Raw genomic sequence first — 55942 nt, 5'->3', positions numbered from 1 at the left:
TGCGCCTGGAGGGCCCGTCGGGCCACGGCGTCGAGGTCGGCTTCGACGGCTTTGACTTCCTCGGCGTCTGGACGGCGAGCGAGGACGCGCCGTTTTTGGCCATCGAGCCCTGGATCGGCTGCGCGACGGCCTACGACGAGTCCGACGTCTTCGAGGAGAAGCGCGGCACCGTGAAGCTGGAGCCGGGCGCCTCCTTCGAGCGCACCTTCACCATGAGGCCGTTCTAGCCATGGGCCAGATTCGCCCTGCAACCGCAGACGACCTCGAGGCCGTCTGCCACATCTACGCCGCCGCGCGCTCCTTCATGCGCGCAAACGGCAACCCCACGCAGTGGCCCGGTGACTACCCCGGCCTCTTGGACGCCGAGAAGGACCTCGAGGCCGACGCCCTCTGGGTGCTTGACGAGGGGGCAGGCCCCATCGCCGTCATGAGCGTCCTTCCCGGACCGGACCCCACCTACGCCGTGATCGAGGGTGACTCCTGGCTTAACGACGACCCCTACTGGGTCATGCACCGCCTCGCGGTCGCCGAGAGCGGCCGCGGTGCCGGCTCGCGCATGCTCGCGTGGCTCTGTGCGGAGCACAGCAACGTCCGCGCCGACACCCACGCCGACAACGCCCCCATGCGGCGCACGCTCGAGAAGTGCGGCTTCGTCCGCCGCGGCACGATCTGGGTCGAGGACGGCACCCCGCGGATCGCGTATCACTACGTCCGCTGACCGCGGTCCCTCGGTCTGTTTCGACAGGCGATTTCGCGCAGCGAGCGAGCGAAGCGATCGCTGAGCCTGTGAAACAGGCCGAGGACCCGCGGTCAGCGGCACGCGTCGACGAAGCTCTTCCAGAGGGTGAGGTCGGTCTCCACCTCTCGCCACGTGTACTCGGGGTGCCACTGGACGCCGACGCAGAAGCGCCTGCCCGGGACCTCGATGCCCTCGGGGACGCCGTCGGTCGCGCGCGCGACGAGTCTCACGCCCTCGCCGAGGCGGTCGATGCAGCAATGGTGCGCGGAGTTCGTCTGCACGAGCGCGGCGCCGCCGAGCGCGCGTGACAGAAGGGAGCCCTCCTCCACCTCCACGGGGTGGCAGACGGTGTTCAGAATGCCGGTGTGGCGCCACTGGACCATGCCCTCGCGCGCGCCGAGGCTCGGCACGTCCATGCAGAGCGTGCCACCGAGCGCGACGTTCAGGAGCTGCGTGCCGCGGCAGGTGGTGAGCAGGGGCTTATCCGCGGCAACGACAGAGCGCAGAAGCGGCAGCTCGAAGGCGTCGCGCTGGGGACAGAGCAGCGTCGGGTCGTAGGGGCGCTCGTCGCCCCAGAGCGCGGGGCTCACGTCGGGCCCTCCCGGCACGGCAACGCCGTCGGCACGCTCCACGTACTCAGCGATGACGTCCTCGTCCTCGGTGAGCGCCATCATGAGGGGCAGACCCCCTGCGGCGAGGATCGCGTCCACGAAGCAGTCCGCGATGGCCTCCTGCGGCGCGATGGTCTCCGACCCCTCGACGACGGGCGCCTCCCAGCGAGGGGCGACAAGAACGACCGGTCTTCTCGCCATGCTAGTGCCCCTTGATGGAGTCGAGGAAGTCGCGGGCGCGCTGGCTCTTTGGGTGGTCGAAGAAGGCGTCAGGCACGCCCTCCTCGACGATCTGACCGTCGGCCATGAAGACCACGCGGTCGGCGACGCGGCGGGCGAAGCCCATCTCGTGCGTGACCACGATCATGGTCATACCTCCGCGCGCGAGCTCGACCATGACGTCGAGGACCTCGTTGATCATCTCGGGGTCGAGGGCGCTCGTGGGCTCGTCGAAGAGCATCGCCTTGGGCCTCATGGCGAGCGAGCGCGCGATGGCGGCGCGCTGCTGCTGGCCGCCGGAGAGCTGGGCGGGGACCTTGTGCGCCTGCTCAGCCACGCCCACGCGTCCGAGAAGCTCAAGCGCGTACCTCTCGGCCTCCTCCTTTGGCTGGCCCAGCACCTCACGCGGGCCGAGCGTCACGTTGTCCAGGACGCTCATGTGCGCGAAGAGGTTGAACTGCTGGAAGACCATCCCGAGCTCGGAGCGCATCCTCGCGAGCTCGCGCCCCTCTTGTGGCAGCGGCTCCCCCTCGATGAGGATCTCGCCGGAGTCGATGGTCTCGAGGCGGTTGATGGTGCGGCACAGGGTCGACTTACCGGAGCCCGAGGGCCCGATGATGACGACGACCTCGCCGCGCGCCACCGAGAGGCTCACGTCGCGCAGGACGTGGAGGTCCCCGTAGTGCTTGTCGACGTGGCGCAGCTCGATGACCGGCACGTTCTTCTCGCCTGCGTGCTCTTGGCTCATGACGCTCCGTTCCCTAGCGGACGATCCTGACGCCGGTCTTGTTTGCCACGTAGACCGACGCCTTGTTGATCGCGTAGTTGATGAGGATGTAGATGACGGCGATGACCAGGTACAGCGAGACGAGCGCGTCGTAGCTCGTGATGAGGACACGCGCGTTCTGCATGAGGTCGGGGTAGCTCACCACATAGGCCACCGTCGTGTCCTTGACCACGACGACAAGCTGGGCGATGAGCGAGGGGATCACGTAGCGCACCGCCTGGGGAAGCACGATCTTGCGCATGGTCTTGCCTCTGTTGAGGCCGATGGAGAGCGCGGCCTCGACCTGCCCGCGCGGCACGGCGTTCACGCCCGCGCGGAAGACCTCGGCGAGCACGCCGGAGGCCGCGAGCGCGACCGGCAGCGTGAGCATCCAGAAGGCGGGCAGCTTGAGCCCCAGCTGCGAGGGGACAAGGAAGAAGAAGTAGATGAGCAGGAGGCTCGGGACGCCGCGGAAGAAGTCCGTGACCACGCGGCAGAGCGCCGCGAGGGGGCGCACCCCGCTCGTGCGGCCAAGCATGAGCAGAAGCCCGAGGACGAGCGCGATGGCGCCTGCGGTGAGCGCCACCGCGACGGTGCCGAGCAGGCCCTGGCCGAGGAAGCGCCACGTGGTCCACTGCAGGAAGAACGACCAGTAGCGCGGCGCGAGCTGCCCGGTGACCCAGAACTGGCGGACCACGGCGGCGATGGCGAGAAGGACCACGACGGCTGAGATCGCGGTCCCGATGCGCACGCGCCGCCGCGTGCGCGGGCCCGGGGTCTCGTAGAGGGCGTCTCGCATGGAGAGGGTGCGTGTAGAGCTCATCGTAGGATCCTCACCCTCCGGTCGATGCGGTTGCCGACGAACGAGATCACAAAGCCCGTGCCCACGTAGCACAGGGCAGAGACGAGAAACGCGAGGATGCCGCCCGTGGCACGCGTGTTGACGTAGGAGACGACGCCGGTGAGCTCCTGGGGGTTGAGCGGCACCTGGGAGCCCAGCGCCGTGGTGAGCATGACGGCGATGAGCAGGTTGGTCATGGGGAGCACCGTCGTGCGCAGCGCCTGGGGGACCACGATCTTGCGGATGATCTGGGTGAAGGTGAGCCCGAGCGAGCGCGCGGCCTCGATCTGCCCCACGCCGATGGTGTTGATGCCGCTCATGAAGTTCTCCGAGCCAAAGGCCGAGCCCAGAAGGATCGTCGTCACGATGACGCAGGTGCGCCAGTCGAGCACGATGCGCAGCTCCGGCAGGGCGTAGGCGATGATGATGAGCAGCGCGACACCGGGAATGTTGCGAAAGACCTGCACGTAGAGGTCTCCGGCGACGCGCAGCGGCCTATACGGCGAGACGCGCGCGACCGTCACCACGACCGCGAGCGCCATCACAAAGACAAAGCTCACCGCGGCCATGGACCAAGTGGCGAGAAGCCCCTGCAGGTACTTGTCGCCGTATGTGCCGAGAAGCTCGGAAAGCCCCATGCTCACCTCCCCCTGTCAATTGGGGACAGTCCCCAATTTGCAGAAAAGTTTTATGTGATTTGGGGACAGTCCCCAATTCACATATGCACGTTGGGGACTGTCCCCAACGTGCAGGTTGACAGGTTACGCGCCGATGGCAGGTGGCTCGGGCGCGCTCTCGATGCCCGCGCGGTCGCCGATGCAGACCTGCCAGAGGCTCGCCCAGAGGCCCTCGACCTCGATGCGCTGCAGCCAGGCGTTCACGAACTCGACGCCGTCGGAGTCGAGCGGAAGCCCGATGCCGTACGGGTCGACGGGGCCAAACTCCTCGCCCGCGAGGCGATAGCGGCCGGGGTTGCGGGTCATGTTGCCCATCTGCATGGCGGTGTCGATGACGTAGGCGTCGACACGGCCCTGCTCGAGGGCGCTTCTCGCCTCCTCGTCGGTCGCGAACTCCTGGACGGTGGCGTCGGGCGCGTACTCCTCGAGGATGCTCGGGCCGGTGGAGCCGGACTGCGCGGCGACGTTGCGCCCGGCGAGGTCCTCGAGGCCGTTGATGTCCTCGTTGTCCGCCATCACGAGGATGGACTGCTGCGTGGTGTAGTACGGGCCGGCGAAGGAGATGACCTCCTTGCGGGCGTCGGTGATCGAGTAGGTGGCAAAGACGGCGTCCACCTGGTCGTTCTGGAGGACCGACTCGCGCGTGTTGGACGTCACCTGCGTGATCTCGACGGCGTTCTCGTCACCGAGGACGTAGCGGGCGAGCAGCTGGAAGAGCCCGGCGTCGAAGCCGCGGGTCTTGCCGTCCTTCTCGTTGAGGAGGCTAAAGAGCAGCGACGTCTGGACGCCGCCCACGCGCAGGGTGCCGGCCTCCTTGACCTTGGAGGCCCACTCGGAGGCGGCGATGTCGTCCTCCGCGGCGACGGAACCGGTGGCGATGAGGTCGTCGTAGGCGGTGACGTCGAGCTGCGCCTCCTCGGGGGTCTCCGAGGAGTCGTCGCCCTCAGGGGCGGGCGCCTCGGCGTCGCAGGCGGCGATGGCGAGCGCAGAGAGGGTCGCGGCGCCGAGCCCGAGGGCGCGGCGGCGGCTGAGCACGAGGTCGTTGAGGGCCATGATGGGGATCCTTTCCCTTGGGTCCGTTCACATCCCCAAATTGTACCCATGCCGGTAGGATTTAAACCGCCTGGTGCCGGAACGTTAACGAAGGCGGGACAACCGCGAGGGTGTGCGCACCGCCCATGAGGGTATGTACACCGCGCTGCCTGTCCCGTTCTTCTCGGCACGTCATCTACCTGCGGCAACGTTGTCCGCCCGAGCTCGAACGGTGTACATACCCTCAAGGGGCGGTGTACACACCCTCGCAGCGGGCGCGGCAGGCGAGAAGAACGGGGCCCGGGCCTCCCGCAGGAGACCCGGGCCCGACAGAGCTCGATGCGGGCATGCGCTAGCCGAGAAGCTCCTCGACGTCGAGGGCGATCATGTACTCCTCGTTGGTCGGGACCACCATGACGGTGATCGCGGAGTCGGGCGTGGAGATCACGCGCGGCTCGTCGGAGCGGATCGCGTTCTTCTCGTCGTCGATCTTAACGCCCATCCAGCCGAGCAGCTCGCAGATCGCGGCGCGGATCTCCGGCGCGTTCTCGCCGATGCCGGCGGTGAAGGCCATCGTGTCGACGCCTTGCATGGAGGCAGCCATCTCGGCGAAGAGCTGGGAGACGCGGTAGTTGAACATGTCGAGGGCCATCTGGCACTTCTCGTCGCCCTTCTCGGCGCCGGCCTCGATGTCGCGGGAGTCGGAGGAGACCTCGGAGACCGCGAGCAGGCCGGACTTCTTGTTCATCATGGTGTCGATCTCGTCGACGCTCATGTGCGCCTCGCGGCTGAGGTAGAAGACCGTGGCGGGGTCGAGCGTGCCGCAGCGGGTGCCCATGATCAGGCCGTCGAGCGGGGTGAGGCCCATCGTGGTGTCCATGCACTTGCCGTCCTGGATGGCGCAGAGGGACGCGCCGGAGCCGAGGTGGCAGCTCACGAGCTTGTGGGTCTTGTCGCCCATCATCTCGTGCACGGTGCGCCAGATGAAGCGGTGGCTCGTGCCGTGGGCGCCGTACTTGCGGACGTGATAGGTGTCCACGACGTCGCGCGGGATGGCGTAGCGCCAGGCGTGCTCGGGCATGTGGTAGTGGAATGCGGTGTCGGGCACGATGACGTTGCCGAGCTCGGGGAACATGTCGCGGCAGATCTCGATGACGTCGGCCTCGGCGTAGTTGTGCAGCGGCGCGAGCGGGGCGACCTCGCGGACCTGGGCGAGCGTCTCGTCGGTCACGATCGCGGACTCGGGGAAGTACCAGCCGCCCTGGACCACGCGGTGGCCGATGCCGCCGATGGGCTTGTCGACGGTCTTGAGGATGTCGAAGACGTACTTGATGGCGGTCTTGTGGTCGGGAAGCGCGACCTCGAGCTTCTGCTTCTCGCCGCCCATCTCCTCGTGGCCGACGAAGGAGCCGTCGATGCCGATGCGCTCGCAGTTGCCCTTCGCATAGACCTCGCGCGTGTCGACGTCAAGAAGCTGGTACTTGAGCGACGAGCTGCCGGCGTTGATGACAAGGACGTTCATGACTCTCCTCTCGAGGGGACTCCCCCACACACGTTCCGTTGACGTGTCCCATGATACGCCCTCGGGCGCGCCGAGGGACTGTGCCGGGGAACAAATCGTTAAGCGGGCAGCAGGCCCTCGCCGAGACCGCGCCCGCCGAGCACGTGCATGTGAAGGTGCATGACGGTCTGGCCGGCGGCCGCGCCCGTGTTCATGATGCAGCGGAAGCCCGACTCGGCGACGCCGCATTTCTTGGCCACCGCCTTGACCGCGCGCTCCATCGAGAGCAGCGTCTCTGCGGGGACGTCGTCGACGAAGTTGTCATGGTGGGCCTTGGGCACCACGAGCACGTGGACGGGCGCCTGGGGGTTGAGGTCGTTGAAGGCGACGACGTTCTCGTCCTCGTAGAGAAACTCGCTCGGGATCTCGCCGTTGGCGATCTTGCAGAAGATGCAGTCGGACATGCGCGCTCCTTTCGGTTGGCTACTCGTCAATATACGCCGTGCTCGGCGCCGATGAGGTGTCGGTGGTCGAGGCGTTCTCGTCGGTGGCGTCGAGAAGGACGCGGACCTTCTGCTCGGCGCCCGAGAGGCGCTCGCGCAGGCTCTTGAGCAGCTCGACGCCACGCGCGTAGAGCGTGAGCGAGTCCTCGAGCTCGAGGTCGCCGGACTCGAGCTGACGCACGATCTGCTCGAGCTCGATCGAGGCCTCCTTAAAGGTCATCTCGTCGATGGGGCGGTAGGTCTCGTCTGCCATGGTGTCTCTGCCTTTCCGGGCGTGGGCCCTATCCGTTGTTGACGGCGCGAACCGTCGCGTCAAAAGATCCGGTGCCGAGAAGGACGCGCACCTCGTCGCCGCAGGTAAGCTCGGAGGAGTCCTTGACGACGTGGCCCGCGGCGTCCCGGGCGATCGCGTAGCCGCGCGCGAGGACCGCGAGCGGCGAGAGCGCGTCGAGCGAGGCCGCGAGGCGCGCCAGCGTGGCCTCCGCGGGGCGGAGCAGCCGCGGGGCGGCGTCGCGCAGGCGCGCGGCGAGAAGCTCCGCGGACTCGCCTCGATGAGCGAGGGCGCGCGGGATGGCGTCATGGAGGCGCTGCTCGGTCTGGAGCAGGTCGGCGCGGCGCGCCTCGATGGGCGCGAGCGGGTCCTGGAGGCAGCGCCGCGCGGCGAGGGCGTCGAGCGCGACGCGACGGCGCGAGAGGGAGGCGCCCATGTGGCCCGAGAGCAGCGTTCCGAGCGCCTCCACGCGCTGGGAGCGCACGGCGAGCGCGGCCGACATCGCCCGCCCGAGGCGGACCTGGCGCTGGAGCATCTGGCGCTCCACCTCGTCGATGGCGGGCGCGACGGACTCGGCGGCGGCCGTGGGCGTCGAGGCGCGACGGTCGGAGACCATGTCGGCGATCGTGGTGTCCGGCTCGTGGCCGATGCCGGTCACCACGGGGACGGGGCAGGCGGCGATGGCGCGCGCGAGGGTCTCGTCGTTGAAGCACATGAGGTCCTCGAACGACCCTCCCCCGCGGACGAGCAGGATCGCGTCCGGGCGGGCCGCCGCGGCGCGCGCGAGCGCCAGCACGATGGTGGCGGGGGCGTCCGCGCCCTGGACGGAGCATCCCACGACGTCGATTTCGACCAGCGGGTTCCTGCGAGCGAGGGTGCGCTTGACGTCCTCGATGACGCTGCCGGAGAGCGAGGTCACGACGCAGACGCGCGAGCAGAACGCCGGGACGTGGCGCTTGCGCGCGGGGTCCATGAGGCCCTCGGCCTCGAGGCGGCGGGCGAGCTCGGCCACCTGCTGGCGCAGGAGCCCCTCGCCGGCGACCTCCACCCTGCTCGCGACGAAGGAGAGCTTGCCGGAGGCCTTGTAGACGTCGAACTTGCCCGTGAGCTGGACCTCGAGGCCGTCGCGGAGCTCAAAGCCCATCTTGGCCGCGGTGCCGCGCCACACAATGACGCTCATGGCCGCTCCGTCGTCCTTCACCTCGAAGTAGCAGTGCCCGGAGCGCGCGTTGGGCCCGCGGAAGCCCGAGACCTCGCCCGTGACCACGAGCGTGGGCCAGGCCGAGACGGCGCCCTTGGCGAGCGCCACGGCGTCGGATACGGAGAGCGGGGCCTGCTCCTGGCGCGCCTCCCCCATCACTGGTCCCCTCCCCCTCGGCCGCCGTAGCGGCTGAGCAGGTAGAGCAGCTGCATGATCGAGGTGAGCGCGGCGGCCACGTAGGTGAGCGCCGCGGCGGTGAGCACGGAGCGAGCGCCCCGCTCGTCCATCCCGGACCCGTTGGCGGAGAGGTAGGCCACCGCGCGGCGGGAGGCGTCGATCTCGACGGGGAGCGTCACGAGCTGGAAGACCACGGCCACGGCGAAGAGCACGATCGCCAGGCGCACGAGGCCGGCGAGGTTGAGCAGGATGCCGGCGAGCAGGACGAGCACCCAGCCCTGCTGCGCGATGTTGACGGCGGGCACGAGCGCGGTGCGGAGGCGATACAGCCCAAAGCCGCGGGCCGCCTGGATGGCGTGGCCCGCCTCGTGGCAGGCGACGGCCACGGAGGCGACCGAGGCGCCGTGGTAGTTGTCGTCCGAGAGGTGCAGGCGGTTGTCCCGCGGGTCGTAGTGGTCGGTCAGCGAGCCCGCGACGCGCGTGATGCCCACGCCCTCGGCGCCGCCCTCCGCGAGCATGCGCCGCGCGACGTCGGCGCCGGTCCCGGGTACGTTGGCGGGCACCCGCGCCCACTTGGCGTAGGTGCTCCTGATGTAGGCCTGCGCCGCGCCGCCTATCACGAGCGCGACGAGCGCGACCAGGAGGTACTCCATGTCCATCCCGTAGCCAAACCCATAGTACAGAGGCATATCGTCTCCAATCGAAGTGGATGGGAACATTCTACCCACCCGACCGGACAACAATTACCCGCGCCTTACGTGCGCGGGACGGGAGGCGAGGCGCCTACAGAAGCTCGATCTTCCCGGCCTTGACGGTGAGCCCGACCTCGCCGCTCAGCAGCCGGTCGAGCGTCTCACCGGCGAGCTCCCAGCGCCAGTCGCGGGAGAGCGGCGAGCGCCTGCGGTCCTGGAGGAAGTCGAGGAGGTCGTCTCGGGTGGCGATGAGCTGCGTGGCGACGCCGCTCCTCTCGGAGACGAGGCGCAGCACCGCGTACATGAGGTCGATGACGCCCTCGGTCTCGGCCGACGGGCGGACGTGCTTGGTGACGCGGGGGCACTCCTCCGCGGGGCAGGCCACGCCGCGGGCCACCGCGTCGATCAGGCCGCGGGCGTCCCGGTCGGAGAGCTGCTCGGTGCCGCGGATGCGGCGCAGACGGTCGAGCGAGCCGGGCATGCGCTTGCACACCTCGACCACGACCTCGTCGGAGACGACCCACTTGCGCGGCACGTCGCGTTCGGCGGCGACGCCCTCGCGCCAGGCGCACACCTCGCGCGCGACGGCGAGCTGCCGGCGCGTGAGCGAGCCGGAGCGGCGGAGCCTCAGAAACGCCTCCGAGGGGTCGCGCCTGATCTTGGCGGGGTCGCAGAGCGCGTCCATCTCGGGGCTCACCCAGCCGAGGCGGTCCAGACGGGCGAGCTCGGCGACCATGCGCTCGTAGATGCCCGGGAGATAGCGTACGTCGTCCTCGGCGTACTCCAGCTGCTCGGCGTCGAGCGGCCTGCGCGACCAGTCGGTGAGCGACTCGGCCTTGGGCAGGCGCACGCCGCAGTAGGACTCCACGAGCGAGCCGTAGCTCACCTGCTGGCGAAGCCCCAAAAACGCGGCGGCGAGCTGCGTGTCGAAGACCGGGGCGCAGACGCAGCCCATGCCGTCGAGCAGGACCTCGAGGTCCTGGCCGCAGGCGTGCAGGACCTTGGTCACCGTCGGGTCCTCGAAGATGCGCGCCAGCGGCGAGAGGTCCTCGATGAGGATGGGGTCGACGGCGGCCGTCAGGCCGCCAGCGCCCACCTGCACCAGGCAGAGCTTGGGAAAGTAGGTCCGCTCCCTGAGAAACTCCGTGTCCACGGCGACGATCTTCTCGCCGGCGATCTTCTGACAAAAGTCCTCGAGCTGGTCTTGTGTGGAGAGGTACAAGGGCGCTCGTCCCTTCGCGCGGTTTGGCTAAACTTGTTCGAGTCGGCATGCCGACCGACCCATAATGACACAAACCGGCCCTCGGGGCCCAACGGGAGGAACGTCGTGCGCACGCTCGTCATCCACAACCCAAAGTCCGGCTTTGGCTCGGACGCCATCTTCCAGTTCATGCGGGCGCTCGTGCACCCCGGGGATGAGTGCGTGCTCAGGATGCTCGCGCCGGACTTCACCGCGCAGGAGGCCTGCGCCGAGGTCGACGGCTTCGACACCATCGTCCTCTCTGGCGGCGACGGCACCGTCTCCACGCTCATGCACGCCCTGAGGGGCAGGGACACGCCGATCTGTGTCTTCCCCTCGGGCACGGCTAACCTGCTCTGCGCCAACATCGGCAACGCCCCCGAGCCCGCCGCGCTCGCGCGCGCCTGCCGCGTGGGCAAGACCGCGACGATCGACCTCGGCGAGATCGGCTGGGAGGACGAGACGGGCGAGCGACGCGCGCGCGGCTTCGCGCTCATGTCCGGGACGGGCTTCGACGCGCAGATCATGCAGGCGGCCCTCCCCAACAAGGCGATCATGGGCCAGGCCGCCTACTTCGCCGCCGCGCTCGCCAACCTCAGGCCGAGCGTCGAGCACTTCACCATCACCGTCGACGGGAAGGCCTACGAGCGCGACGGCATCACCTGCCTCGTCGCCAACAACGCGATGATCCAGGGGGACATCCAGCTCGTCCCCGACTGCCGCATGGACGACGGCCTGCTCAACGTGATCGTGGTCGAGACCGAGGGCGCCGCGCAGCTGCTGAAGCCCCTCGCCTTTGGCCTGGTGGACCCCACCGGCAAGGCGATCGGGCGCCCGCACATCGAGAGCTTCTCGGGGCGGGAGATCACGGTGGAGTCCACGCGGCCGGTCCCGCTCGAGGTCGACGGCGAGGTCGTCGCCGAAGCCGTGAGCTCCTACACCGCGCGGGTCCTGCCCGCGTCGGCGCGCCTGGTCGTGGACGCCATGAGCCCCTACGGCTCGGCGGACGACGGCTCCTCGCGCTTCGGCGAGTCGAGCGTCATCGCCTACCCAAAGTAACGCCGGCCGCGAGGGCCCGGGTCACGCCGCCAGGCAAAGAAGCGCGTAGGCGCCCATGCCCACGAGGGCGCACCAGATGAGCGACCCCGTCCTTCTCGCCACCACCAAGACGGCGAGCGCGGAGAGAAGCGCCGGGACGTTGGGGGCCGTCGCCGGGTCGAAGAGGTCGTTAGCGACGAGCGCAGCGAAGGCCGCCGCCGGGATCAGCCCGAGCGCCTCGCTCACGCGCGGAGAAAGCTCGCGCCCGCCGAGGGCCAGAAGCGGCACGCACCGGCAGGCGAGAATGACCGCGAGCACGCAGACGTAGAAGACGAGAAAGTCGCTCGAGCTCATCTGTCCTCTCCCCTCCCGCGTCCCGGCGATCCCGCCACGAGCCCGGCCGCGACGCCGGCGACGGCGCCCAGCAGAACAGAGAGCGAGCCCGCCCCGAGCAGCTTGAGCGCCACCACGGAGGCGGCCGAGGTCGCGGCCACGACGAGCGTCACACGCGACCAGCGCTGTCCCGCGAGCAGGCAGATGAAGATCGCCGTCATCGCGAAGGACATGATGTCCGCGGGGATGGCGAGCGCCGGCCCCACGAGGGCGCCGAGCGCGTTGGCGGACGCCCAGGAGAGCATGCTCGCGACGTTGACGACGGTGGCTCGCGTCGGCGACCACGCGCCGGCGGCGAAGCGCTCCATGTTGACGCCGAAGCTCTCGTCGGTGACCGTCGCCGCGAAGAGGGCCGCGAGCGGGCGCGGGGCCTCCCGGACGTAGGGCGAGAGCGCGGCGGAGTAGAGCAGCTGGCGCGTGCTCACGAGCGCGACGCTCGCGACCATCGAGGCGACGGGCGTCCCGGCGAGCGCGAGCGAGGCCATCATGAACTGCCCCGCGCCCGAGTAGAAAGTCGCGGAGAGCAGAAACGCGACAGCCGGCGAGAGCCCGACCTCGGCGGCCATGACGCCGCACGGGATGCCGATGGCCACGTAGCCCATCATCACGGGAAGCGCCGCCGAGACGCCGGCGGAGATGTCTGCCTTGGTGGGTGCGCTCACGCGAGGTCCGCCGGGAAGCGCACCCCCGCCTGGGCGCGGATCTGGTCCATGACGCGCAGCGACCCGAGCGTCACGCGCTCGAAGCGCTCGCGGCGCTCGAGGGCGTCGGCGTCGCCGTGCACGGCGGCGACGAAGTCGGCGATCTCGCAGACCATGTCCTTCTCGGGAACGCTGGTCTCGACGGGCTCGAGCCTGGACTCGCCCATGCGGAAGACCTGCCCCCCGCCCTCGGGAACGTGCAGGCGGACGTTGACCGGGCAGGAGATAGCGTCCCACACGACGGTGCCGCGCTCGCCCTCGACCTGCGAGCCCAGGACGTCGTCGCTCGTCTTGCCAAAGGAGAGGCTCACGACCTTGTCGCCGTAGCCGAGAAGGGCCTCACCCGCGAGGTCGATCGTCGAGAGCGGGTCGTCCTCCGCGGTCCCGGGGACCCTCGTGGTCACCGAGACCGAGCGGACCACGTCGGGCTCGCCGAAGAGCGCGACGGCGGGCTCCACGCAGTAGACGCCGATGTCCATGAGCGCGCCGCCCGCGAGGGCGGGGTCGAAGATGTTGATGCGCTCGCCGGCGAGCAGCCGCCCCATGCGGGAGGTCACCTTGGAGAAGCGCATCGTGGCCTTGCGGACCTGGCCGAGGTCCTCCGCCACGATCTTCTCGATCTGTGCGAAGCTCGGCACGTGAAGGCTGCGCACGGCCTCCATCGCGACGACGCCCGCCGCGTAGGCCGCCTCGAAGACGCCGCGCGCCTCGCGCTCGTTGGCGGCGAACGCCTTCTCCACCAGGACGTGCTTGCCGCCGGCGACCATCGCGAGCGCCTGGGCCGCGTGGGCGCCGTTGGGGCTCGCCACGTAGACGGCGTCGACCTCGTCGCAGGCGGCGAGGCTCGCGAGGTCGTCGAAGAACAGCCGTGCCCCGAAGCGCGCCCCGAACTCGCGGGCGCGCTCGAGGTCGCGCGAGTAGCAGGCGACGAGCTCGGCCCCCGGGGCCTCGGCGAGCGCCGCGCAGAACTGCTCGCAGATGCCGCTCGTGCCGATGGTCGCAAACCTCACCGTATCCACAGGTGCCCCTTTCACCGAACGCCTCGCGACGAAGTTGACAATATAACCTGACGTCAGTGTCAAGTTGACAATGTAACCTGACGCCAGTGTCAAGCGTCGACAACGGATTCTACACCCCGCGCGCCCGCGCCGAACTGCTAAGGTGTAGTGGAGAAGCGAAGGGGAAACATGTACTCATTCGAGGGACGGATACGCTACAGCGAGTGCGACGAGGCCGGGAGGCTCTCGCTCTTCTCGCTGATGAACTACCTGCAAGACTGCTCGACCTTCCAGTCGGACGAGATGGGCATGGGGCTCGACGGCCTCACGGGCCGCGGTCTTGCCTGGGTGCTCGCCAACTGGCGCATCGAGGTCGACCGGCTCCCCGCCTTTGGGGAGCGCATCCGCGTCTCCACGTGGTGCTACGAGCTCACCCGGGCCCACGCACTCAGGAACTTCCAGCTGGAGGCGGGCGGCGAGCGCATCGTGCGGGCCAACACGCAGTGGTTCGTCTACGACTCCGTCCGCGGAAGGGCCACGCGCGTCCCCGAGGACCAGCGCGTCTACCTCTCCGACGAGCCCCCCATCGAGATGGCCCCGCTCGCGCGACGCATCGTGCCCGCGGGCGAGGGCGAGCGCGCGCCCGAGATCGTCGTCGCCCGGCGCGACCTCGACACCAACCATCACGTCAACAACGCGCGCTACGTCGCCTTCGCGCTCGAGGCGCTCGAGGCCCGCGGCGCCCAGGCGCCCGCGTGCCCGCTCACCCTGCAGGTCCAGTACCGCACGATGGCGTTTCTCGGGGACAAGATCGTGCCGGTCGTGCACCCCTGCGAGGGCGGCTGGGACGTCGAACTCAGGCACGGCGCCGACGGGGCCACCTCCGCGCTCGTCAGAATCCAAGGTCGAAAGGAGCTCGCATGAGCGTTCGCGTGGGAGCCGGCATCATCCATCGTGGCGGCAAGGTGCTGGCGGCAAGGAGGGCGGGCGGCCCGCAGGAGGGCCTCTGGGAGCTCCCGGGAGGCAAGGTTGAGCCGGGCGAGGGCTCGGCGGACGCCCTGCGCCGCGAGATCCGCGAGGAGCTCGGCTGCGAGCTCGGGGTCTCGTGGCTCTACGACACCGTCGAGCACGACTATCCGGACTTTCACCTCACGATGGACTGCTACGTCTGCGCGCTCGCGCCCGGAGCCGAGCCCACGCCCGCCGAGGGCGTACACTCGGAGCTGCGCTGGCTCGGCCGAGACGAGCTGCTCGACGTCGAGTGGCTGCCCGCCGACCGCGCGCTGATGGCCGGCCTCACCTACTATTGGGACGAGGTCTTCAGCGACCAGATGCTCTAGGGACGCCTCAGGCGCCCGCACGCCAGGCGCGCCAAAGGCGCGACGCAACCCGGAGGGAACATGGACCAGGCACAGGAAGCCACCGAGAAGGACGCGCGCGAGGCCGCCGACGTCATCGAGACCGCAAGCGCCACGACGAGCCCGGACAACGCCAGCGGCCCCGGGGCGTACGTGCTCTTCGCCATCGTGGCGCTGCTCTTGCTGGGGCTCGTCTCGGGCCTCTCGAGCTGCGCGGGAGCCCTCGCCGACGTCGCGTACCGCGACGGCAGGTACGGCGGCACCTCATGGGTGCTCGAGACCGACTCCTCGCCCTACGGCCTCACAGAAGACGACATCCTCCCCTACCTGCTCGACGAGCTGGGCTACGACGCCCACCACGACCGCGACTTTCACAGCCAGTGGCTCCCCACGCTCTAGGACGAGCCCGAAAGGATACCCATGAGCAAGGCTGACGAACTCTTCATCTCGATGTGCTCCGACATCATCGAGCACGGCACCACGACCGAGGGCCAGAAGGTCCGCCCGCGCTGGGAGGACGGCACGCCCGCCTACACCATCAAGCGCTTTGGCGTGTGCAACCGCTACGACCTTCGCGAGGAGTTCCCGGCGCTCACGCTGCGCAGGACCGCCCTCAAGTCCGCCATGGACGAGGTACTCTGGATCTACCAGCGAAAGTCCAACAACATCCACGACCTCAACTCGCACATCTGGGACGAGTGGGCCGACGAGACGGGCTCGATCGGCAAGGCCTACGGATACCAGGTGGGCGTCAAGAGCCACTATCCCGACGGCGACTACGACCAGATGGACCGCGTCCTCAAGGACCTGCGCGAGAACCCCTACTCCCGCCGCATCATGACCAACCTCTACACCTTCGCCGACCTCAGCGAGATGAACCTCTACCCCTGCGCCTACAACGCCATCTACAACGTGACGCAGGAGGCGGGCGACGACCGCCCGACCCTCAACATGGTCCTCGTCCAGCGCAGCCAGGACGTGCTCGCGGCCAACAACTGGAACGTCTGCCAGTACGCGATCCTGCTCATGATGGTCGCGCAGGTCTCGGACATGAACGCCGGCGAGCTCGTGCACATGATCGCCGACGCCCACATCTACGACCGCCACGTCGACGTCGTGCGCGAGCTCATCTCCAGGCCCACCCATCCGGCCCCGCGCGTTCGCCTGAACCCCGAGGTCAGGGACTTCTACGACTTCACCACCGACGACCTGATCGTCGAGGGCTACGAGCACGGGCCGCAGGTGACCAACATCCCCATCGCCGTCTAGGAGGACCCATGAACGCCATCGTTTCCGTCACGCAGGACTGGGGCATCGGCTTCGACGGCCAGCTGCTCGTCCGCAACCGCGCGGACATGCGCCGCTTCGTCGAGCTCACGATGGGCGGGACCGTCATCATGGGACGGCGGACGCTCGAGAGCTTCCCTGGCGGCCCCCTCAAGGGCCGCCGCAACATCGTCGTCTCCGGGCGGCTCGACTACGACCCGGAGGGCGTCGAGGTCGCGAGCTCGCCCGAGGCCGCGCTCGCGCTCGTGGGGGACGAGGATCCCGATGGCGTGTGGCTCATCGGCGGGGCGTCGATCTACGAGGCGCTGCTCCCCCGCTGCGAGCGCGCCTACGTGACCGTGAACGCCTGCGAGGCGCAGGCGGACGCGTGGTTCCCCAACCTCGACGCCAGCGAGTCCTGGGTCGTCGAGTCCCGCGAGCCCGGGGGCGTGACCGAGGAGGGCGTGGGATTCGAGTACGTCACGTACCTTCGCGTCGCGGGCGATGAGGCCCCGCGCAAGCCCTTCCTCGGCTCGCTGCGCGCGCGGCGTTAGGCGAGGACCCGCCGCCAGCTAGGCCGCGGGCTGCTCGGCCGCGGCCTCGGTGCCCTCGACGGGCGTCGCGAGGCCGGAGATGACGTTGGAGCCGCCGTACAGGGCCGAGAAGAACGCCTCGTTGCCAGAGACCTGCGCGGCCCAGGAGCCGTCCTCGCCCTTGGCGCACGGGACGTCCACCGTTGTGGTGACCGGCGACTCGTTGGCGTCGAGGTGCGCGTAGACGCGCTGCACGAGATAGGCGAACAGCGCCGCCTTCCCTCCCTGGGCATAGGTGTCCTGCGACTCCTGCGTGGCCGAGAAGGACGTGAAGTCCGCACCGGCGGCGTTGACGGCCGAGGTCAGGCTCGCGTTGGTGACGGTGACGCTCACCGAGCCCGCGTCGCCCTCGACCGAGGCCTCCCCCACCTCGTAGGAGAAGTTGGCGAAGCAGTGGCGGTGCCACTCGTCGGCGCTCACCCCGTACTTCTGGAGCAGCTCCATCGTTGCCGCGTCGCCGAAGTCGGCGGCGGGCCAGGCGCTGTCCTCGGGCTCCACGCCCTCCTCGTCTGCGACGGGGACGACGTAGCTCTCGAGCAGCTCGCTCACGGCGTCGGTCGCGCGCTCCGCGTCCGAGCGAAAGACCCCGAGTGCAAACGCGGCGCCGAGGGCGGCGACGATCACGACCGCCGCCACGAGCCCGATGATCACAGGACGCTTGTCACGCATGTTCTTCTCCCCCGTCGTGTTTCTCGCCTAACAGCTTAGCCCAAGCGCCGTCCCGCGCAACCTCCACGAAGTCGTCTCCACCACATGAAAAGGGCCCGCCAGCCAAAGCTGACGGGCCCTGTGAGCTTGCGCGAGCGCCGGCGCTAGTCGATGTCGAGCGCGGCGTCGACCTGGCTGCGGAGGAACTCCTCGGCGTCCTTGCGGCCGCGGGAGAGCTCGGCGGCGGCCATGACGGGCACCCAGTAGTGCACCTTCTGCTTGGCGATGTCGGCCTTCTTGGAGAAGACGTCAAGGTAGGACTCGGCGTGGCCGGGGTGATACATCTTGAAGAGGATGTAGGTCATAGCCGCGTCGGCCTCGGGGAGGCCGCGGGTGACGTGGGTCCAGTCGCAGGCGTAGAGCGTGCCGTCCTCGGCCACGATGACGTTGGAGGGGTTGTAGTCGCAGTGGCAGATGGCACGGCCGGGGGCCATGCGGTCGGCGCGCATCTGGAGGTCGTAACGCACGGACGGGTCGAGCTCCTTGACCTTGCCCACCATGCCGGCGATCTTGGTCTTCTGGTCCTTCATGAGGTCGGACGCGGGGGTGTTCTGGATCTCCAGCTGGAAGTCCACGAACTGCTCGAGGAGCTTGTCGTACTCGGGCGTGCCCTCGGCGGCGTCCATGAGCGAGCGCATGGTGACGCCCTGGACGTACTCGGTGGCCAGGGCCCAAGAGCCGTCGGCGACCTGGGAGACCTCGAGAACCTTGGGGACGCGCACGCCGGCCTCGACGACGCGGGCGATGTTCAGGGCCTCGTTGAAGACGTCAGAGGCCGGCTTCTCGGCCTTGAAGACCTTCACGATGCGGTCGCCATCGACGTAGACGGCCTTGTTGTGGCGCTCGACGATGACCTGCTTGCTGTCAGAAAGTTCCATTGCTGCCTCCTTCTGGGCAACGAGAAGAACCGGCTGGGACTAGTCCTCGTAGGAGCTGGGCTCACGGCCGTAGAAGGCGTCGAGGTAGAGCTCCTTGATCTCGGAGATGAGCGGGTAGCGCGGGTTGGCGCCGGTGCACTGGTCGTTGAACGCGTTCTCGGACATCTCGTCGAGCGTGGCGAGGAAGTCCTCCTCGGTCACGCCGAAGCCGGCGATGGTCTCGGGCACGCCCACGTGAGCCTTGAGCTCCTCGATGCGGGCGATGAAGTTCTCGAAGACCTCCTGGTCGGTGCGGCCCTTGATGCCGCAGAAGCGACCGGCCTCCGCGTAGCGCGCGAGGGTCTTGGGGTGGTCGTACTGCGGGAAGGTGCCCATCTTCACCGGGCGCTCGGCGGCGTTGTAGCGCATGACGCGGGTCAGGATGACCGCGTTGGCCAGGCCGTGAGCGATGTGGTGATAGGCACCGAGCTTGTGGGCCATCGAGTGGTTGACGCCGAGGAAGGCGTTGGCGAAGGCCATGCCGGCGAGGCAGGAGGCGTTGGCCATGTGGTCGCGGGCCTCGACGTCGGTGCCGTCGTCATAGGCGCGCTCGAGATAGGTCAGGACGAGCTTCATAGCGCGCAGGGCGAGGCCGTCGGTGTAGTCGGACGCCATGATGGAGACGTAGGCCTCGAGGGCGTGCGTCAGGACGTCGACGCCGGAGGCGGCGGTCAGGCCCTTGGGCTGGGTCATCATGTTGTCGGTGTCGACGATGGCCATGTTGGGCAGGAGCTGGTAGTCGGCGATCGGCCACTTGGTGCCCGTGTTGGCGTCGGTGATGATCGAGAAGGGCGTGACCTCGGAGCCGGTGCCGGAGGAGGTGGGGATGGCCACGAAGAAGGCCTTCTCGCCCATCTGCGGGAAGGTGTAGACGCGCTTGCGGATGTCCATGAAGTCCATGGCCATGTCCTCGAACTTGGCCTCGGGGTGCTCGTACATCATCCACATGATCTTGCCGGCGTCCATCGCGGAGCCGCCGCCGATGGCGATGATGCAGTCAGGCTCGAAGGCCTTGACCTGCTCGAGGCCGCGCTCGCAGTCCTGGAGCTTGGGGTCGGGCGAGATGGACCAGAAGCTCGAGTAGACGATGCCCTGCTCGTCGAGGGACGCCTCGATCTTCTTGGTGAAGCCGCTCTTGTAGAGGAAGGAGTCGGTGACGATGAAGGCGCGCTTCTTGCCGTAGACCTCGGAGAGCTCGCGCAGGGCCACGGGCATGCAGCCCTTCTTGAAGAAGACCTTCTCGGGAACACGGAACCACAGCATGTTCTCACGCCTCTCTGCGACGGACTTGATGTTGAGCAGGTGCTGGGGGCCGACGTTGCCCGAGACGGAGTTGCCGCCCCAGGAGCCGCAGCCGAGCGTCAGCGACGGCGGCATCTTGAAGTTGTAGATGTCGCCGATGCCGCCCTGGGCGGCCGGGGTGTTGATGAGGATGCGGCACGTCTTCATGCGCTTGGCGTGCTCGGCCATCTTCTCGGTCTCGCGCGTGTCGATAAAGAGCGAGCTCGTGTGGCCGTAGCCGCCGTCGGCGATGAGGCGCTCGGCCTTGGAGAGGGCGTCCTCCCAGTTCTTGGCGCGATACATGCCGAGGATGGTGGTCAGCTTCTCGTGGGCCCAGGGCTCGGTGGGCTCGACGGACTCGACCTCGCCGATGAGCACCTTGGTGCTGGCGGGGACGGACACGCCGGCGGCCTCGGCGATCTTGGGGGCGGGCTGGCCGACCATCTTGGCGTTGACGCCGCCGTTGACGATGACGGTGTTGCCGACCTTGGCGATCTCGTCGCCCTGGAGGAAGTAGCAGCCGCGCTTCTGGAACTCGGCCTTGACCTTGTTGTAGACCTTGTCGAGGACGATGACGTTCTGCTCGGTGGCGCAGATCATGCCGTAGTCAAAGGTCTTGGAGTGGATGATCGAGTTGACGGAGAGCTCGATGTCGGCGGTGTCGTCGATGATGGCCGGGTTGTTGCCCGGGCCGACGCCCAGGGCGGGCTTGCCGGAGGAGTACGCGGCGTTGACCATGCCCGGGCCGCCGGTGGCGAGGATGATGTCGGCGGAGCGCATGAGCTCGGAGGTCATGTCGAGGGACGGCACGTCGACCCAGTCGATGATGCCCTTGGGGGCACCGGCGGCCTCGGCGGCCTCGCGCACGATGCGGGCGGCCTCGGCGGTGCACTTGCCGGCGCGCGGGTGCGGGGAGATGAGGATGGCGTTGCGGGTCTTCAGGGAGATGAGGGTCTTGAAGATGGCCGTGGACGTGGGGTTGGTCGTCGGGATAACGGCGGCGACGATGCCCAGGGGCTCGGCGATCTGCTTGTAGCCGAAGGCGGGATCGTCGGAGATGACGTCGCACGTCTTCATGTCCTTGTACTTGTTGTAGATGTACTCGGAGGCATAGTGGTTCTTGATGACCTTGTCCTCCATGACGCCGTAGCCGGTCTCCTCGACGGCCATCTTGGCAAGCGGGATGCGCGCCTTGTTGGCGGCCATGGCGGCCTCATAGAAGATCTTGTCCACCTGCTCCTGGGTGAACGTCGCGAACTCGGCCTGCGCGACGCGCATCTCCTTGATGCGCTCCTGCAGCGCCTCGACGCTGTCGATCGGGGTCCTGACGATGTCTGCCATGCGTTCCTCCTATTTCTCGGACCGTGCGTCGACGCATCGGCGCCGCGGTCGTACAAAGGACAGGGTAAAGCGCTTTGGTACGGCAACACAGATAAATCTCTTGGAGTATAGCATCACTTGGACGCTCGTCCCAACGAGCATGCCAGACGGGCGTCGGCCCGGCGCCCGCGGGCGGCGAGGCTGCCCGCCATGAGGGTTTGTACACCCGGCCTTGAGGGTATGTACACCGACCCGAAGGCACGTTCTTCTCGGCAACGCCCTGACCTGCGGGTTTACAGCCCGCACTTGATGGCGGGGTGTACATACCCTCAGAGGGCGGTGTACATACCCTCGGGACGATACGGGACGGGCGGCGCGAGTGGGACAAACACCTCCGGGGTGTCTGTCACGCGCGGCCAGAGAGGACGCTCACGACCCAGTCCACGTCGTCGGTCGTCTTCATCTTCTCGAGCACCGCCTCGTCCTCGAGGATCCGGCAGATGTTGGCGAGGACCTCGAGGTGCTCCTCTCCCCTGCCGGCGATGCCGAAGACGAGCTGGGCGCGCTCGTCGCCCCAGGAGATGCCCTCAGGGTACTGCTGCAGCACCACGCCGGTCCGCTCGACGGCGTCCTTGGCCTCGTTGGTGCCGTGCGGGATGGCGATGCCCATGCCGATGTAGACGCTCGTGAGGCGGTCGCGCTCGACCATGGCGTCGACGTAGGGCCGCTCGACGCAGCCGCGCTCGACGAGCAGGGCGCCGGAGGCGCGGATGCAGCTCTCGCGGTCGACGGGGGCCAGGCCCAGCTGGACGTCGGCGGCGGTGATGGCGAGGCTCGGGCGGTCGTCGGCCTCGGCCTGCTGGGCGGGCGCCGGGGCGGGCGTGGTCTCCATGAGCTCGGAGGCGTGGGAGATCTGCGTGAGCGCCTTGTAGAGCGCGTCGAGCGCCGGGTCGTCGAGGAAGTTGTCGATGGTCACGATCTGGGCCTGCGGGGCGCTCTTGCGGGCGCGTTCCGAGAGCACCCGCTGGCAGACGACGATGCTCGCGTCCCCGGGGACGGTGTCGACGCTCGAGTGCTCGACGGTGAGGTCGGGGCGCTCCGCCTTGACGCGGTTGCGGAAGCGGGTGGCGCCCATGGCGGAGGAGCCCATGCCGGCGTCGCAGGCAAAGACGATCTTGCCGCCCTGGGTGTCGGAGATGACGGCCGCCTCGGCGGAGCCCTTCATCTCGCGCATCTGTTGGCTCGCCTGGTCGAGGTCGGCCACGGCCATCGAGCGCACGAGCGGCACGGCGATGGCAAAGGAGACGCCCGCGGCGATGGCCACGCCGGCGAGATTCACGAGCATGAGGTCGGAGGGCGTCATCGAGATGAAGGCGATGATCGAGCCCGGGGAGGCCGCGGAGGTGAGGCCGGCTCCGGTGAAGCTGTACCACGCGATGGCGCACATGTTGCCCACGATCGGCGCGACGATGACCTTGGGATTCATGAGCACGTACGGGAAGTAGATCTCGTGGATGCCACCAAAGAAGTGGATGATCACCGCGCCCGGGGCGGACTGACGGGTCTTCGCGTCCTTGCAGAAGAAGCAGTACGCGAGAAGGACGCCGAGGCCCGGGCCGGGGTTGGCCTCGAGCATGTACATGATGGAGCGCCCCGTGGCCTCGGCCTGCGCGATGCCGATGGGCGTGAAGATGCCGTGGTTGATGGCGTTGTTGAGGAAGAGCACCTTGGCGGGCTCGATGAAGATGGCGAGCAGCGGCATGAGGCCGTACTGCATGAGGATCTGCACGCCGCCCATGAGCACGGCGAGGATGGTGGTCATGATCGGGCCGATGGCGATGTAGCCGAGCATCGCGAGCAGCATGCCGATGATGCCCACCGAGAAGTTGTCGATCAGCATCTCGAAGCCCGCGGGCGTGCGGCCCTCCATGAACCGGTCGAACAACTTGACGACCCAGCCGGCGAACGGGCCCATGACCATGGCGCCCATGAGCATGGTGGTGTCGGGGGCTCCCGCGATGCAGCCGATGACGGCGATGGCGCCGGCGATGCGACCGCGGTCGCCGCCGGTGAGGTATCCGCCCTGGGCGGCGATGAGCACGGGGATGAGATAGCTGAGCATGGGCGTGGCGATGCTCGCGAACTGCTCGTTGGGCAGCCAGCCCGTCGGGATGAACAGGGCGGTCAGAAAGCCCCAGGCGATGAAGGCGCCGATGTTGGGCATGACCATGCCGCTGAGGAACTTGCCGAACTTAGAGAGACCTTCTCTGATCGACATCGGTCCCTCCTTCCTAAGACCCGTCGCAACGGGTCGACGCGTTGAACAGGATGGGCTGCGCCCGTGACTTTTGTTTCAACGGTTGTCATTCTAAGATTTTGTTTCGATAGTTCTTCTCGGTTTCTTGAATTGCCGTTAAACGGCATATTTTAGGGTGTGAACGGTGTGGTTTCTGTCAACTTTCCTTTTGTATTGACAACTCAAGTATTGTCGTTATGATGACTGTTGACTTTTGTTTCGACAGTTTTAGCGAGAAGGACGAAAGAAAGGAGCAGCCCGATGATCTACACCGTCACGCTGAACCCGGCGCTCGACAAGACGGCGCGGGTCCCCGGCTTCACCCTCGACGAAGTCAACCGCATCACGGAGCTTCGCGTGGACCCGGGCGGCAAGGGCATCAACGTCTCGAAGGTGATCGCGAAGCTCGGCGGGACGAGCCGCGCCGTCGCGCTGCTGGGAGGGTCGGTCGGCGAGAAGATCTCCTCGATGCTCGCCGAAGCCGGAATCGACGTGTGGGCCTTCGAGGCAAACGGGGAGACCCGCACCAACCTCAAGGTCGTCGACGAGAAGCTCGGCACCTACACCGACATCAACGAGCCGGGCCCCGAGGCCACCGTGTCTCAGCTCGACGCGATGCTCGGGGGGCTCGCCCAGGGCCTCATGTCCGGCGACATCGTCGTGCTCTCGGGAAGCCTTCCCAAGGGCGCCCCGGTCGCGACCTACGCCGCCTGGGGCCGCGCCTGCGCCAAGGCGGGCGCGAAGGTCTTCCTCGACGCCGACGGCGACGCGCTCACCCGCGGGCTCGACGCGTCGCCCTTCCTCGTGAAGCCCAACGACGCCGAGCTCGAGCGCCTCTGCGGCAAGAAGCTCCACGACGAGCGGGAGGTGGCCGTCGTGGCGAGAAAGCTCGTGGACGCCGGGGTGTCCCGCGTGGTCGTCTCCATGGGTGGCCGGGGCGCCGTGCTCGTGGAGGGCGAGCGCGTCCTTCTCGCCCGCTCTCCCAAGGTGCGCGTGGGATCGACGGTCGGCGCCGGGGACTCCGTGGTCGCCGCCCTCGCCTTTGCCGAGGAGCGCGGCATGGGGCTCGACGAGACTGCGCGCCTGGCGATGGCCACCGGCGCCGCCAACGTCATGCAGTCCGGCACGCAGGCCGCCGAACGAGAGCTCGTGGACTCGCTTCTCGACAAGGTCTCGCTCGAGGAGCTCTAGGGCACCGCAGGTTGACAAAAGAACCTGACGACATTGTCAAAAGTTGACAAAAGAACCTGACGACATTGTCAACATCACAGAGAGGAACCATCATGAAGGCAAAGGCAGTGCGTCTCCACGCGGCTAACGACCTGCGTCTGGAGGAGTTCGAGCTTCCCGCGATCAAGGATGACGAGGTGCTCGTGAAGGTCGTCTCCGACAGCATCTGCATGTCCACGTACAAGTGCGCCACGCTCGGCGTCGACCACAAGCGCGTGCACGAGGACGTGGCCGTACACCCCGCCATCATGGGCCACGAGTTTGCCGGCGACATCGTGGAGGTGGGCGCCAAGTGGGCCGACCGCTTCAAGCCCGGCATGAAGTTCACCATCCAGCCCGCCCTCAACTACAAGGGCACCATGTGGAGCCCGGGCTACTCCTACGAGTTCTGCGGCGGCGACGCCACCTACTGCATCCTGCCGGCCGAGGTCATGGAGTGCGACTGCCTGCTCGAGTACACCGGCGAGGCGTACTACCAGGCGTCGCTCGCCGAGCCCATGAGCTGCTCGATCGGCGCCTTCCACGCCGCCTACCACACGCAGATGGGCGTCTACACCCACGAGATGGGCATCCGCGAGGGCGGCAAGCTCGCCATCGTGGCCGGCGCGGGCCCCATGGGCCTGGGGGCGCTCACCTACGCCCTGCACTGCGACCGTCGCCCGGCGCTGGTGTGCGTGGCCGACATCAACCAGGAGCGCCTGGACCGCGCCGCGGAGCTCTTCCCGCCCGAGGAGGTCAAGGCCGAGACGGGCATCGACCTCGTCTTCATCAACAACGGCGCCTACGAGGACCAGGTGGCGGCGCTGCGCGAGGTCTCTGGCGGCACCGGCTTTGACGACGTGCTCTGCTACGCCCCGGTCGCCCCGGTGGTCACGCTCTCCGACGCGATCCTGGGCCGCGACGGCTGCCTTAACTTCTTTGCCGGCCCCACCGACAAGAACTTCTCGGCGAAGATGAACTTCTACGAGGTGCACTACGGCTCCCACCACGTGATGGGCACCACGGGCGGCAACACCGACGACATGGTCGAGTCGCTCGAGCTCACGGCTGCCGACCGCATTGACCCCTCCGTCATGGTCACCCACGTGGGAGGCCTCGACGCGGCCGCCCAGACCACGCTCGAGCTGCCCAAGATCCCGGGCGGCAAGAAGCTCATCTACACGCACGTGAGCATGCCGCTCACGGCGCTCGAGGACCTGCGCGCCAAGGCTGACGAGGACGAGCGCTACGCCGGCCTCGCCGACATCGTCGAGGCCAACCGCGGACTCTGGTGCCCGGCCGCCGAGCGCTACCTGCTCGAGCACTGGACCGAGGCCTAGGCCATTAGAGCCCCCTGGGCGCACGGCAGGCGCCCCCGGACGTCGCGCGCGTCCGGGGGCGCCTTCGATATAAAATGACGAGACCAAGAGGACGGGAGGTCTCCAGATGAGCACGAGCATGCAGGAGCGCCGCGACGCGATCGCGCAGTTTGTCACCGCCGAGGGAAGCGTCACGTTCGGCCAGCTCAAGAAGGCGTTCTCCAACGTCTCCGAGATGACGCTGCGCACCGACCTCAAGGCCCTCGACGAGGCTCGCCGCATCGTGCGCACCCACGGGGGCGCCCGCTCGGTGGAGTACGTCGTGGGGACCGACGACCTCCTGCTCAACCGCAGCACCAGAAACGTCGAGGCCAAGGCGCTCATCGCCCGCAAGGCCAAGGGGCTCGTCCGTCCGGACAGCACGATCTTTCTCGACTCCGGCACCACCACGACGGCGCTCGCCCGCGAGCTCGACGACGTGCGCATGCTCGCCTTCACCAACAGCCTCACCTGCGCGGCGGAGCTCGCGCGCCTCGAGAGGGCCCGCACGATCATGGTCGGCGGCAGCCTCAACCGCTTCAGCATGAGCCTCAACGGCTCCAAGACCATCGAGCAGGTCGGCGAGCTCTCCTTCGACCTGCTCTTCCTGGGGGTGACGTCGTTTCAGTCCTCCTCGGGCTTCGCCTGCGGCTCGGACGACGAGGCGGCCCTCAAGCGCGCGCTCATCGCCCACGCCGAGAGGACCGTCGTGCTCATGGACTCCTCCAAGCTCGGGCAGAGAAGCACGTTCAAGATCTGCGACCTCGCCGACGTGGACTGCGTGGTCTCCGACGAAAACCTGACCGAGCACTTCAAGAAGTACTGCGAGGAGGCCGAGGTCGAGGTCCTCTGACGCTCCGTCCGCGAGTGGGGTATCTGCCCCACGGGGCGTCTGCCCCATCCTGTAGCTACAGGGCGCTCTCGAGCTCCATGACCTGCTGGCGCGCGTCGCGCGCGTCGGCCTCCCAGAGGCGCCACTCCCCCGCCGCGTCGCCCGCCACGCGATAGGCCACGCGCGGCCCGAAGCCGCCCACAAGGGCGTTCGCCGCGCGCGGGAAGTCGGGATCGGCCTTCAGCCCCGGGTAGCGCACGGCCTCGACGCGCGGGTGGCAGACGAGGTAGTTGGCCACCACCTGCGCGGCATCCGAGAGAACGCGCCAGCGCTCCCGTCCCATCTGGGACGAGAGCGCCAGCAGAGCGTCTATGTCGAGGTCCTTCTCGCCCACTTAGCGGCGCTCGGCGATCTCGGACACGACGTCGGAGATGAACTCGTCGAGCTCGCGCGTCACGGTCTCGTTGGAGCGGTCGCGCACGGACACGTTACCGGCCTCGACCTCCTGCTCGCCGATGATGAGCATGTAGGGTGGGCGGTCGACGTTGCGGGCCTCGCGAATCTTGTAGCCGATCTTCTCGTCGCGCTCGTCGAGCACGGCGCGGATGCCGGCGGCCTCGAGCCTCTCCGTCACCGAGCGCGCGTAGTCGCGACTCTTCTCGGAGACCGGCAGGACCTTCACCTGGCACGGGGCGAGCCAGGTGGGGAACTTGCCGGCGAAGTGCTCGATAAGGATGCCGATGAAGCGCTCGATGGAGCCGAAGCACACTCGGTGCAGCATGATCGGGCGCTTCTTGGAGCCGTCGGCGTCCGTGTACTCCAGGTCGAAGTTGATCGGCATCTGGAAGTCGAGCTGCACGGTGCCGCACTGCCAGGTGCGCCCGAGCGAGTCCTCCAGGTGGAAGTCGATCTTGGGGCCGTAGAAGGCGCCGTCGCCCTCGTTGACCACGTAGTCCTTGCCGAGCTTCTCGAGGGCCACGCGCAGGGCCTCCTCGGCGCGCTCCCAGTCCTCGTCCGAGCCCATGGAGTCCTCGGGGCGGGTGGAGAGCTCGAGGTGGTAGGTGAAGCCGAACTTCTCGTACACCGAGTCGATCAGGTTCACGACGCCGATGATCTCGTCGGTGAGCTGGTCGGGGCGCACGAAGAGGTGGGCGTCGTCCTGGTTGAAGCAGCGCACGCGGAAGAGGCCGTGCAGGGCGCCGCGCATCTCGTGACGGTGCACGAGGCCGATCTCGCCCGCGCGGATGGGAAGCTCGCGGTAGCTGTGCGGCTTAGAGGAGTACACGAGTACGCCGCCCGGGCAGTTCATGGGCTTCACGCAGTACTCCTCGTCGTCGATGATCGTGGAGTACATGTTGTCCTTGTAGTGGTCCCAGTGGCCGGAGGTCTTCCAGAGCTCCTTGCTCATGATCATGGGCGTGGAGATCTCCACGTAGCCGGCGGCGCGGTGGATCTCGCGCCAGTAGTTGAGCAGCTCGTTTTTGAGCGTCATGCCGTTGGGCAGGAAGAACGGGAAGCCCGGCGCCTCGTCGCGCATCATGAAGATGTCCATCTCGCGGCCGATCTTGCGGTGGTCGCGCTTCTTGGCCTCCTCGAGCAGGCGCAGGTGCTCGTCGAGCTCGTCCTTGGTGGCGAAGGCGGTGCCGTTCACGCGGATGAGCATCTTGTTGTTCTTGTCGCCCTTCCAGTAGGCGCCGGAGACGCCCGTGAGCTTGAAGGCCTTGAGCGCCTTGGTATAGGTGAGGTGCGGGCCCACGCACATGTCGACGTACTCACCCTGCTGGTAGAAGGTGATGCGCGCGTCCTCGGGCAGATCGCCGATGTGCTCGACCTTGTACTTCTCGCCGCGCTCCTCCATGAGGGCGACGGCCTCGGCGCGGGGCAGCTCGAAGACGGTGAACTTGAGGTTCTCCTTCACGATCTTTCTCATCTCGGCCTCGATCGCGGGGAAGTCCTCCTCGGAGATCTTCTGGCCCTCGGGCAGGTCGATGTCGTAGTAGAAGCCGTTGTCAGTCGCGGGGCCGTAAGCGAAGTCGGCCTCCGGGTAGAGGCGCTTGATGGCCTGGGCCATGATGTGGGCGGCGCTGTGGCGGACGACGTGGGTGAGCTCGTCGGCCGGGCACTCGTCGATGTGGCCGTCGTTGTACAGGACCTTCATGGGAATACCTTTCTCTGGCATGGTCTCCAAACATGAAAAACGCCCGCACGCCACCCGAAGGGCGACGTCGAGCGATATGTGGCGCCTGTCCGGGGCCTGCCGGCCCTGGGAAGGGACAGACGCCTAGATAGTCTGCGTTCGAGCGATATGTGCGAAGATGCGCTGCATCGAGACACGCCTTTCGTCTTTGGACAGCATAGGTTTACCACAACTGGGCGTTCGCCATGCGCGGGGAAACAGATTCGCAGCATCTGCGCGGACGGGTGACGAGAAGTGCCTACGTGCGGGAACCGGACGGTTTGGGGTCCGGAACTGTCCGGAAGCCGCACGCGTCCGGGCTACGTGCGGGGATCGGACGGTATTACATCCCAGACCGTCCGGACGCCGCACGTGTCCGGGCTACGTGCGGGGATCGGACGGTATTACGTCCCAGACCGTCCGGAAGCCGCACGTGCATCTCGACACGACGCCACGATCGCACGGACGCTCCCCCGCCATACGAGAACGGCCCCGCAGAAGCGGGGCCGCGCCATGCCGAGAAGAACAGAGGGCCGCTACTGGATGCGGGTGCGGCAGTAGGGGCACACCTTCCAGTCCGCGTTGAGCGGGCGGTGGCAGGTGGGGCAGACGTTGCGGACCTGCGTGTTGCAGATCGGGCAGACCACGAAGTCGCGGTCGATGGGGGCGCCGCACTTGGGGCAGATGCCGTAGTGGCTGAGCTGGTGCTCGCGAAGGGCGATGTCGAGGTCCTGCTCCTCGCGATCGATGAGGTAGGAGCTCGGACGCAGGATGACGTAGGCGAGCAGACCCACGACGGGGATGACCGAGATGATGGCCCACATCCACCAGGGCTCCGCGCCGCGGCGCTGGGCGTCACGGATCACGTAGACGATTGAGAGGATGTAGAGCATGACGACGCACACGACCATGAGGTAGAGGACCATGCGGACCTCAGGGGTGATGAGCTGGTCGAACAGTTCTTGCGCCATATCGGGGACTCCTTTGAACACCGGAACGGCGCCGGACGCGGCGCCACAGACAGCGAAATTGTAGCAAAAGCTATCGGAAAAGGCCCGCAAGCTCGCCCGCAAGCGTGATAGACCCACACGCCACGCACGATTCTCCACATAATGCCGATGCGGCGGCCTCAACCGTGGGATACGTTCCCGTCACCTCCGTGCCAGCTGCGGCAAAGAGCTCGGCGAGCTCGGATGCGGGCAGCGCACGCGGGGACGCGGTCTGGGTGACCGCGACGCGGGGAAACGCCCCGGAAAGAAGATCGACGATGCCCCGGACGTCCTTGTCGGCGAGCACCGCGGCCAGAAGCAGCGGCCGCGGCTCGCCCTCGGGCAGTACGTCCTCGAGCGCGGAGAGGAAGGTCTCGACCGACTGCGGGTTGTGGCAGGCGTCGATGAGCAGCGGCGGCTCGGGGCGCAGCAGCTGGAAGCGACCAGGCGTCGGGCACTGGACGATCGAGGTGAAGAGCGCCTCCGCGTCGAGCTCGCGACCGAGGTACCCCTCGGCGAGCGTCACCGCGCAGGCAATGTTCTGCGCCTGGTAGGAGGGCTTGAGCGCGGCGAGCTCCGGATAGGTCGCGCGCGGCGTGGTCACGTCGAGCTCGAGCGGCCCGCCCAGGCGGCGTGGGACCTTGGTCACGCGGAAGGAGGCGACGGTCAGCCCCGCGTCCTTCTCGCCCGCGGCATCGGGACGCACGAGCACGGGCGTCACGCCGGCGGCGCGCGCCTGTTCCAGGAACACGTCCTCGACGCTCCTGGGGTCCGCGGTCCCCGTGCCCAGCACGCAGGCGCGGCCGGGCTTGATGATCGCCGCCTTCTCCCCCGCGATCTCCTCGAGCGTGTCCCCGAGGATGCGCATGTGGTCGAGGCCGATGCCGGTCACCGCGACGGCACGGATGGACTTGGCGGCGGAGGTGGCGTCCCAGCGGCCGCCCATCCCGCACTCGAGCACCGCCACGTCGACGCCCGCCTCGGCGAAGACGACCATCGCCGCCACGGTGAGGGTGTCGAACTCGGTGATGTCGTAGGGTCGAAGTCCCTGCGCCGAACGGCGGGCGTTCACGCGCTCCCCCGCCACGTGCGCGGCCGAGACGCCGTGCGCGAAGGCCTCCTCGGAGACCGGGTCGCCGGCGACCTCCATGCGCTCGGTGTAGCTCACAAGCTCGGGCGAGGTATAGAGCGCCGTGCGAAGCCCCTCGCCGGCAAGAATCGCAGCCGCGTAGCGAGAGGTCGAGGTCTTCCCGTTGGTGCCGGCGATCTGCACGCACTCGAAGGCGAGGTCGGGGTCTCCGAGCTCCGCGAGCATGTCCTCCACGGTCTCGAGCAGCGGCTCGATGCCAAACCGGAGCGCCCCGCGCACGATCGCGAGCGCCTCCTCGTAGGAAATCTTCGGAACCTCAAACGGCAGCTGGTACATTACTCCCCCTTTTTACTCTTCTGGACGGCGCCTGGGCATACCCCGGCGCTCAGACAGTCCTCGCCGCAGAGAGCGCGGCTGCGGAACTCTCGGCGGGGTATGCCCAGGCCCCTGTCGTAAGGTTATCTGGCACAACCTGGGGCGCTCAAGCGACAGGCCCTTCTCGGCGTTGTGTACACTCGGCTACGTTGTGTACACAGATAAAAGTTTGAAGTTCGTCCCGAGGTCACAAAATCGCAGGTAGAGGCTTTGTCGTACTTCTCGTCAAACTTTTGCTGTGTACACACCGCAAGGGAATGTGCACAACGGCTCATAGTGTACACAACGAGAGACGAGAAGAACGGCAGGCAAGAAGGACGTGCGGCGTGAGGCGTGCTCCCCGAGCGGGGAACGTCCGCCGCGAGTTCTTGCCGCGCCCTCTGCGGCAAGCTGTTCGAGCGCCGGATGTTCCCCGCTCGGGGAGCACGCACGTGGCTACAGCCCCAGAAGCCGCAAAGCCTCCTGACGGGTCTTGAGGTCGCGCAGGCAGCCGCGGACGGCGGAGGTCGTGGTGAGCGCGCCGGCCGCTCTAACGCCGCGCATGGTCATGCAGGTGTGCTCGGCCTCCATCACCACGAGGACGCCGAGCGGGTCGAGCTCGCGCACCATCGCGTCGGCCACCTGCCCGGTGAGGCGCTCCTGGACCTGGAGCCGCCGCGCGTAGCCCGAGACGCAGCGCGCGATCTTGGAGAGGCCGGTGATGCGGCCGTCGCGCGGGATGTAGCAGACGTGGGCGCGGCCGGTGAACGGCAGGATGTGGTGCTCGCAGAGGGAGGAGAACGGGATGTCCTTGACGATCACCATCTCCTGGTTGCCGGGCTCGTGGAACTGCTTGCGCAGGTGGGCGCCCGGGTCCTCCTGCATGCCGCCGAGGATCTCCTCGCAGGCGCGCGCCACGCGGTCGGGCGTGCCGAGAAGCCCCTCGCGGTCCGGGTCCTCGCCGATGGCGAGCAGAAGCTCGCGCACGGCGGCCTCCACCCGCGTCTTGTCGATCGGGCGAAAGCCCTGGCCGTTCTTCTCGCCCCGTGCGCCCGGGGTGCGCTCGAGATCTGCCATCGTCTACCCCCTCGAACGGCCGCGACCGTAGACGAACCAGTAGGACATGCCCACGAGCACCACGCCGCCCACGAGGTTGCCCAGCGTGGCTGCCGTCAGGTTGCTCACGACGCCCGCGAGGTCGACGGAGCCGGCGCAGGCGCCCGTCGCCTGCAGCATGAGGGCGTAAGGCAGGAAGAACATGTTGGCCACGCAGTGCTCGAAGCCCGCCGCCATGAAAGCCATGACCGGGAGCAGGGCCGAGAAGAACTTGTCGGTGACAGACGTGGCGGCATGTCCCACCCAGACGGCGAGGCACACGAGCGTGTTGCAGAGGATGGCGCGCGCGAAGGCGACGCCCCAGTCGAGGGCGACCTTGCCCTCGGCGACCGTGATGGCCGCCTCGCCGACCGCTCCGCCGTTGGCGGAGGCCACGCCCGCGGCGAGCACGAGCCCGGCGGCGAGCACGCTGCCCACGAGGTTGCCGAGAAGCACGAGCGCCCAGCTGGCGAAAAGACGCTTCCACGAGAAGCGGCCGGCGAGCGGGCCCATCACCATGAGGCAGTTGCCGGTGAAGAGCTCCGCGCCGGCGGCGAGGATGAGAAAGAGCCCCAGCGTGAAGGCAAAGCCGCCGAGCAGCTGCGTTGCCGCGAAGGGAAGCTCCGCGTCGGACTTGACCACGAGCATGAACGTGGCGCCCATCGAGATGAACGCCCCGGCCATGACGGAGAGCACCAGTCCGCTCACGACGTCGGTCTTTGCCTTGGTCTCGGCGACGCGCTCGTTTTTGAGCTCCATCGACGCGGGGGTCATCGCCCCGCTGTAGGACGACGACGGCTTCTCGGTTACCTTCATGCGATGCTCCTCTCCGCCGCCTCGATCACGTGGCGGGCGAGAATGGCCGTTGTGACGGACCCCACGCCTCCCGGCACGGGGGTGAGGGCGTCGACGACGCCCTCGGCAGCCCGCGGGTCGACGTCGCCGACGAGCGAGCGGCTTCGCTCGTCCCAGTTGATGCCCACGTCCACCACCACCTGGCCCGGGCGAAGGTCGCCCACGCCCACCGCGCCGGCGCGCCCCGCCGCGGCGATCACCAGGTCGGCGCGGGCGACCTCGGCGGCGAGGTCTTTGGTGCGCGTGTGGCAGAGCGTGACGGTGGCGTTTCTCGCCAGAAGCATCATGGCGACGGGACGCCCGATGACCAGCGAGCGCCCGACGACGACCGCGCGGGCCCCCTCGAGCCCGTAGCCGTAGTGGTCGAGGATCGCGAGGACCGCGGCGGCGGTGCACGGCGGGAAGCCGAGCTCGCGGCCGGAGAAGACGCCGTAGAGAGAGCCCGCGGTGACGCCGTCGACGTCCTTGGCGGGGTCGAGCGCGGCGCAGAGGGCGGCCTCGTCCACCTGCGGGGGCAGCGGGCGCATGATCAGGCACCCGTGGACCGTGGCGTCCCCGTTAACGCGCTCGATGGCGCCGAGCAGGGCCTCGGTGCTCACGTCGTCAGGGAAACCGAGCAGTCTCACGGCGATGCCGAGACGATCGCAGCGCTTGAGCGCGGCGCGCTCGTAGGCGAGGTCGTCGGGCCGTTCGCCGACGCGCACGATGGCGAGGGTCGGCGTCACTCCGCGCGCGACGAGCGCGGCGACGCGAGGGGCGGCGTCATCCGTGAGGGCCGCGGCGACGGGCGCGCCGCGCAGGAACTCCGTCACGTCATGCCCTCCCGCGGATCTTCTCGGCGATGACGTCAGCGAGCGCGCGGGCGCGCCCGACGTACTCCTCGAGGAGCTCCTCGCAGGTGGCGTCGATGCGCGCCGCCTGCTGCCGGTCGCGCAGGGCGGCGGTGTTAACGCTCACGTTGACGCCGGCGCCCTCGAGCGCGGCGAGCGCGAGCAGCGCACCGGTCACGACGTCGGAGGCGAGCGTCGGCGTGCCGATCTGACCCATGCGCTCGAGCAGGGTGATCGCGCGGCAGCACTCCCCCATCATCGCGAGCGGCGCCATGCAGGCGCCCTCCGTGGCCTCCTCGATCGCCTCGTCGCGACCGGGGGCCCCCTTGGGCAGCGCATAGGCCTCGATGAGCGGCGAGAAGCCCGACGCGTCCTCCTCGATGAGCTCGAGCAGCCGGAAGCGCACGTCCTCGGCCTCGTCCATGAGGCCCGCGACCTCGTCCTCGACGTCCGCGAAGCGCGCCTTGCCGATGGTGAACGAGCCCACCATCGAGCAGAGCGCCGCGGCGAGCGCGCCCGCGAGCGCGCAGGCGCCGCCGCCCCCGGGGACGCTCGTGCGCGCGGCGAGCCGCTCGGCGAACTCCTCGCAGCTCAGCTCCATGAATCGCTCTTCCACGGTTACTCCTTCGGGGTTCCCTGAGCGGGCCCGGGTCGAAAGACTTGACAATATAACCTGACGATATTGTCAAGTTAGAACAGGCCGACGATCTTGCCGTCGGGCGTGACGTCGATCTTCTCGGCGGCCGGGACCTTGGGAAGGCCCGGCATGGTCATGATGTCGCCGGTGAGCGCCACGATGAAGCCCGCGCCCGCGGAGACCTTGAGGTTGCGCACCGTGATGCGGAAGCCGCGTGGCGCGCCGAGCTTGGTCTGGTCGTCGGTGAAGGAGTACTGGGTCTTGGCCACGCAGATGGGCAGGCCGCCAAAGCCCTGCTCCTCGAGCTGCTTCAGCTGCTTGGCCGCGGAGCTCGTGAAGTCAACGCCGTCGGCGTGGTAGACCTTGGTGGCGATGGCGTTCAGCTTGTCCGCGATCGAGGCCTCGACGTCATAGGCAAAGCGGAAGTCGCTCGGCTCCTCGCAGAGGCGCACGACCTCCTCGGCGAGCGCCCGGCCGCCCTCGCCGCCCTTGGCCCAGACCTCGGAGAGCGCGACGTTGACGCCGAGCTCGTTGCACTTGCGCTCGACGAGCGCGAGCTCGGCGGGGGTGTCCGTGGGGAAGGCGTTGATGGCAACCACCACGGGCAGGCCCCACACCTCGCGGATGTTGGAGACGTGCTGCAGCAGGTTGGGCAGGCCGGCCTCGAGCGCCTCGAGGTTCTCGGCCCCCAGGTCCGCCTTGGCGACGCCGCCGTTGTACTTGAGGGCGCGCACGGTGGCCACGAGCACGACGGCGCTCGGCTGGATGCCGGCGTAGCGGCACTTGATGTCCAGGAACTTCTCGGCACCCAGGTCCGCGCCGAAGCCGGCCTCGGTGACCACGTAGTCGGCGAGCTTGAGCGCCGTCGTGGTGGCCTCGACGGAGTTGCAGCCGTGCGCGATGTTGGCGAACGGGCCGCCGTGGACGAAGGCGGGGTTGCCCTCGAGCGTCTGCACGAGGTTGGGCTTGATGGCGTCCTTGAGCAGGGCGGTCATCGCGCCCTCGGCGTGGATGTCGGCCACGGTGACGGGCTTGCGATCGTAGGTGTAGGCGATGACCATGCGGGCCAGGCGGGCCTTCAGGTCCATGAGGTCGGTGGCGAGGCAGAACACGGCCATGACCTCGGAGGCCACGGTGATGTCAAAGCCGTCCTGGCGCGGCATGCCGTCCGCGACGCCGCCCAGGCCGTCCACGACGTTACGGAGCTGCCGGTCGTTCATGTCCACGCAGCGCTTCCAGACCACGCGACGCGGGTCGATGCCCAGGGCGTTGCCCTGCTTGATGTGGTTGTCGAGCATGGCGGCGCAGAGGTTGTTGGCCGCGCCGATGGCGTGGAAGTCACCCGTGAAGTGGAGGTTGATGTCCTCCATCGGGACGACCTGCGCGTAGCCGCCGCCGGCCGCGCCGCCCTTGATGCCAAAGACCGGGCCGAGCGAGGGCTCGCGCAGGGCGAGCATGGTCTGGTGCCCCATGAGGTTCATGGCGTCCGCCAGGCCGATCGAGGTGGTGGTCTTGCCCTCGCCGGCGGGCGTGGGGTTGATGGCGGTCACGAGGACGAGCTTGCCCCTGCGCGGCGCGTCCGCGAGGGAGTGGATGTCGACCTTTGCCTTGGTGCGCCCGTAGGGCTCGATCATGTCCTCGGTGAGGCCGGCGCGCGCGGCGACCTCGGCGATGGGCAGCATCTTGGCTTCCTGGGCGATCTCGATGTCCGACTTGTACTCAGCCATAACCGTCCCTCCGACGCGATGTGCGATCGATGTGCTATTCGTCTAACTATAGCGCGTGGCGGCCCGCCGCGCCGTCAGCGGCGCGCCTCCGCGACCGAGCGGCGCTCGACGAGCGTCGGCGGGATGCGGATCGCGCGGGCGGCGTAGCCCGGCGCGGTGCCGAGAAGCGCATGCTCCACGGCCGCGCGCCCGCGGGCCACCAGGTCGAAGCGAACCGTCGTGAGCCCCACGTGCGGCACCGTGCCGCGCAGCGAGTCGTCGACGCCCACCACGCTCACGTCCTCGGGGACGCGCCTGCCGACGTCGCGCAGCGCCTCGACGACGCCGAGCGCCATCTGGTCGTTGGCGGCATAGACGGCGGTCATGGCCTCGTCGGCCGCGAGGGCGGCGCCGGCCTCGTATCCGCTGTCGGCCGTCCAGTCGCCGCGCAGGGGCTCCACGGCGTCCACCCCCTGCGCGGCGAGGGCGTCGCGCCAGCCCTTCTCGCGAAACGAGGAGTCCACCGAGTACGCCGGGCCCGCCACGAAGCGGACCTCGCGGTGACCATGGGCGGCGAGGTGCCCCATCAGCAGCGTGGAGCACCCGTATTGGTCGGAGTCTACGGTCGTGCAGCGCGGGTGCTCGTACATGGTGAGCAGGACCGTGCTGAGCCCGGGCTGCGGCCGGAAGTCCTCGAAGTCCTCGGAGCGAAGGCTCATGCTGATCACGAGCGCGTCGATCGGAAGGCCCGCCATGCGCCGCGTGGCCTCGGCGAGCGACAGCGGCGCCCGGTCGTCCATCTCGACGGTGGTCACGGCGCAGCCCATGTCTCCGGCGGCGGAGAGGATCCCCTTGATGGTGGCGAGGTTGCCGAACTGCTCGACGTTGTAGAGGGCAAGTCCCACCGAGTTGTACCGCCCGCTCCTGAGCGACCTCCCGGCGAAGTTGGGCCTGAAGCCCAGCTCGTCCATGGCGAGAAGAACGCGCCGCCGCGTCTTCTCGCTGACGTTGGTGAGCCCGTTGGCGACGCGGGAGACCGTCTGCTGGGAGACGCCGGCGACGCGCGCCACCTCGGCCATGGACACGGACCCCGCCGCGACGCGGGCGTTCTTCTCGTCTGCCATGGTCCTCCCCCCGATGCGGCCTCGACCGTTTGCAGCCCAATTCTAGCCGATGGGCTGAAAAGCGCACATTCTGGGTTCCACTGAAAATGAGTACGTTAACATTGTGGGTTGAGGGGCGTCTGCGCTGACGCGCCCGACACTCGGCGAGAGGAGCATCGTGATCGAGACCACCTCGTTTGGAACGTTGCCCGACGGCCAGGAGGCCCACGTCTTCGAGCTGCGCGCCGGAGACGCCCGCGTGCGCGTGAGCGACTACGGCGCCACGGTCCTGGGCATCGACGTCCCCGACCGCGCCGGCCGCATCGCCGACGTTGCCCTGGGCTTCGGCGGCCTCGAGGGCTACCTCGGTCCCAACCCCGCCTTCTACGGTGGCACCGTGGGGCCCGTCGCCAACCGCACCGACCGCGCCGAGGTCCCGCTCGACGGCGCCGTCTACCACCTCGCCAAAAACGACGGACCGGACGGCCGCAACAACAACCACACCGACGCCGCCCACGGCCTGCACCGCCGCCTCTGGGACGCGGTCGTCGACGAGGGCGAGGGCGTGGTCCGCATGACCTGCCGCCTTGCCGACGGCGAGCTCGGGCTTCCCGGCAACCGGGACTTCTCCGCGTCCTTCTCGCTCGCCCGCGACGGGGAGGACCACGTGCTCACCGTGACCTACGGATGCGCCACCGACGCGCCCACCTACGTGAGCATGACCAACCACACCTACATGAACCTCGCCGGTCACGACGCCGGCACGGTCCTTGACGAGGTCGTCACCGCCGACGCGGACGCCTTCCTGCCACTGCGCGAGGACTGCGTCTCGGCCGGCGAGGTCCGCCCCGTCGACGGCACGCCCTTTGACCTGCGCTCCCCGCGCGCGATCGCAGATGGCGTCGACGCCGACGACGAGCAGATCAAGATCGGCCGTGGCTACGACCACTGCCTGTGCATCCGCGGCTGGGAGCCGGGCGGTGCGCCCCGCCACGCCCTGCGCGTCGTGGACCCGGGCAGCGGGCGGGCGCTCGACGTGAGCGTCACCACGCCCGGGGCGCACCTCTACACCGGCAACTGGCTCGGCGACGAGGGGGCCAAGGACGGGGCGACCTACGGGCCCCGCGGCGGGCTCGCCTTCGAGCCCGAGTTCTACCCGGACAACATCCACCACCCCGAGTGGCCGCAGGCCGTCTGGGGGCCGGGCGAGCCATACGCCCAGACGATCGTGTACCGGTTCTCGACCGTCGGTTAGCGCCCCCTTGCGCCGCGACGTCGCCGCGCCCCAATAACATGCACAGCTCCGGTTTTGCCAATTTCTATCCTGCGGATATATGAAACGAAACGGAACTATGCATGTTAGCGAGAAGGGCGCGTGGTCCGAGAAGGTCCTTGGCGGCGAGGTCCATCACGATGTGAAAGCGCCCCCGCGGGGGCATGATGAAAGGAGCAGCATGGCAGCAGGAACGGACAAGGGCACGCCGCTCGACGTGGCGCGCGAGCTCTTTGACCGGGAGTTCTCCGACGTGGCCCACGAGCGCCTGCTCGCGGTCCACGCGCCCGCGCGCTCGGAGATCTCCGGCAACCACACCGACCACGAGGGCGGCCACGTCATCGCCGGCGCGCTGAACGTGGCCATCGACGGCGTCGCGGCGCCCAACGGCACCGACCGCGTGCGCGTGGCGAGCGCGGGCTACCCCACCTTCGAGATCGCCCTGGACAGCCTCGAGGAGCGCGAGGACGAGCACGTCACCACGGCCGGGCTGGTGCGCGGCATGGCGGCGTGCATGGCCCGGACCGGCCGCACGCCCGCGGGCTTTGACCTCGCCATGACGAGCGACATCCCCTCCGGCGGCGGGCTCTCCAGCTCCGCGGCCGTGGAGGCCGCGCTCGGCCGCGTGATGGAGGCGCTCTGGAAGGGCCCCGAGGTCAACCCGGTCGAGCTTGCCAAGATGGGGCAGTTCGCCGAGAACCGCTACTTCGGCAAGCCCTGCGGCCTCATGGACCAGGCGGCCGTGTGCCTGGGCGGCCTCGCGTTCATGGACTTCGAGGACGCCGGCGAGCCGCGCACGGCCAAGCTCGAGCTCGACTTCGACGCTGCGGGATATGCCCTGTGCCTCGTGGACGTGGGCTGCGACCACGCGCCCTTCACCGCCGACTACGCCGCGGTGCCCGTCGAGATGCAGCAGGTGGCCCGCGAGTTCGGCCATGAGCGCCTCTGCGAGGTCGACCCGGCCGAGTTCGACCGCCGCCTGCCCGAGCTGCGCGAGAAGCTCGGCGACCGCGCGATCCTGCGCGCGATCCACTACTGGCGCGAGAACGAGCTCGTGGACAAGCGCTGGGACGCGCTCACGTCCGGCGACATCGACCGCTTCCTCGAGCTCACCCGCGAGTCCGGCGCGAGCTCGGCGATGTTCCTCCAGAACGTCTCCACCGGCGGCTCCTTCCAGCCGGCGATGCTGGCGCTGGGGCTGGCCGAGCGCATCCTCGACGGCCTGGGCGCCACGCGCATCCACGGCGGCGGCTTCGGCGGGTCGATCCAGTGCTTCGTGCCGCTCGACATGGTCGAGGACTTCACCGACCAGATGAACGCCTGGCTGGGAGAGGGCGCCTGCGTCCACTACCAGATCGCCGAGAAGGGGGCGCACGCGGAATGGCTGTAGAGAGGACCGAGCTCACACCCGAGGGCCTGCGCGGCGCGCTGCAGGGCCTCGTCGACTACGCCGCCACGCGCGGCCTCATCCCTTGGGGGGACCGCGTCTGGTCCTACAACGCCACGCTCGAGGCACTCGGCGCCACGGGTCCCGGCCCCGACCAGGAGTGGGTGCTCGCCGAAGAGCCCGCCCCGGGAGAGGCCGTGGAACTCGACCTCGAGTCCACGCTCGCCGAGCTCTCCGAGGTTGCGGTGGAAAACCGCCGCGTCGAGGACACCGCCAACGGGCGCGACCGCGTCTCGATGCAGGTGATGGGGACCCTCATGCCCCGTCCCGCGGAGACGGCCTCGACGTTCTTCTCGCTTCTTGAGAAAGACGGCGCCAAGCACGCCACTGACTGGTTCTACCGCATCTGCTGCGACGCGGGCTACGTGCGCCGCGCAGCCATCGCGCGCAACATCCAGTGGAGCTCCCCCACCCGCTGGGGCGACCTCGAGATCACGATCAACCTCTCCAAGCCCGAGAAGGACCCGCGCGACATCGCGGCCGCGGGCGCGGCCAAGGCCACGGGCGAGAAGTACCCGGCCTGCCAGCTCTGCATCGAGAACGAGGGCTACCCCGGGCGCGGCGCGGCGATGGCCGGCGGAGAGCACCCGGCCCGCCAGAACCTGCGCATCATCCCGATCGAGCTCGACGGCGAGCGCTGGGGCCTGCAGTACAGCCCCTACGCCTACTTCAACGAGCACAGCATCGCGATGAGCGCCCGCCATCGCCCGATGCACATCGACGAGAAGGCCCTGCGCTGCCTGCTCGACTTCGTGGACCTGCTGCCGCACTACTTCATCGGCTCAAACGCCGACCTGCCCATCGTGGGCGGCTCGATTCTCTCGCACGACCACTTCCAGGGCGGCGCCCACGAGTTCCCGATGATGCGCGCCGAGGTCGCCGAGACCTTCACGATGGACGCCTTCGCGGGCGTGGAGGGCGCGGTGCTCACCTGGCCGCTCTCCGTGCTGCGCCTGCGCTCCGCGAGCCGAGACGAGCTGCTCGCCGCCGCCGTGCACGTCATCGACGCCTGGCGCGCCTGGACCGACGAGTCGGTGGGCGTGGTCGCCCTCGACGAGGACGGCACGCGCCACAACACCGTGACGCCCGTCGTGCGCCGCGTGGACGAGGGCGGCGCCGTGGGCGGCGAGCGCTACGAGGCCTACCTCGCGCTGCGCTGCAACGTCACGAGCGACGAGCACCCGCTCGGCATCTTCCACCCGCACGCCGAGTACCACCACATCAAGAAGGAGAACATCGGCCTCATCGAGGTCATGGGCCTCGCGATCCTGCCGCCGCGCCTCGTGGGCGAGCTCGCCGCCGTGCGGGCGCACCTGCTCGAGGGCGTGTCGTCCGGCGCCGACGCCGCCGCCGTGCGCGCCGCACTGGACGCGGACCCTGCGAGCTCGAGCCACGCCGCCTGGGCGGCCGATGTCTACGAGCGCCGCGCCGGCGAGCTCACCGAGGAGGCTGCCGAGCAGGTCCTGCGCGACGAAGTCGGCACCGTCTTCGGACACGTGCTCGAGGACGCCGGCGTCTTCAAGTGGGACGAGGCCGGGCGCGCCGCGCAGATGCGCTTCGTCGCGAGCCTGTAGGCACGTTCTTCTCGCCTTACGCGCCACTTCAAGGAACAGCCGGGGCCGGCCGCCAACGCGACCGGCCCCTTCTTTTGTGCCCGCACTTGATGACAAACCCCGAGAGCGAGCGGGCACCTGGCACCGCCACACATCGAGTGCGGGCCCTGGGGCACTGGATGCGCGCACTCGACGGCAGACGCCAGGTGGCCCCGGGCATTTGACGCCCTTTGGGCCCAAATCCGCCCGCACTCGATGCCCGCACTCATGAGTGCGGGCGAGAAGAACGTGCGGCCCCGCTCAAACGGCGAACGAGAAGGACGAGCCCCCCTACTCGTAGCGCTCGTCGAAGACGCGGTGGGTCTTCTTCTCGCTGCGCGGCAGGACGCCGAGCTCCACGACCTTCACGAGCGGCGTGAAGCCGATGCGGCGCTTGACCTCGTGCGCGACCTCGTCGGCGAGGTCGAGGAAGTCCTGCGTGCCGTCCGTCTCCACGTAGATGCGCATGGTGTCGCGGCCCTCGAGGTGCGAGATGCGGATCTGGTACTCGCTCGAGAGCTGCGGGAACTCCTGGAGCACCTCCTCGATCTGGCGCGGGAAGACGTTGACGCCCTTGATCTTGACCATGTCGTCGGAGCGGCCGTGCAGCGTGTCGATGCGCGGATAGGGGCTGCCGCAGGGGCAGGTGCCGGGGATGATGCGGCTGAGGTCGTGCGTGCGGAAGCGAATGAGCGGCGCGCCCTCCTTGACGAGCGTGGTGATCACGATCTCGCCCCACTCGCCGTCGGGCAGCGGCGCGCCCGTGGCGGGGTCGACGATCTCGATGTAGATGAAGTCGTCCCAGTAGTGCATGCCGTCCTCGGCGTCGCAGGAGATGCCGATGCCCGGGCCGTAGACCTCCGTGAGGCCGTAGATGTCGTAGACCTGGATGCCCAGGCCCGCCTTCACGCGGTCGCGCATCTTCTTGCCCCAGCGCTCCGAGCCGATGACGCCCTTGGTGAGGGCGATCTGGTCGCGCATGCCGCGTGCCTCGACCTCCTCGGCCAGGAGCAGCGCGTAGCTCGACGTGGCGCCGATGACCGTGGTCTGCAGGTCCACCATGAACTGGAGCTGCTTCTCGGTGTTGCCGGGGCCCATGGGCACGGCCATCGCGCCGAGCTTCTCCGCGCCCGCCTGAAAGCCGATGCCCGCGGTCCAGAGGCCGTAGCCGGGCGTGATCTGGATGCGGTCCTCGGACGTGATGCCCGCGAGCTCGTAGCAGCGGGCGAACTGCGTGGCCCAGTCGTCGACGTCGCGCGCGGTGTAGGGGATGATGACGGGCGTTCCCGTGGTGCCGGAGCTCGAGTGGATGCGCACGATCTGGCGCTCGTCGACCGCAGAGATCCCGAGCGGGTAGCAGTTGCGCAGGTCCTCCTTCTCCGAGAAGGGCAGCGCGAGGAAGTCCTCCTCCGTGAGGACCTCGGTGACGCCCGCCTCCTGGAGACGCCGCCCGAAGTAGTTGCCCGAGGCCACGAGGCGCTGGACCTGGTCGTTCACGAGCTTGAGCTGGGACGCGCTGATATTCATGTCAGGCTCCTCTGTTAATTGGGGACAGTCCCCAATTTGCTGCTATTTGGGGACTGTCCCCAATTTGCAGGTCCAATTGACAGGGCGCGGAGGTCGAGGTCAAGGAAGCGGGGGCTCACGGTGGCGCGGACGGCCGCCGCGAGGTCGTCCGCGGTGACGGGGCCGAGCGCGCCGGCGCGAGCCGCAGCGCCGAGAAGGACGACGTTGAGGGCTCGAGCGGTGCCGAGCGCAGCCTCCGCCGCCGCTGCGTCCACGACCGCGAGGTTCTTCTCGCCCACGCGCTCGCGAAGATAGGACATGATGGCGGGCAGGTCATAGGCGGGACCGCCGGTTGCCGCCGAGACCGGGATCACCGGGGCGTCGCTGGTGACGACCACGCCGCCCGCGCGCAGGAAGGGCAGCTGGCGCACGGCCTCGGCGGGCTCGAAGGCGACGATCGCGTCGGCGCGACCGCGGCCGATCAGTGGCGAGACCGCGCCCTCCCCCAGCCTCACGTGGCTGAAGACCGAGCCGCCGCGCTGCGCCATGCCGATGGTCTCGGCGGTCTTGACGGAAAGCCCCCGCTCCATGGCGGCGCGGGCGAGCAGCTTGGACGCGAGGACCGCGCCCTGACCGCCCACGCCCGCGAGGATGATGTCCGTGCTCCTTGCGTTCTCGCTCACAGGCGCTCACCTCCCGAGATGGCATGCGTGGGGCAGATCTGCTCGCAGAGGGTGCAGCCCGTGCACTGCGCGGAGTCGATGCGAACCCTGCCCGTCGCGGAATTCGGCACGAGCGCGGGGCAGCCAAGCTCCCGCACGCAGCGCTGGCAGCCGACGCACTTCTCGACGTCCACGACGCTCGTCGCCTTGGGTCTGGCGAGCACCACGCACGGGCTCCGGAAGATGATCGCCTTGACGCCCGGCTCGTCCGCGACGCGGCGCACGGTCTCGACGGCGCGCTCGTGGTCGAGCGGGTCCACGGTCTCCACCACCGTGAGCCCGATGGCGAGAAGGACCCGCTCAATGCTGACCTTCTCCACGACCTGGCCCATCATCGTGCGGCCCGTGCCCGGATGCGGCTGATGACCGGTCATCGCCGTGGTGGAGTTGTCGAGCACGACGAGCGTCATGTTGGCCTGGTTGTAGAAGGCGTTGACCACGCCGGTTATGCCGGACGCGAAGAAGGTGGAGTCGCCCACGAAGGCAAAGGCGACGGTGTCGGACTCCACGTGCGTGACACCCTGGGCGATGTTGATGCCCGCGCCCATGCACAGGCACGTGTCCACCATGTCGAGCGGCGCGGCGTTGCCGAGCGTGTAGCAGCCGATGTCGCCGCAGAAGAGCGTCTTGCGGCCGCGCATCGCACGCTTGACGGCGTAGAAGCTCGCCCGGTGCGGGCAGCCGGCGCAGAGGACGGGCGGACGGATGGGAAGCGTGGGGGGCGCCGGCGGGTTCTTCTCCGTGCTCAAACAGTCCTCGCCGCTACGCGGCTGCGAAACTGCGCGAGGAGAAGAACCCGCCGGCGCGGGCTCGTCAGCCACTTCCCTACCGAGAAATGCGTCGATGGCGCGTCCTACCGACTCGACGGTGTTCTCGCCGGAGGGCTGGATGTCGCCGGTGAGCTTGCCGCGGATCTTGACGTGAAGGCCGCGGCGGCCGCATGCCGCCACCAGCGCGCGTTCGATCACGGGGTCGAGCTCCTCCACGCAGAGGACCTCGTCGAGGCCGTCGAGGAAGTCGGCCGCGAGGGGCTCCGGGAAGGGGTACGGGGTGGCTACGCGCAGAACGCGGACGTCGTCCTTCTCGCTCAGGTTCTCCGCGACGTAGGTCGCGCTGATGCCGTGGGTGGCGATGCCGAGGCGCGGACGGGCGTCCGGTCCCGCCGTCTGTCGGACGGTGTTTCTCGCGTAGCGAGAGAGACGCTCGGCGAGAAGGGCATCGCGCCTCTCGATGGCCGCGTGCGCGCGCACGGAGAGCGCGGGGAAGATGACCCAGCGGGAGGGGTCGCGGACGAAGCCCTCGGGCTCGTTGACGCGCCACTCCTCCGGGTCGGCCACCTCCACGTCCTCGTAGCCGTGGTCGACGCGCGTGGTGGGGCGCACGATCACGGGGCAGCCCAGCTCCTCGGAGAGGTCGAAGGCCTCCCCCATCATCGCGTAGGCCTCCGTGGGGCTCGAGGGATCGAGGATCGGCAGCTTGGCGTAGGCGGCAAAGGTGCGCGTGTCCTGCTCGGTCTGGGAGGAGATGGGACCGGGGTCATCGGCCACGAGCACGACCATGCCGCCCTTGACGCCGATGTAGGAGAGGCTCATGAGCGGGTCGGAGGCGACGTTCAGGCCCACCTGCTTCATCGTCACGAGCGCCCGGGCCCCGGCGTACGCCGCGCCGGCCGCCACCTCGAGCGCCGCCTTCTCGTTCACGGACCACTCCACGTAGACGCCCTCGCCGCGACGCCCTGCCACGGCCTCAAGGACCTCGGTCGACGGCGTGCCCGGGTAGCCGGCCACCACGTTCACGCCCGCGGCGAGCGCGCCCACGGCCATGGCTTCGTTGCCCATCAGAAACTCTCTGTGCATGCTGACCTCCCTCGTTGCGCCGCACTTTAGCAGAGCAAAGCAGCCTCTGGCCGACCCGTCGCAAACCGGTAACGCAATTATGGGACGGGTTCAAACGCGCTGCTCGTTTGGGACGGGCCTGATGCCAATTGGGGACGTGTTATTTCATGCAGACAGTTTGGGACAGGTTTTCACGGAGACGCGCCTTGCAGCGCGACCAAACCTGTCCCAAACTGTCTGCATGAAATAACACGTCCCCAATTGGCAGACGGGAGGCAGGGTGGCGGAGACGGCGACGGACAGGCTGAGGCTCGTCATCGGCGACGAGGGTCTCGCGCGGCTGGAGGCGGCGCGCGTGGCCGTGGTCGGCCTCGGCGGCGTGGGCTCGAGCTGCGCGGAGGCGCTCGCCCGCGGCGGCGTGGGCCACCTCGTGCTGCTGGACCGCGACGTCGTGGCGCCGAGCAACATCAACCGCCAGGCGCTCGCCTTCCAGAGCACCGTAGGCCGCCCCAAGGCCGAGGTCATGCGCGCCATGGCGCTCGACATCAACCCCGAGGCGGACGTCACCGCCGTGACCGCGTTTCTCGACAAGAACGCGCTGCCCGAGCAGATGGACGGGCTGGGGCCGCTCGACTATGTGGTGGACGCCATCGACACCGTGGCCCAGAAGCTGTGCCTCGCGCAGTGGTGCCAGGAGCGCGGCGTCCCCGAGCTCTCCGCGATGGGCGGCGCCAACAAGCTCGACCCCTGCCGCCTGCGCTTCGCCGCCATCGAGGACACCGTCAACTGCCCGCTCGCGCGCGTCATGCGAAAGGAGTGCCGCCGCCGAGGCATCCGCGGCCTGCGCGTGCTCTTCTCGGACGAGGAGCCGGTCCGCATGGAGCGCATCTCCGACGAACAATGGATGCACGAGGGGTCGCTCCTCGGCACGATGAGCTACCTGCCGCCCATCATGGGCCAGATGCTCGCCAGCCGCGTGATCCGCGACCTCCTGGGGTGGACGTGACGCAAGCCGCGTGCGACAGAACCCTCCGGGGCATCTGTCGCGCAGGGGCGTCCGCCACAAAATCACCGCTTACGCGCGACGTGGAAAGTTGGTAGGGTAGCTCCTCGCATTCGCCCGCCCCGCGGGTCCCGTCGAGAAAGGTCTGCCCCCATGCCCACCAACAAACGCGAGAGCCTCATCTTTACGATCATCATGTGCTTCTGCATGGTGCTCTGGATGTCCGTCTACAACGTCGCTCGCGTGCATGGCTGGAGCTTCGGCTCCGGAACGCTGGCCGACACATGGCTCGGCTTCCCGCCGGCCTACGTGGTGGCGATGCTGCTGGACGTTCTTCTCGCCAGCCGGTTTGCCAAGTGGTTTGCGTTCCGCTTCCTGGTGACGCCGGGCAAGAGCGGCCGCCTTGCGATCACGCTGGCCATCAGCACGATGATGGTCTTCCCCATGGTGCTCTTCATGTCGCTCTACGGCGCGCTCGAGGCATTCACGCACGCGGGCGATCCCGCCATGATCCTGCCCACGTGGATCGCGAGCATCCCGTGGAACATCGTCGCCGCGCTGCCGTGGAACCTGCTGGTTGCGGGCCCGCTCTCCCGCTGGGTCTTCCGCCGCGCGTTCCCTGAGGGGACGGTGCTCGCGAAGCCGGTCTGCGCGTAAGCGGGCGCCCGCAGCTCTCCCGGCAGATCGGGCCACCGACGGAACCCCACGGCATCGCGCTCGGGGCCCTCCGGCATGGCCTCACCGCATTGTATGCCGTGAGAGAAGGCTCGGAGCCTGTGCGAGGCACACGCCCGCGAGAATCACCACCACGCCCAGCCACTCGACGACGCCGAGCGGCTCGCCGAGCACGACCATGGCGATAAACAATCCCGCGGGAAGCTCCGCAGCGGCCATGACGGTTGAGAGGCCGGCGGGCAGGTGTGGCGACCCCAGGCCAAAGAGCAGCACGGGGCACATGAGGCCGAAGAAGCCCGCGACCGCGGCAAAGGGCAGGATGCCCTGGAAGACGACGCCCGACACCAGGTAGTCCGGGCACACGGTGAGCGACATGACGCCCGCCCCCAGGCACACGACGAGGCCGCGTTGCTCGTTGGAGCAGAGGGCCTTCACCTTACCGGAGAGCGTCACGAAGAGCGAGCAGGTCACGGCGGCGCCGAGCGCGCAGAGGAGGGCCACCGGGTCGTAGCCCGCAAGCCCCGTCCTGTAGACGCCGCTCGCGAACACGGTGCCGAACACGATGACCGCCGCCGAGGCGACCTCCACGAAGCGCGGAGCTCGGCGCGTCATGATGGTCTGCCAGACGAGCCCCATCCACGTGAACTGGAAGAGCAGCGTGAGCGCCACCGGTGCGGGCAGCACGCTCATGGCGTAGCAGTACAGGATGGAAGTGGTGCAGGTGAGGGCGCCGAGCCCCATGAGTTCGAGCACCTGCTTGCCGGAAAGACGCTGCCACCGCACACCGCGCAGACGGCCGAGAAGCACCGCGAGCCCGAAGAACAGGAAGCCGAACCACGCCTGGCTTGCAACCACCTGCGCGGAGGTGAAGCCCGCCGCGTAGGCGAGCTTGTAGGTGGTCGCCATCGCCCCATAGCAGGCGCCGCCCGCGAACACCTGGAGTGCCGCCACCGCCCGGCGGCGTCCCGAGGGCGCCATCCCCGCAGACGGCATCGGCCGATCGATCACGTTTTCCATAGCCGTTCCTCCTCTCGCCCCGCAACGCGAGGCTTCGGCCCTGTGCGTCTCGGGCTCTCGGAGGGAGGCTGGCGCGTCATCACGTGATTGACGGCGCAAAAAGCCGCACAACCGGAGCTCCGTTGTGCGGCAAAAAGGTGGCTTGCGCCCAGAAAAGTCCACACGATTTTAGACGAATTGACTGTACGGGCCTTGCCTGCAGAAGTCAAGCGACGGCGAGAAGTCCTTGTCGACGCTTGACGCGGCACAGAGAGCTCCCATAATAGGTCTCGAAAATCCCAGCGGATTTTTCCGGATGCCGCCATCATCTTTTCGCCGCTCACCCGCCTTAGGGCAGGTGGGCGGCTTTTCTGTATCGACGGGTCCGGCGAGAGAAGGGACATGGCATGGCGAACGAACTCATCAACCTCATCAAGACGCGCAGGAGCGTGCGCAGCTACAAGGCGGACCCCGTCCCCCAAGAGCTGCTCGACACCGTGCTTGAGGCGGGCACCTACGCACCCACGGGCGGCGGGCACCAGTCTCCGGTGATCGTTGCGGTGACGAGCCCCGAGACCCGCGAGCGCCTGCGCGCACTCAACGCCGCCGTCATTGGCAAGGACACCGACCCGTACTACGGCGCGCCGGCCATCGTGGTGGTGCTCGCCGACGGCGAGCGCGGCACCTTCGTGGAGGACGGCTCCTGCGTGCTCGAGAACCTCATGCTCGCGGCGCACGCCGTGGGCCTCTCTAGCTGCTGGATCCACCGCGAGCGCGAGATCTTCGACAGCGAGGAGGGCAAGGAGCTCCTCAAGGAGTGGGGCCTGCCCGAGACGCTGCGCGGCGTAGGCTCCATCGCGCTGGGCTACGCCGACGGCCCCGAGCCCGCCGCCGCCCCGCGCAAGGAGGGCTACGTGGTGCGCGTGTAGCTCAAATAATTCACACGTTCCGGAAAGGGGCGCTTTGCCGGCAGCATCGATGCTCCCAGCAAAGCGTCCCCTGTCCGCCTGCGTCGCTAAAGACGAGTCCTCACGCTGCTCACGCCGTGGAGCATCTTCACAAACACCGGATCGTCGTGGTTCACGATCTCGCTGTGGTCGAGGGTGAGCCCGGCGATCTGCGCCATGTCCTCGCCGGTGAGCTCGAAGTCCCACACGTCGATGTTCTGCTCCATGCGGTCGCGGTGCACGGACTTGGGGATGACCACCACGCCGCGCTGGATGTTCCACCGCAGGGCCACCTGCGCCGCAGTCTTGCCGTACTTCTCGCCAATCGCGGTGAGGACGGGGTGCGTGAAGATGCCGTGGTTGCCCTCGGCGAAGGGGCCCCACGCCTCGGGCACCACGCCGTACTCGCGCATCGTGGCAAGCGCCGCCTCCTGCGAGAAGAACGGGTGCAGCTCCACCTGGTTCACGGCAGGCGTCACCTCGACGGTCTCGCAGAAGTCCGCCAGGCGCGCCGGGTAGAAGTTGCACACGCCGATGGCGCGGACGGTGCCGGCACGATACGCCTCCTCCATGGCGCGCCAGGCTCCCACATAGTCGCCGAGCGGCTGGTGGATGAGATAGAGGTCCAGGTAGTCAAGACCGAGCTTGTCGAGCGAGGTCTGGAGTGCCGCCTTGGCGCCCTCGTAGCTTGCGTCCTGCACCCAGAGCTTGGTGGTGACAAAGAGCTCCTCGCGCGCCACGCCGCTCTCGCGGATGGCGGTGCCCACCGCCTCCTCGTTCATGTAGGCGGCCGCCGTGTCGATGAGGCGGTAGCCGCAGTCGATGGCGTCAAGCACCGCCTGCTTGCATACCGCAGGGTCCGGCACCTGGAACACGCCGAAGCCCTCGCACGGCATCTCGATGCCGTTGTTGAGCGTCACTGTCTGAACGTTTGCCATGGTAGATTCCCTTCTCGCCTAATCGCACCGTCCTTTGACCCCACCATCATGCTGCGAAAATCGAATGCCGCGCCCTACGCATTCGAGCAGTTAGTATGCATAACGTGCATACTGAGAAGGACACACCAGAACACGGGAGACACCCATGACCATCGAGCAGCTCGAGCACATAGCCTGCGTCGCACGAACGGGATCCATATCCCGCGCCGCCGCCGAGCTCCATATGTCCCAGCCTGCGCTCAGCCGCTCCATCCGGCGGCTCGAGGACGAGCTTGGCTGCGGCCTGTTGCGCCGCACCGCGAACAGGTCGGCGCTCACCGAGGCGGGCCGCATCGCGGCAGACTACGCCGACGACCTGCTCCGCACTTATCGGCGCATGCGAGACGAACTGTCCTCGCTCGAGACGCGCCGACGCACGCTGAGGATCGGCACATGCGCTCCAGCCCCGCTCTGGCGCGTCACGCAGCTCGTGGTAGAGACAACGCCCGGCACCATCGTCGCTTCGGAATCCCTTGATGAGCAGCATCTGCGGCGCGGTCTTATGGAGGACACGCTCGATGCCACCATCACGCTCAACCCGCTCGCGCTTCCCGGCTTCATCTCGCAGCCCATCATGACCGAGAGCCTCTCGGTGCTCCTGCCGCGCACGCACCCGCTCGCGAGCAAACAGACGCTGCGTTTTTGCGACATCGACGGCGAGACCTTCCTCATATACACCAACATCGGCTTCTGGCGCAGCATCGTCGAGCGCGAGCTGCCGCACGCCACGTTCCTCTGGCAGGACGACCGCTCGATGTTCGAGATGCTGCTCCCGACGAGCGACGCGCTCGCGTTCAGCACGGATGCCTCGGGGCCGTATACGGCGCACGAGTCCGACGGACTCGACAACCGCGTCGCGGTCCCGCTCAGCGACGCCAGCGCCCGCGCGACGTTCTATCTTGTGTATCGCACGGACGGGCAGGGCAGGGGCTCTGAGCTCATCGAGCGCGTGCTACCACGGCTCTCTCGCTGAGCCCCTCCCCGCGCGCACTCGTTGCGCCTCTCGCTAGAGCCCGAAGAGCCCCGCCGCCGCGGCCATCTTGTCGGCAACCTTCACGCCAAAGGGACAGCGGCCCTCGCACGCGTGGCAGGCGATGCAATCCCCCGCATGGGCATCGAGCGCGCGATAGTGGTCGCGCACAGAATCGGGTACCTCGTTGTGCAGGGCGGCGAGGTCGTAGAACTTGTTGACCGTGGGGATGTCGATGCCCTTGGGGCACGGCGCGCAGTGGCCGCAGTAAGTGCACTGACCCAGGTAGGCGTGGCGTGGCGCCCCGGCGAGCACGCTCGCATAGTCGCGCTCCTCGGCAGAGGCGGTCTCGTAGGCCATGGCCTCGACCACGTGCGCGGGCGTGGAGAAGCCCACCATGATGCTCGCTACCGCCGGGCGCGTGAGCGCGTAGTGGATGCACTGCACGGGCGTGAGCGCCACGCCGAAGGGCGAGGTCGCCGCGTCGAGCAGACGGCCGCCGGCGTACCCCTTCATGACGGTGATGCCCGTGCCCGTCTCCTCGGCGCGCGCGTAGAGCTCGGCGCGGTCGGCGTTGATGCCGCCCTCCCCCACGCCCGTGTAGTCGCCAAAGAGGTCATCGAGGTTCTCGGTCGCGGGCATCATGTCAAAGGCCGGGTTCACCGAGAAGAGCATCGTCTCGATCTCGGGGTTCTCGGCGACGCGTCGCGCGACCTCGGTGTTGTGCGTGGAGAGACCGATGTGGCGGATGGTGCCCGCCGCGCGCAGCTCGCGCACGTAGCGCATGAAGGGGCTGTCGCCCAGAACGATCCGCTCGTACTCCTCAACCTTGTCCACGTAGTGGATCATGCCCAAGTCGACGTAGTCGGTGTGGAAGCGGGCGAGAAGATCCTCAAAGGCCGGCTTTACCAGCGTCAGATCGCGCGTGCGCGTATACTGCCCGTCAACCGTGACCGACCCCAGGTGCCCCTGGATGACCCAGCGCTCGCGGCTGCCGAGCTCCTGGAGCGCGTCACCCAGGTTGGAACGGCGCGTGGCGTCGTTCATCCAGCAGTCGAGGATGTTGATGCCCGCCTCCTCTGCGGCGCGCACCACCTCGAGCACCTCCTCGGGCGACCCGTCCATCCACTCGCCGCCAAAGCCGATCTCGCTCACCTCGAGTCCCGTACTGCCGAGCTTGCGGTAGTTCATGGCCCCTCCTCGCAAATCGCCCCCTCATCTCATACAGGATAATAACCGCGCATCGCGAGTCCGGTTGACGCCGCAACATGCAACAGGCGGCATTTTCTAAGCAGCCATCTACCTGCGGAGATGCAAATAGTCACAGGTAGATGGGTCGTTTTCGGTGTCTAGAAAATCGAGGTCGTTGTAGGGCGACACGATTCACATCACCTACAACCGCACCAGCAAGGAGCTCGAGCAGCTCTATCACGCCTACGCGCGCCACGCGGGCGTCTCGGACGCCGCGCTGTGGCTCCTGTACGTAATCAGCCTTGGCGGGAACAACCTCACCCAGGCGGCCATCTGCGCGGACTGGCACTATCCCCCGCAGACCATCAACTCCGCGCTCAAGCGGCTCGAACCTCGCCATGCCGTTCGTGGTCATCAACTTCGCCGTGTCGGACCTCATCGGCGTGGGATCGTCGGTCGTGATCTCGCTGCTGCTCGGCAGCGGCGAGAGCGCGGAGGCCAACAACGCCTTCACCTGCTCCGTCCTGCTCATCGTGGGGCTCGGCACCGCACTGGGGGCGGCGCTCTTCGCCGGGGCGCCGCGGGCGAGGTGCTCGCCCTCTCGCGCGACGCGCTCGGCCTCTTCACCATCACGTACCTCTTCCGCTGGCTCTCCTTCGCCACGCAGAGCTACATGAACGGCATCGCCAAGCCGCTGCCGGCCTCAGTCATCTCCGTGAGCGCGGCGCTCGTCTTCCCGCTCGCGCTGCTCGTGGTGCTGCAACCGCTCGGGCTCACGGGCATCTGGCTCAACTTCCCCGGCACAGCCGTGCTCTGCGCGCTGCTCTCGGCAGGCACACTCAAGGCAGCGAGCGCCGAGACGCACCGACCGGACGTCGCTCGGGAAGGGACGCGCCAAGCTAAATGAGCGAATGCCCCACCTTGTGTTGGACCCTGCATCACCCCCCCGTTCCACGCCATCAGCCCTGTGGGGCATTTGGGGAGAGCAGCGCGGAGGACTACCGCAGCGCGCGGGCGAGAAGGACCACGAGCAGCGCGGCGCACGCAAGCGCGAAAGCCGCACCCAGAAGCGACGCGAGCCCCACGGCAACCAGCGCCACGGCGCCAAACGAGAAGCCAGTCAGCAGCACGGACCCCAGCCGCACGGGTGCCACGGGGTCGTCAAGCCCACACGACAGTGCGAGAAGGACGTCGAGCGCGCAGCAAAGAAGGACCACGGGCGCCAGGTCAGCCCCCACCGCGGCCGCCGCGAACCCGCCGACAGCCCCGCTTGCCACGAGCGTCACCGCGAGCGCGGGCAGCGCGTCGAGCACCAGCAGCTCAAGACGGCCGAACGGCAGCAGGGAGCGCACGAGGCGGTTGCGACAGTCCTCCCGGAAGACGTGCCCGAGCTCGAGCGGCTCGCGCAGGGAGAGGCACGCGCAGACGAGCCAGCAGAGCGTCACGCCCACGCCGGGTCGCAGCGTCATGACGAGCGCACCCATGGGCACCAGGAGACCGCCCACCGAGAGCAGCCCCAGGAGCGCCGAGGGGCGCCGCGCGAGCGACGCGAGCGCGTGGGAGACGGGCGCCAGGCGCCCGGGCCGGAAGCGCCAGGTTCTTCTCGCCCGACGGTTCCTGCGCGCGCGGCGACGGCGGCAGGCCTCCTTGTAGGCGCCGGCGTCCACGAGCGCGAGAAAGCGCAGCGAGCTGCGGGCGGCGTAGAGCTCGTTGTCATCGATGACGAAGGCCATGTCCGCGTAGCAGGACTTGTTGCCGGCCGTACCCAGAAGCAGCAGGTCGGCGAGAAGGACGACGACCACGGAATAGGCGCCGAGGGACAGTGCCCGGGGCAGCAGCGCGGCGAGCGGCGCGGCTGCGAGCAGGAGCGCCAGACCCGAGGCCGCCACGATCACGTAAGCCACGACGGTGGCCGCGCGGCGGCGGCGCGGCCCGGCGACCGAGCGGGACAGCGCGGTGTCGAGCGCAAAGAGCCGCGCGGTCAGCATGAGGGCGGCGCACGCGGCGGCCCAGAGACCCAGGTGGTCGGAGGCAATCTCACCGAGCAGGGCCCCACCGAGCGCGGAGGCCAGCGCGATGACCGGCAGGTCGCGCAGGAGCCGCACGACGAAGAGCTCCTCGGGACGCACGACGCGCGCGAGCCAGGTGATGTCGGGAGCGGTCAGGCGCAGCGGGGTCTCGCGCAGGTCGGAGACGCCCCACGCCACGAGACCCGCCGTCGGCGCAAGGACGAGCAAGAGGTGCGCAAGCCGCGCGGAGACCGTGACCCCCAGGCCTTCGCGCAGCTGCCCCGCCAGGTCAAGAACCTGCGCAAACGAGAGCGCGAGTGAAATCACCATGAAGATCAGCAGGTAGAGCTGGTAGGCTCGGTCGAGGAAGTCCCGCTCCTCGTCTATGTCCGTCCCGGCGGCAAAGAGCAGGAAGCGGGCGTTCGCGCGCACGTGGCGCCGCTCCAGGCGGACGAGCGTGCGCAGGCCAGCGCCGCGTGCCCCGCCGCCCACCTCAGGACTCCCTTGCGAGGGCGCCGTCACGCAGCGCGAACGAGACGTCGGGCTCGATTCCCGGAACGTCGTGATGGCAGCTCAGGAGCACCGCCGTGCCCATGTGCGCCGCGGCGGCGAGCTCCCGGGAGAGCGTGAGCGAGGCCTCGCGGTCGAGCGGGCCGTGCGGCTCGTCGAGCAGCAGCACGCGCGGTCGCAGCGTGAGGGCGAGCACGAGGGCAAGCTTCTCGCGCATGCCGCGGGAGTATGCCGAGGGCGGCAGGCGCTCCTGGCCGGCAAGCCCAAAGCACTCGAGCAGACGCTCGGCGCGCGGCCGGGCGTCCTCGGCGCGGTTGGCCGCGAGCACGAGCTCCAGGTGCTCCGCGGCGGTGAGGTCGTCGTAGAAGGCGGGGACGTCCGGCACGAGGGAGAGCGTCCCGGGTACCAGGCGCGTGCGCCCCGTGAAGGGCTCGCCGGTCACCAGAATCTCCCCCGCGTCCTGCTCCAGCCAGCCCGCAAGGCAGCGGAAGAGCGTGGACTTGCCCGCGCCGTTGGGACCGGTCAGAAAGGCGACCTGCCCCGCCGCCAGCGAGAAGGACACGTCCTCCCACACCGGCACGTCACCGTACCCAAAGCAGAGGTCCCGCACCTCGAGCACCGCGTCCTCCACGTGAGCCCCCTCTCATAGGATGCGGAGATGATACTCCCCCGCCGTCCGGCGTCAAGCCACCAACCCGCCAAACGGAGCCCCTCGA

Annotated in this window: 56 protein-coding genes (1 of these 56 cut by a window edge); 19 read left to right on the top strand and 37 right to left on the bottom strand. The window is 68.5% G+C overall.

The window, feature by feature from the left end; all coding sequences use genetic code 11:
- Both NW198_RS08290 and NW198_RS08285 read left to right on the top strand, forming a co-directional pair.
- On the top strand, positions 1-227 hold the 3' portion of the coding sequence (locus NW198_RS08290) for an aldose 1-epimerase family protein (protein ID WP_258340745.1). The gene continues 658 nt to the left of window position 1, outside the view; only the last 227 of its 885 coding nucleotides appear in the window; the start codon falls outside the window, past its left edge; the stop codon is at positions 225-227.
- Positions 228-229: 2 nt separating this feature from the next.
- Positions 230-718 (top strand): GNAT family N-acetyltransferase, encoded by a 489-nt coding sequence (locus NW198_RS08285; protein ID WP_258340744.1) that lies wholly within the window; start codon positions 230-232, stop codon positions 716-718.
- A gap of 92 nt (positions 719-810) precedes the next feature.
- Here the strand turns inward: NW198_RS08285 and NW198_RS08280 are convergent, their stop codons facing one another.
- The 11 genes from NW198_RS08280 to rnd all read right to left on the bottom strand — a co-directional run bounded on the left by NW198_RS08280 (position 811) and on the right by rnd (position 10452).
- A complete protein-coding gene (locus NW198_RS08280; RefSeq protein WP_258340743.1) occupies positions 811-1551 on the bottom strand; it encodes a gamma-glutamyl-gamma-aminobutyrate hydrolase family protein in 741 nt (246 codons plus the stop codon).
- 1 nt (position 1552) lies between these two features.
- Positions 1553-2317 carry an amino acid ABC transporter ATP-binding protein gene (locus tag NW198_RS08275; protein ID WP_258340742.1) on the bottom strand — a complete coding sequence of 255 codons (765 nt, stop codon included), beginning with the start codon at positions 2315-2317 and terminating at the stop codon, positions 1553-1555.
- Positions 2318-2330: 13 nt separating this feature from the next.
- Positions 2331-3158, bottom strand: coding sequence for an amino acid ABC transporter permease (locus NW198_RS08270; protein ID WP_258340741.1), 828 nt, complete (start codon positions 3156-3158; stop codon positions 2331-2333).
- Complete coding sequence (locus tag NW198_RS08265; protein ID WP_258340740.1) at positions 3155-3814, bottom strand: amino acid ABC transporter permease; 660 nt, start codon at positions 3812-3814, stop codon at positions 3155-3157. Before NW198_RS08265 ends, NW198_RS08270 begins: the two co-directional genes overlap by 4 nt.
- Positions 3815-3937: 123 nt before the next feature.
- Positions 3938-4906, bottom strand: coding sequence for a glutamate ABC transporter substrate-binding protein (locus tag NW198_RS08260; protein ID WP_258340739.1), 969 nt, complete (start codon positions 4904-4906; stop codon positions 3938-3940).
- A 331-nt stretch (positions 4907-5237) separates the two neighbouring features.
- Entirely contained in the window at positions 5238-6407 is a 1170-nt protein-coding gene (locus NW198_RS08255; protein ID WP_087315214.1) for an acetate/propionate family kinase, read from the bottom strand.
- 98 nt (positions 6408-6505) lie between these two features.
- Positions 6506-6850 carry a histidine triad nucleotide-binding protein gene (locus NW198_RS08250; RefSeq protein ID WP_258340737.1) on the bottom strand — a complete coding sequence of 115 codons (345 nt, stop codon included), beginning with the start codon at positions 6848-6850 and terminating at the stop codon, positions 6506-6508.
- Between the two features lie 19 nt (positions 6851-6869).
- Positions 6870-7142, bottom strand: a complete 273-nt coding sequence (gene xseB, locus NW198_RS08245; RefSeq protein WP_087315218.1) for an exodeoxyribonuclease VII small subunit — start codon at positions 7140-7142, stop codon at positions 6870-6872.
- A 28-nt stretch (positions 7143-7170) separates the two neighbouring features.
- On the bottom strand, positions 7171-8517 hold the full coding sequence (gene xseA, locus NW198_RS08240) for an exodeoxyribonuclease VII large subunit (protein ID WP_258340736.1): 1347 nt from the start codon (positions 8515-8517) through the stop codon (positions 7171-7173).
- Positions 8517-9227, bottom strand: a complete 711-nt coding sequence (locus tag NW198_RS08235; RefSeq protein ID WP_087315222.1) for a zinc metallopeptidase — start codon at positions 9225-9227, stop codon at positions 8517-8519. The genes xseA and NW198_RS08235 overlap by 1 nt, the downstream gene beginning before the upstream one ends.
- A 94-nt stretch (positions 9228-9321) precedes the next feature.
- Entirely contained in the window at positions 9322-10452 is a 1131-nt protein-coding gene (gene rnd / locus NW198_RS08230) for a ribonuclease D (protein ID WP_258340735.1), read from the bottom strand.
- A 105-nt stretch (positions 10453-10557) separates the two neighbouring features.
- Here rnd and NW198_RS08225 point away from each other — a divergent pair, with 105 nt between their 5' ends.
- Complete coding sequence (locus NW198_RS08225) at positions 10558-11529, top strand: diacylglycerol kinase family protein (RefSeq protein WP_258340734.1); 972 nt, start codon at positions 10558-10560, stop codon at positions 11527-11529.
- Positions 11530-11550: 21 nt separating this feature from the next.
- Here NW198_RS08225 and NW198_RS08220 read toward each other — a convergent pair whose 3' ends face one another.
- The 3 genes from NW198_RS08220 to NW198_RS08210 are packed head-to-tail and all read right to left on the bottom strand — an operon-like array spanning position 11551 to position 13621.
- The gene (locus tag NW198_RS08220; protein WP_258340733.1) at positions 11551-11862 is read right to left on the bottom strand and encodes an AzlD domain-containing protein; all 312 of its coding nucleotides are present in this window, start codon (positions 11860-11862) and stop codon (positions 11551-11553) included.
- The gene (locus NW198_RS08215) at positions 11859-12563 is read right to left on the bottom strand and encodes an AzlC family ABC transporter permease (protein ID WP_258340732.1); all 705 of its coding nucleotides are present in this window, start codon (positions 12561-12563) and stop codon (positions 11859-11861) included. Before NW198_RS08215 ends, NW198_RS08220 begins: the two co-directional genes overlap by 4 nt.
- A complete protein-coding gene (locus NW198_RS08210) occupies positions 12560-13621 on the bottom strand; it encodes a Gfo/Idh/MocA family protein (protein ID WP_258340731.1) in 1062 nt (353 codons plus the stop codon). The genes NW198_RS08215 and NW198_RS08210 overlap by 4 nt, the downstream gene beginning before the upstream one ends.
- Before the next feature lie 168 nt (positions 13622-13789).
- Here NW198_RS08210 and NW198_RS08205 point away from each other — a divergent pair, with 168 nt between their 5' ends.
- From NW198_RS08205 to NW198_RS08185, 5 genes are read left to right on the top strand one after another with little or no spacing between them, the layout of a single operon-like run.
- The gene (locus NW198_RS08205; protein WP_258340730.1) at positions 13790-14524 is read left to right on the top strand and encodes an acyl-[acyl-carrier-protein] thioesterase; all 735 of its coding nucleotides are present in this window, start codon (positions 13790-13792) and stop codon (positions 14522-14524) included.
- The gene (locus NW198_RS08200; RefSeq protein ID WP_087315232.1) at positions 14521-14940 is read left to right on the top strand and encodes a (deoxy)nucleoside triphosphate pyrophosphohydrolase; all 420 of its coding nucleotides are present in this window, start codon (positions 14521-14523) and stop codon (positions 14938-14940) included. Before NW198_RS08205 ends, NW198_RS08200 begins: the two co-directional genes overlap by 4 nt.
- 60 nt (positions 14941-15000) lie before the next feature.
- Positions 15001-15357 (top strand): hypothetical protein, encoded by a 357-nt coding sequence (locus NW198_RS08195; RefSeq protein ID WP_258340729.1) that lies wholly within the window; start codon positions 15001-15003, stop codon positions 15355-15357.
- 21 nt (positions 15358-15378) lie between these two features.
- A complete protein-coding gene (gene thyA / locus NW198_RS08190) occupies positions 15379-16227 on the top strand; it encodes a thymidylate synthase (protein ID WP_258340728.1) in 849 nt (282 codons plus the stop codon).
- 8 nt (positions 16228-16235) lie between these two features.
- A complete protein-coding gene (locus tag NW198_RS08185) occupies positions 16236-16778 on the top strand; it encodes a dihydrofolate reductase (RefSeq protein WP_258340727.1) in 543 nt (180 codons plus the stop codon).
- 18 nt (positions 16779-16796) lie between these two features.
- Here the strand turns inward: NW198_RS08185 and NW198_RS08180 are convergent, their stop codons facing one another.
- The 4 genes from NW198_RS08180 to NW198_RS08165 all read right to left on the bottom strand — a co-directional run bounded on the left by NW198_RS08180 (position 16797) and on the right by NW198_RS08165 (position 23321).
- A complete protein-coding gene (locus tag NW198_RS08180; protein WP_258340725.1) occupies positions 16797-17486 on the bottom strand; it encodes a hypothetical protein in 690 nt (229 codons plus the stop codon).
- Positions 17487-17629: 143 nt separating this feature from the next.
- Positions 17630-18403, bottom strand: coding sequence for an aminoglycoside phosphotransferase family protein (locus tag NW198_RS08175; protein ID WP_258340724.1), 774 nt, complete (start codon positions 18401-18403; stop codon positions 17630-17632).
- A gap of 39 nt (positions 18404-18442) precedes the next feature.
- Entirely contained in the window at positions 18443-21064 is a 2622-nt protein-coding gene (adhE, locus tag NW198_RS08170) for a bifunctional acetaldehyde-CoA/alcohol dehydrogenase (RefSeq protein WP_087315243.1), read from the bottom strand.
- Between the two features lie 385 nt (positions 21065-21449).
- Entirely contained in the window at positions 21450-23321 is a 1872-nt protein-coding gene (locus NW198_RS08165; protein ID WP_258340723.1) for a PTS mannitol transporter subunit IICBA, read from the bottom strand.
- 279 nt (positions 23322-23600) lie between these two features.
- Between NW198_RS08165 and pfkB the strand changes: the two genes are divergently transcribed.
- The 3 genes from pfkB to NW198_RS08150 all read left to right on the top strand — a co-directional run bounded on the left by pfkB (position 23601) and on the right by NW198_RS08150 (position 26759).
- Complete coding sequence (pfkB, locus tag NW198_RS08160; protein ID WP_258340722.1) at positions 23601-24530, top strand: 1-phosphofructokinase; 930 nt, start codon at positions 23601-23603, stop codon at positions 24528-24530.
- A 92-nt stretch (positions 24531-24622) separates the two neighbouring features.
- Positions 24623-25888, top strand: coding sequence for a zinc-binding dehydrogenase (locus NW198_RS08155; protein WP_087315246.1), 1266 nt, complete (start codon positions 24623-24625; stop codon positions 25886-25888).
- Between the two features lie 106 nt (positions 25889-25994).
- Positions 25995-26759 (top strand): DeoR/GlpR family DNA-binding transcription regulator, encoded by a 765-nt coding sequence (locus tag NW198_RS08150; RefSeq protein WP_204204767.1) that lies wholly within the window; start codon positions 25995-25997, stop codon positions 26757-26759.
- A gap of 55 nt (positions 26760-26814) precedes the next feature.
- On the opposite strand, the gene NW198_RS08145 is transcribed toward NW198_RS08150, so the two are convergent.
- The 10 genes from NW198_RS08145 to NW198_RS08100 all read right to left on the bottom strand — a co-directional run bounded on the left by NW198_RS08145 (position 26815) and on the right by NW198_RS08100 (position 37594).
- Positions 26815-27132: a PLP-dependent transferase gene (locus NW198_RS08145; RefSeq protein ID WP_258340721.1), complete on the bottom strand. Its 318-nt coding sequence runs from the start codon at positions 27130-27132 to the stop codon at positions 26815-26817.
- The gene (thrS, locus tag NW198_RS08140) at positions 27133-28896 is read right to left on the bottom strand and encodes a threonine--tRNA ligase (RefSeq protein ID WP_258340720.1); all 1764 of its coding nucleotides are present in this window, start codon (positions 28894-28896) and stop codon (positions 27133-27135) included. It abuts the gene before it with no gap.
- Positions 28897-29450: 554 nt separating this feature from the next.
- On the bottom strand, positions 29451-29885 hold the full coding sequence (locus tag NW198_RS08135; RefSeq protein ID WP_258340719.1) for a zinc ribbon domain-containing protein: 435 nt from the start codon (positions 29883-29885) through the stop codon (positions 29451-29453).
- Positions 29886-29955: 70 nt separating this feature from the next.
- Positions 29956-31329, bottom strand: a complete 1374-nt coding sequence (locus NW198_RS08130; protein ID WP_258340718.1) for a folylpolyglutamate synthase/dihydrofolate synthase family protein — start codon at positions 31327-31329, stop codon at positions 29956-29958.
- A 474-nt stretch (positions 31330-31803) separates the two neighbouring features.
- On the bottom strand, positions 31804-32424 hold the full coding sequence (gene folE, locus NW198_RS08125) for a GTP cyclohydrolase I FolE (RefSeq protein WP_087316843.1): 621 nt from the start codon (positions 32422-32424) through the stop codon (positions 31804-31806).
- 3 nt (positions 32425-32427) lie between these two features.
- Positions 32428-33258, bottom strand: coding sequence for a formate/nitrite transporter family protein (locus NW198_RS08120; protein ID WP_258340717.1), 831 nt, complete (start codon positions 33256-33258; stop codon positions 32428-32430).
- A complete protein-coding gene (locus NW198_RS08115) occupies positions 33255-34109 on the bottom strand; it encodes a bifunctional 5,10-methylenetetrahydrofolate dehydrogenase/5,10-methenyltetrahydrofolate cyclohydrolase (protein ID WP_258340716.1) in 855 nt (284 codons plus the stop codon). Before NW198_RS08115 ends, NW198_RS08120 begins: the two co-directional genes overlap by 4 nt.
- A 1-nt stretch (position 34110) precedes the next feature.
- Positions 34111-34743: a cyclodeaminase/cyclohydrolase family protein gene (locus NW198_RS08110; RefSeq protein ID WP_239386874.1), complete on the bottom strand. Its 633-nt coding sequence runs from the start codon at positions 34741-34743 to the stop codon at positions 34111-34113.
- Positions 34744-34817: 74 nt separating this feature from the next.
- A complete protein-coding gene (locus tag NW198_RS08105) occupies positions 34818-36491 on the bottom strand; it encodes a formate--tetrahydrofolate ligase (RefSeq protein ID WP_258340715.1) in 1674 nt (557 codons plus the stop codon).
- A 74-nt stretch (positions 36492-36565) separates the two neighbouring features.
- Positions 36566-37594 (bottom strand): LacI family DNA-binding transcriptional regulator, encoded by a 1029-nt coding sequence (locus NW198_RS08100; protein WP_258340714.1) that lies wholly within the window; start codon positions 37592-37594, stop codon positions 36566-36568.
- Positions 37595-37751: 157 nt separating this feature from the next.
- Between NW198_RS08100 and NW198_RS08095 the strand changes: the two genes are divergently transcribed.
- The 3 genes from NW198_RS08095 to NW198_RS08085 all read left to right on the top strand — a co-directional run bounded on the left by NW198_RS08095 (position 37752) and on the right by NW198_RS08085 (position 41867).
- Positions 37752-38828, top strand: a complete 1077-nt coding sequence (locus NW198_RS08095; RefSeq protein WP_258340713.1) for an aldose epimerase family protein — start codon at positions 37752-37754, stop codon at positions 38826-38828.
- A gap of 199 nt (positions 38829-39027) precedes the next feature.
- Entirely contained in the window at positions 39028-40236 is a 1209-nt protein-coding gene (locus tag NW198_RS08090) for a galactokinase family protein (protein ID WP_258340712.1), read from the top strand.
- Positions 40227-41867, top strand: a complete 1641-nt coding sequence (locus NW198_RS08085; RefSeq protein WP_258340711.1) for a UDP-glucose--hexose-1-phosphate uridylyltransferase — start codon at positions 40227-40229, stop codon at positions 41865-41867. The genes NW198_RS08090 and NW198_RS08085 overlap by 10 nt, the downstream gene beginning before the upstream one ends.
- 309 nt (positions 41868-42176) lie before the next feature.
- On the opposite strand, the gene NW198_RS08080 is transcribed toward NW198_RS08085, so the two are convergent.
- From NW198_RS08080 to iorA, 3 genes are read right to left on the bottom strand one after another with little or no spacing between them, the layout of a single operon-like run.
- Complete coding sequence (locus NW198_RS08080) at positions 42177-43412, bottom strand: phenylacetate--CoA ligase family protein (RefSeq protein WP_258340710.1); 1236 nt, start codon at positions 43410-43412, stop codon at positions 42177-42179.
- A gap of 14 nt (positions 43413-43426) precedes the next feature.
- Entirely contained in the window at positions 43427-44074 is a 648-nt protein-coding gene (locus tag NW198_RS08075; protein ID WP_258340709.1) for an indolepyruvate oxidoreductase subunit beta, read from the bottom strand.
- Positions 44071-45969 carry an indolepyruvate ferredoxin oxidoreductase subunit alpha gene (gene iorA, locus NW198_RS08070; RefSeq protein ID WP_258340708.1) on the bottom strand — a complete coding sequence of 633 codons (1899 nt, stop codon included), beginning with the start codon at positions 45967-45969 and terminating at the stop codon, positions 44071-44073. Before iorA ends, NW198_RS08075 begins: the two co-directional genes overlap by 4 nt.
- Before the next feature lie 259 nt (positions 45970-46228).
- Here iorA and NW198_RS08065 point away from each other — a divergent pair, with 259 nt between their 5' ends.
- On the top strand, positions 46229-46954 hold the full coding sequence (locus NW198_RS08065; RefSeq protein WP_258340707.1) for a tRNA threonylcarbamoyladenosine dehydratase: 726 nt from the start codon (positions 46229-46231) through the stop codon (positions 46952-46954).
- 150 nt (positions 46955-47104) lie between these two features.
- On the top strand, positions 47105-47608 hold the full coding sequence (locus NW198_RS08060) for a DUF2798 domain-containing protein (RefSeq protein ID WP_258340706.1): 504 nt from the start codon (positions 47105-47107) through the stop codon (positions 47606-47608).
- 81 nt (positions 47609-47689) lie between these two features.
- On the opposite strand, the gene NW198_RS08055 is transcribed toward NW198_RS08060, so the two are convergent.
- Positions 47690-48643 (bottom strand): DMT family transporter, encoded by a 954-nt coding sequence (locus tag NW198_RS08055; protein ID WP_258340705.1) that lies wholly within the window; start codon positions 48641-48643, stop codon positions 47690-47692.
- A gap of 386 nt (positions 48644-49029) precedes the next feature.
- On the opposite strand from NW198_RS08055, the gene NW198_RS08050 reads away from it, so the two are divergent.
- On the top strand, positions 49030-49551 hold the full coding sequence (locus NW198_RS08050; protein WP_258340704.1) for a nitroreductase: 522 nt from the start codon (positions 49030-49032) through the stop codon (positions 49549-49551).
- An 86-nt stretch (positions 49552-49637) separates the two neighbouring features.
- On the opposite strand, the gene NW198_RS08045 is transcribed toward NW198_RS08050, so the two are convergent.
- Positions 49638-50507 carry an aldo/keto reductase gene (locus NW198_RS08045; RefSeq protein WP_258340703.1) on the bottom strand — a complete coding sequence of 290 codons (870 nt, stop codon included), beginning with the start codon at positions 50505-50507 and terminating at the stop codon, positions 49638-49640.
- A gap of 145 nt (positions 50508-50652) precedes the next feature.
- Here NW198_RS08045 and NW198_RS08040 point away from each other — a divergent pair, with 145 nt between their 5' ends.
- Positions 50653-51519, top strand: coding sequence for a LysR family transcriptional regulator (locus NW198_RS08040; protein ID WP_258340702.1), 867 nt, complete (start codon positions 50653-50655; stop codon positions 51517-51519).
- 33 nt (positions 51520-51552) lie between these two features.
- Here NW198_RS08040 and NW198_RS08035 read toward each other — a convergent pair whose 3' ends face one another.
- Both NW198_RS08035 and NW198_RS08030 read right to left on the bottom strand, forming a co-directional pair.
- Positions 51553-52707, bottom strand: a complete 1155-nt coding sequence (locus tag NW198_RS08035; protein WP_258340701.1) for an aldo/keto reductase — start codon at positions 52705-52707, stop codon at positions 51553-51555.
- Positions 52708-52837: 130 nt separating this feature from the next.
- Entirely contained in the window at positions 52838-53239 is a 402-nt protein-coding gene (locus tag NW198_RS08030; protein WP_258340699.1) for a hypothetical protein, read from the bottom strand.
- A gap of 57 nt (positions 53240-53296) precedes the next feature.
- Here NW198_RS08030 and NW198_RS08025 point away from each other — a divergent pair, with 57 nt between their 5' ends.
- Positions 53297-53614 (top strand): hypothetical protein, encoded by a 318-nt coding sequence (locus NW198_RS08025; RefSeq protein WP_258340698.1) that lies wholly within the window; start codon positions 53297-53299, stop codon positions 53612-53614.
- Positions 53615-53705: 91 nt separating this feature from the next.
- Here the strand turns inward: NW198_RS08025 and NW198_RS08020 are convergent, their stop codons facing one another.
- On the bottom strand, positions 53706-55208 hold the full coding sequence (locus NW198_RS08020) for a hypothetical protein (protein ID WP_258340697.1): 1503 nt from the start codon (positions 55206-55208) through the stop codon (positions 53706-53708).
- Position 55209: 1 nt separating this feature from the next.
- Complete coding sequence (locus NW198_RS08015) at positions 55210-55857, bottom strand: ABC transporter ATP-binding protein (RefSeq protein WP_258340696.1); 648 nt, start codon at positions 55855-55857, stop codon at positions 55210-55212.
- Positions 55858-55942: the final 85 nt, after the last annotated feature.

Origin of the sequence: Thermophilibacter sp. ET337, assembly GCF_024733715.1 — a bacterium.
Lineage (GTDB): Bacteria > Actinomycetota > Coriobacteriia > Coriobacteriales > Atopobiaceae > Thermophilibacter.
Note: the sequence above shows the minus strand (reverse complement) of the source record. Positions and strands in the feature narration are given on the sequence as shown.

Bases quoted from the DNA above. Each gene is read 5' to 3' on its own strand.
- NW198_RS08285 (WP_258340744.1), top strand. From the start codon at position 230: ATGGGCCAGATTCGCCCTGCAACCGCAGACGACCTCGAGGCCGTCTGC.
- NW198_RS08280 (WP_258340743.1), bottom strand. From the start codon at position 1,551: ATGGCGAGAAGACCGGTCGTTCTTGTCGCCCCTCGCTGGGAGGCGCCC.
- NW198_RS08275 (WP_258340742.1), bottom strand. From the start codon at position 2,317: ATGAGCCAAGAGCACGCAGGCGAGAAGAACGTGCCGGTCATCGAGCTG.
- NW198_RS08270 (WP_258340741.1), bottom strand. From the start codon at position 3,158: ATGAGCTCTACACGCACCCTCTCCATGCGAGACGCCCTCTACGAGACC.
- NW198_RS08265 (WP_258340740.1), bottom strand. From the start codon at position 3,814: ATGGGGCTTTCCGAGCTTCTCGGCACATACGGCGACAAGTACCTGCAG.
- NW198_RS08260 (WP_258340739.1), bottom strand. From the start codon at position 4,906: ATGGCCCTCAACGACCTCGTGCTCAGCCGCCGCCGCGCCCTCGGGCTC.
- NW198_RS08255 (WP_087315214.1), bottom strand. From the start codon at position 6,407: ATGAACGTCCTTGTCATCAACGCCGGCAGCTCGTCGCTCAAGTACCAG.
- NW198_RS08250 (WP_258340737.1), bottom strand. From the start codon at position 6,850: ATGTCCGACTGCATCTTCTGCAAGATCGCCAACGGCGAGATCCCGAGC.
- xseB (WP_087315218.1), bottom strand. From the start codon at position 7,142: ATGGCAGACGAGACCTACCGCCCCATCGACGAGATGACCTTTAAGGAG.
- xseA (WP_258340736.1), bottom strand. From the start codon at position 8,517: ATGGGGGAGGCGCGCCAGGAGCAGGCCCCGCTCTCCGTATCCGACGCC.
- NW198_RS08235 (WP_087315222.1), bottom strand. From the start codon at position 9,227: ATGCCTCTGTACTATGGGTTTGGCTACGGGATGGACATGGAGTACCTC.
- NW198_RS08220 (WP_258340733.1), bottom strand. From the start codon at position 11,862: ATGAGCTCGAGCGACTTTCTCGTCTTCTACGTCTGCGTGCTCGCGGTC.
- NW198_RS08205 (WP_258340730.1), top strand. From the start codon at position 13,790: ATGTACTCATTCGAGGGACGGATACGCTACAGCGAGTGCGACGAGGCC.
- NW198_RS08200 (WP_087315232.1), top strand. From the start codon at position 14,521: ATGAGCGTTCGCGTGGGAGCCGGCATCATCCATCGTGGCGGCAAGGTG.
- NW198_RS08195 (WP_258340729.1), top strand. From the start codon at position 15,001: ATGGACCAGGCACAGGAAGCCACCGAGAAGGACGCGCGCGAGGCCGCC.
- thyA (WP_258340728.1), top strand. From the start codon at position 15,379: ATGAGCAAGGCTGACGAACTCTTCATCTCGATGTGCTCCGACATCATC.
- NW198_RS08185 (WP_258340727.1), top strand. From the start codon at position 16,236: ATGAACGCCATCGTTTCCGTCACGCAGGACTGGGGCATCGGCTTCGAC.
- NW198_RS08180 (WP_258340725.1), bottom strand. From the start codon at position 17,486: ATGCGTGACAAGCGTCCTGTGATCATCGGGCTCGTGGCGGCGGTCGTG.
- NW198_RS08175 (WP_258340724.1), bottom strand. From the start codon at position 18,403: ATGGAACTTTCTGACAGCAAGCAGGTCATCGTCGAGCGCCACAACAAG.
- adhE (WP_087315243.1), bottom strand. From the start codon at position 21,064: ATGGCAGACATCGTCAGGACCCCGATCGACAGCGTCGAGGCGCTGCAG.
- NW198_RS08165 (WP_258340723.1), bottom strand. From the start codon at position 23,321: ATGTCGATCAGAGAAGGTCTCTCTAAGTTCGGCAAGTTCCTCAGCGGC.
- pfkB (WP_258340722.1), top strand. From the start codon at position 23,601: ATGATCTACACCGTCACGCTGAACCCGGCGCTCGACAAGACGGCGCGG.
- NW198_RS08155 (WP_087315246.1), top strand. From the start codon at position 24,623: ATGAAGGCAAAGGCAGTGCGTCTCCACGCGGCTAACGACCTGCGTCTG.
- NW198_RS08150 (WP_204204767.1), top strand. From the start codon at position 25,995: ATGAGCACGAGCATGCAGGAGCGCCGCGACGCGATCGCGCAGTTTGTC.
- thrS (WP_258340720.1), bottom strand. From the start codon at position 28,896: ATGAAGGTCCTGTACAACGACGGCCACATCGACGAGTGCCCGGCCGAC.
- NW198_RS08135 (WP_258340719.1), bottom strand. From the start codon at position 29,885: ATGGCGCAAGAACTGTTCGACCAGCTCATCACCCCTGAGGTCCGCATG.
- NW198_RS08130 (WP_258340718.1), bottom strand. From the start codon at position 31,329: ATGTACCAGCTGCCGTTTGAGGTTCCGAAGATTTCCTACGAGGAGGCG.
- folE (WP_087316843.1), bottom strand. From the start codon at position 32,424: ATGGCAGATCTCGAGCGCACCCCGGGCGCACGGGGCGAGAAGAACGGC.
- NW198_RS08120 (WP_258340717.1), bottom strand. From the start codon at position 33,258: ATGAAGGTAACCGAGAAGCCGTCGTCGTCCTACAGCGGGGCGATGACC.
- NW198_RS08105 (WP_258340715.1), bottom strand. From the start codon at position 36,491: ATGGCTGAGTACAAGTCGGACATCGAGATCGCCCAGGAAGCCAAGATG.
- NW198_RS08100 (WP_258340714.1), bottom strand. From the start codon at position 37,594: ATGGCAGACGAGAAGAACGCCCGCGTCGCGGCGGGGTCCGTGTCCATG.
- NW198_RS08090 (WP_258340712.1), top strand. From the start codon at position 39,028: ATGGCAGCAGGAACGGACAAGGGCACGCCGCTCGACGTGGCGCGCGAG.
- NW198_RS08085 (WP_258340711.1), top strand. From the start codon at position 40,227: ATGGCTGTAGAGAGGACCGAGCTCACACCCGAGGGCCTGCGCGGCGCG.
- NW198_RS08080 (WP_258340710.1), bottom strand. From the start codon at position 43,412: ATGAATATCAGCGCGTCCCAGCTCAAGCTCGTGAACGACCAGGTCCAG.
- iorA (WP_258340708.1), bottom strand. From the start codon at position 45,969: ATGCACAGAGAGTTTCTGATGGGCAACGAAGCCATGGCCGTGGGCGCG.
- NW198_RS08060 (WP_258340706.1), top strand. From the start codon at position 47,105: ATGCCCACCAACAAACGCGAGAGCCTCATCTTTACGATCATCATGTGC.
- NW198_RS08055 (WP_258340705.1), bottom strand. From the start codon at position 48,643: ATGGAAAACGTGATCGATCGGCCGATGCCGTCTGCGGGGATGGCGCCC.
- NW198_RS08050 (WP_258340704.1), top strand. From the start codon at position 49,030: ATGGCGAACGAACTCATCAACCTCATCAAGACGCGCAGGAGCGTGCGC.
- NW198_RS08045 (WP_258340703.1), bottom strand. From the start codon at position 50,507: ATGGCAAACGTTCAGACAGTGACGCTCAACAACGGCATCGAGATGCCG.
- NW198_RS08040 (WP_258340702.1), top strand. From the start codon at position 50,653: ATGACCATCGAGCAGCTCGAGCACATAGCCTGCGTCGCACGAACGGGA.
- NW198_RS08035 (WP_258340701.1), bottom strand. From the start codon at position 52,707: ATGAACTACCGCAAGCTCGGCAGTACGGGACTCGAGGTGAGCGAGATC.
- NW198_RS08030 (WP_258340699.1), bottom strand. From the start codon at position 53,239: ATGAGCAGGACGGAGCAGGTGAAGGCGTTGTTGGCCTCCGCGCTCTCG.